A 57,671-nucleotide genomic window follows, 5' to 3' on the forward strand; every position below is an offset into this window, starting at 1 on the left:
TAATAGTGAGTATAAACTGGCCTTTGGATTAAAGGGATCGGGTAATTTGTTGAATGTGGATTACAGCAAGCTGAGTATTTATGAACAGAGCGATCCCATAGTAGCCAACAACGTAGAGAACGCCTTTGGTGGGAACCTCGGAGTGGGTATGTTTTTATACTCAGAGAAAGCCTATGTGGGTGTATCAGCGCCTAATTTGTTTACCCAAACCCGCTATGACGACAATGCTGTCAATACCCTAGCTCAACGCATGCACCTGTATGTAACCGGAGGCTATGTGTTTGACCTGAGTTATAATTTGAAATTAAAACCAGCGGCCATGGTTAAGATGGTTGAAGGATCGCCGCTTCAGGTAGACTTGAGTGCGAATGTTATGTTTAGAGATAAGTTTACTTTCGGAGCGGCTTACCGCTGGGATGCTGCAGTGAGTGGATTGGTTGGTTTTCAAGTAACAGACAATATGATGATCGGCTATAGTTACGATGCCGAAACCAGTAAGCTGTCTCGTTACAACTCCGGATCCCATGAGATTTTTCTGCGCTTTAATTTGTTAAACAGCTTTAAGCGCGTAACCGCGCCAAGGTTCTTTTAAAGTTGAATATGATGAAAAAAATAGTATATCAAGTAAGCCTTGTCGCACTTTTGTTGATCGTTGGTGTTACACTCAGTCATGCTCAGATCCGCAAAGAAAAACAAGCAGATAAAAACTTTGATCGCCTGGCCTATGCCAATGCCATCGAAATTTATGAAAATTTGGCTAATCAAGGTTATGTCAATACCTCCCTTTTACAGAACCTAGGAGATGCGTATTACTTCAATGGAAAGCTAACCGAAGCCCATCAGTGGTATAGTGAACTTTTTGAAGGGGACTACAAGGACAAAAATATCGCACTTGTACCTTCTGAATATTACTACCGTTATGCGCAAACCCTTAAAAGTCAAAAGAACTACGGGAAATCACAAGATTTGATGGATCAGTTTTACAAGTTGGAGGGCGGAGACTCTCGCGCAGCCTTGTACAACAAGAATCGCGATTACGTCAATCAGATCGCACGCAATTCAGATCGCTATGAGATCACCGCATTGGGGTTAAACAGCGAGTATTCGGACTATGGGGGAACCATTGTGGGGAATAGCTTTGTTTTTACCTCTGCAAGAGCAACCGCCGCTAAAACACAAAGTGATATTCACTCCTGGACCAATGAAAGCTATACGAGTTTGTACAGTGCTCAAATCAATAATGAGGGCATTGGAGAACCTGTGCGTTTACCCATGGAGAATACCAGTATTAATGAGGCAACAGCCGTATTCACTGCTGATGGAAAGACGATGTATTTTACGCGTAACAATGTCAAGAGCAATGGGAAAAGCAAGCAAAATAAAGCACATACCTCTTTACTGAAAATATACAAAGCAATAAAGCAAGCGGATGGGCAGTGGGGACAGGTGGAAGAATTACCGATCAATTCGGATGATTTTAATACCGCCCATCCCGCTTTAACTCCCGATGGAAAGTGGTTGTACTTCGCCTCAGACCGCAAGGGAAGCATTGGACAATCGGATTTATACCGCATGGCACGCTATGAAAATGGCAGCTATGGCCCAGTGGAAAACCTTGGAAAAACAATCAATACAGAAGGAAGAGAGAGTTTTCCGTTTATTTCCTCCGATAACCAGCTGTATTTTTCCTCTGATGGTCATCCCGGACTTGGTGGATTGGATGTTTTTGTGTCGCGTATTTATCCAGACGGAAGTTTGGGACCCATCGTGAATATGGGAGAACCTATAAACAGTTCACTAGACGATTTTAGCTTCTATATAGATCCCAAAGAAAACAAAGGGTTTGTCAGCTCTAATCGACCAGAAGGCAAAGGAGGTGATGATATCTACTTTTGGGTAGAGAAACCGTGTAAACAAACTATACAAGGAACCGTCTACGACAAGCAAACTAAATTGCCAATTCCCAACGCTACTGTTGTGATTTCCGATGCGGTATATCAGAAAACTGATACGTTGCGCACCAATAACAAAGGGTATTACATAACGTCCTTGCTGGATTGTGGAATTAAATCGCGCCTTCGAGCAGAAGCTATATCCTATAATACGGCAGAAGTTGTGTTTAATAGTAATGATGTCCCAGGCATAAAGACTGTCGATATCGGGCTTGAACTCCCTGAAATCCCTATTGAAGTTAATGACGATTTGTTCAAAAAGTTAAATCTAAAACCAATATACTTTGATTTTGATAAGGCAGACATCCGCTATGATGCTTCTATTGAGTTGATGAAAGTGGTGGAATTGATGAAGAAATACCCAAGTTTAAAGGTAGATGTTCGCTCTCATACCGATAGTAAAGGAAAAGACGCCTACAACTTAAGCTTATCCGATCGCCGCGCCAAGTCAACCATTCAATGGATGATTATGCAAGGAATTGATCCGGATCGTCTACTAGGACGTGGTTATGGAGAAACCCAATTACTAAACCGTTGCAGCAATGGCGTTCGCTGTAGCGATACCGAACACCAAGAAAATAGACGAAGCGAATTTATTGTCTTAGCAAAATAAAGATAGAAGAATAAGCAATTTTTTTTAAATCATCCTGCTGTAGGATGTAAAACCAACAGCTGAAGTTTAGAGAGCTCCTAGACTAGGAGCTTTCTTTACCAAAAGAAAGTGAAAAAGACACACCTAAAAATAGAGGGCTAAATGCGAATTATTTACCGCTTTCTACTCGAGATGGCACAACTTTTGGTTGACTATTTTGTGAGAAATAAATCAGCCACTAGTACTCGTTTGCTTTGAAGTAGTCTTTCAAATCTTTCTCCCTTTTTCTTATTGAGATGTGTATATTTTATATGAAATTATCAGTTGATTTTTTTGACGATGTAGCATAAAACTGTTTGAGAATTTTTGCGAGATAATGTAGTATAAGGTAATGATGTTTATAAACTTAAATAGTTAAGTTAAGAAGCAAAGTTGAGTTGTCCTTAATCCTGATTATTATGCCCTTACAAAATTTATTTCTTATTCTATTAGTACCAATCGTTTTTTATGAAGTACTGACCGCTTGTTTTAAGCAAGTATCCCATAGCAAACGAATAGGGTATAGAACACTGACTTGGTTTAGTTATTTTGTTCTTATTCAACTGGTTTTAGTCATTTATGAAGATATACTCGTGAACAATTTGGTTCACTTTCCAATCTGGATCTTGATGTTTCTATTTTATGGGCCGTATCTCAATTTGATTATATCCACCTGGGACGCAAGGGAACGAGAAGTGAAATACAATAAATACCTGGGGGACTTCTATAGCATGATGTGTATTTTCATTTGTGGAATATTCATCGCCTTCATCAACGCCGATTGGCCCTATATTTTTGAAGGTATTGGCGGAGTAGTAGTCCTGTCTTTTGTGTATTACGGAATAAGCATAGGAAGGAAGATAGTAAAACTAAGTCATGAAACCGAGGGGCCTCCTACAAGAAAACAAGAAATAGGTAGGTGGTTGCATTTGAGCATCAGTAGTGTTTTAGTCTTACTCTTTTTCTGGATTTCTCAAGATGTAAAATCGTCTGGACTGCTATTTTTATTGCTGCTCTATGTTTCGCTCGCTTTTTTGAGAAAAAATAGGGAAAACAAAACAATAATAAACATCCATGAGCAAGGAGAAGAAAATGAAGAGGATGAAAAATGGGAGGACGATGCCTATCTGATGGATGATGCTGATGTGAACCAACCAAAGTATGAGCAAACAAAATTGAACGAAATCGTTCTACAACGGTGCAATATTAAAGTCAAGGACATTATTATCGAAAACAAAGCTTTTTTAGATGCCAATTTCAAAATGACTGATCTAGCCGCTCAAACTAAAATATCGCGCTATTATTTAGCACAATATTTTAATGTTGTTCACCGAATGAACTTTCGAGAATACATTAATAAGCTGAGAATTGATCATGTGGTGCAATACATTAACGACTCCAATAATAAAGATAAATTAAGCGTCAATGACCTATTCTTAGAAAGTGCATTTAACTCAAAAACATCTTTTTTTAAAAGTTTTAAACATGTTTTAGGATGCACTCCTTTTGAATACCTAAAAAAATGCCAAGATTAACTAGTATAGAAAGACGCTTTAGGGTCAAAAATTTAAAAACAAACAGTAACGCGAATTAAGAATGAAAAAAAGTTGATCTACTTTTTTATGTAGTCCAATTGATTTGTATAGAGTAAAAGAATTTTTAAAACCCTCGTGTTACTGTCTTGTTTTTGATAGATTCTGATCCCGAATAGCAAAATATTCACTCTCCTGTGATGAACATTGATTGTTGTTTACCATCTGTTTAAGCAGGTAGGAGCGAAAAAAATACGCCTTGATAAAACTCTTTCTAAAATAAAAGAAATGCATTGTTCTTGAGCAATAAAATGCTTGATCATATAGAAGAGGTTGTGCACAGTAAATCTGTTGTTTCCTAGAAGTATTGCCCATTCTTTTGTGGGCATACTTCTTTTTTAATCCACAGAAATACCACAGCAAATACGAATTTAAAAACAAAAACTCCTAATAAATAATATAAACAAATAAAAAAATGAGAAATGTAAATTGATCCAAACGACAAACAAAACTACACATGCTCGTCACTAATACTAATTATAATAAGGCAGCTATCCAATTTACTTGAATTGAGTTCTATCATTTTTAGTGGATTGCTTTAAAAAAAAGAATACTATGAGAAAAATAGCTTTACAAGAAAATGTGATTCAAACTTCGTCTTCTGAAGTTTTAACCAGATTAAAAGTGTTGTTAGGGGTAAGAACAGCGAAAGAATTAGCTGAAATTTTTGATTTGAAACCCAATACAATTTCGTCTTGGAAAAAGAGAAATACAATGTCCTACGCCAAGGTTATTGAAGTTTGTCATCACTTTAATATTGATTTGAATGAATTATTTTTTAGCGATTATCAAAATCTATCTATTGATAAAAGTTATCGAAATATCCCCATTATTTATATTGAAGATTATTTGGAGTATTATTTGAGCATGCATGCAAAACCCAAAAAATTAAAACAAATTTACGTGCCTAAACAAGTAGGCTTTGAAATTGTTATACAGCTGTATACAACCCTGAAAGACCAAGTCAATGCAAAATTAGTCTATGCCTTTTGTAAAAAAGTGCAATTTGCCGACATAACCATGGGCGAAAACTATGTATTCCTATTGAAGAACAAAGGATTCCAAAAATATAATGTGGTGGAAGTAGATAAAAAGAACAATAGAATTAGTCTTTACAAAGAAACAGAAGAATTGAGTTGGGTCAATGCCAAAGAAATTGTAGAAGTCTATCATATTGTCAATTATTTGTCGTGCTAATTAAACAAACTCAGCATACTCAAGAAGAGATGAATAAAGCATATTTTGAACACAATCTAGTGATGACCAAAAAAGGAGTACCAAATATAGCACTGTAATTTTTAAAAAAAGAAGAGGTTTACTCTTCTTTTTTTGTTTTATTCTCAGGGATATTAAAAAAAAATGGATGTTGTGTGGTCTTCGCTCTTATATAATGGTGAATCAAACCAAAATAGACGGGAAGACGACTCTTTTTACCATGTAAAAAAGATATTTAAAATTGGTAAAATGTGGTTATAATACCTTTTTTAGTCTGGCTAATCCCCCAAAAACCGCCTCTTTTTACAGCTATCCTTGGTTCGTTTTCTTCTATTAAAAAAAATCGAAAACAGCACAAATGCGTATCTTTTTTACAGCATACCTACCGCGTTTCTAATTTTTAAAGGTTACAAAACACCAATTCTGCTTCAAAATTGGCAATTCATTCAATTTTTTGGCATAGAGCTTAGGTGAAAGAGCAATAATTTTGAAGCTTTCGTTGTTGTTGTTTTATCAAAATGTTTTTTCTTAATTCAATGAAATTTAAATGTTTATTGATTTTTTATTAAAAAATTTACGATAAGTAAAAACATATATACGGTTTTACTCTCACATTTTTACACTTTTACAATCTTATTTTACACGGGGGTAATTTCTTTGTCTTCAGAGATAAATAGAAAAATCCAACAGTTATTTCAAGGGATTGTCGATCGAGATAAAACCAGCTGATCCAAACTTCTTTGACTTGACTAATGAAGCGGAATAAACCTTTGTTACAGTAAAATAAAAGTGACTTCCCTGAAACATAACCCAAACTAACTAACTGTTATCCATTTTTTAAAAATAAAAAAAGTGTAATAGTTTATGCTCCAATAAAATATCTAGGTAAAACAGTTTAAAAAATGGAAGTTATTATAAATAAATGTACAATTAAATAATGAAAAATAAAGTGCTACAAGAAAATCAAAACACCAGTTCTGCAATAGAAGTGTTAACTAAGTTAAAAGTGTTATTAGGCGTAAAATCAAGCAAACAATTGGCGCAGATTTTTGAGCTTAAACCCAATACTATTTCCTCTTGGAAAAAGAGAAATACACTTTGTTATGCAAAGATTATTGACGTCTGTAAACAACATCAAATTGATCTGAATGAATTATTTTATTCTAACTACCCTAATAAAGCAATTGAAAAATTTTATACCAATATTCCAATTATCTACATAGATGATTACTTGGAATACTATTTGAGCATCAAGACTAAGCATCAAAAACTCAAACAAATCTACTTGCCAAAAAGCTCAAACTTTGACATAATTATTCAATTGTATGCACTCGTAAAAGAAAAAGAGCAACCCCAATTAATGTATGCCTTTTGCAAAAAAATTGACCATTCCCTAGTTGTCGAACATGAAAACTATGTCTTCTTCGTACAAAATAAAGGATTTCAATATTTTAAACTGATCGAAGTAAGTAAGGACAAAAGCACGTTTAAAGTTAAAAAAGAAGAAGAAGAGCCTATCGATATTCTCGCAAAGGATGTCATTGAAATATTTCAATGGAAAGATTCTTTGATGTGTTAATGAAGTTGAAGTGTGAAAGAGGATATAAAAAAGAATAAAAAAGAGAGAAGGAGGAGCAATCAAATGATAGAGACAAGAAACTAAAAGAGCAAAAGGAAGGCAAACAAGAAAGCAAGAGACATAAATTTGAAAGTAATGGAGCTACTAAAGTACATTTTGATTTCCATTCCCATGATTTCTTCTATGACGTGTGGGAGCATGCTACTCGTTGTATTTTACAAAAATCTGTCCGTAGCAGAAACACCTATTTTACGAACCTTAGGAGGTTATTATGGCGTGTTGATTGTGTTGTGGTTTATTGATAACCTTACGCAAAAAACACAGGCTATTCGGATCAGTTTATTGCCTATTATGCTGCTACTTGTTTGCCTTTCTCAAGTTTTATTTTACCATTTCGTGAGTTTCTTTACGCCCATGAAAAAGAAATTCAACTACTATCATTACATACAAGCCATTTTTTTGGGCATTATGTCCTATGTTTTTTTGTATGTCTTATCCAGAACAGAGGGATTTCACACCTTAGATCATCAATTCCTCCTGTCCAAAAGTTTAAGTACCTGTATGGGGATATGCATAACTTACTACACTTTTCTCTTCTGGATTCGCGTGTACAAATACCAAAGGGGAATAGAACATAGTGGAAAGAAAAAACTCAGTTGGATCCACTTGTTACTCTTGGGAAAAACCGTTTTCTCTGTGCTAATTTTATCGAATAACAAAAGCGTTTGGGTGTATACTTTAACCGTTTTAACCATGTCTTTTCAACATATTGTTTTGACATTTAATCTTTTACAAGAAAAAAAACGAATAAAAATTCCCCAAAGCTACAAAACCAATATTCTATTGTCTTCAGGACAGATTATTAGTGTAGATCAAACAGGTACACAAAGTAATGACGTTTTGGAATCTAGTTTTGTGCACGCCAATGATAACGCAAATAATTTATTGACGCAACGCGATATTGTAGCGTATTTTACACAAAGTAAACCCTATACAGACAAAAATTTTCGGTTAGAAACAATCGTCAATCACTTTGGCGTTAATCGAACTTATGTTTCAAAATTTATTAACGTGACCTATCATTGTAATGTAAGCCAGTTTATTAATTCATGGAGAATCAAAGAAGTGGAATACCTACAAAAAACAGACAAAGAAAGCAACCTGGAACACCTAGTCGTTCAGGCAGGATTTTCAGATTATAGACATTATGTGAGAGCTGTAAAAAATGCAGAAAAAAGACAACGGTTTTAAAGGAAGAACAAGGTATGAATTATGACTATTTTTTTATAGGGCTCTCATTTTCAGCCTCGGTATTTTCGACGTTTTTATGCCTTGTATTATTGGGATTAAAGCTGGCGAAAAATACCTGTGACTTGGCAGTGAAAAAAGCGATTGTTATTCTAATCTCATTTTTCGCCATCAGTATCTTTTTTTATAGCACAACCTTCTTTGAAGCTTTTAGCCTAGTGCGTTTATCGTATATCAAGGAATTGAATTTTCAAAGCGCTCTGTTGATGCCTATCCTTTTTTATCATTTCATCTTTGAGCTAACCCGATTAAAGAAAGCAGATAAATTTTATTATTTCAACTATGTAACCTGTATTACTATTGGACTTTCCCTTTATTTTTTCCAAACAAAGCAAGGTAATCCACACGCCGGAATCCACTTTCCTGTGCAAGGATTTCCCTCTTTTTGGGTTGCCAAGGAAGCAATCCTTTTAGCAAGCATGTACAACGTCATTTACCTTACTTTATCGCTATATCGATTGATTCGATACCGCAAAAATATTAGCAATTACTCCTCCAACGAAGAACAAGACTCCCTGTTGTGGTTATACCCCATTTTTGTGCTTGGCTTTTTGTTGCTCCCCGGATCTATCGTGTTCTACGTGGTTCCCGTTGTGAAGCAGCATCTATTTTTTGGCCAACTCTTGCCTAATGGGTTGTTTATGTTTTTTGCAATCAGTCTTTGCTATAATGTTTTTTGTGAAAACTTCGCCTTAGGAACAGAAGATATACTTGAAGAAACCATAACCGCAAATAAATTGAAAAAGACAAAAGAAAAAGAATTGTTCATTAATAAAGATACTTTTGAACAATATATCGCCGAAAAAAAACCGTTTTTAAACCCCCAATTAAAAATTACAGATTTACTGTATGATCTGATGACCAATCGAAGTTATCTCTCCCAGTTTATCAATACAACCTATAAAATGAACTTTTCTCAGTATATTAATCACTGTAGATACCAGGAATACCTCCGTTTACAAGCCTCTTTAGGTGCAACAAAAAAAACGCAAGAAGACATGATTCTTGCCAGTGGATTTCGAAGCTATGAGAGCTTTAAACGAACACAAGATTCCTTCCTCGAAAGAGAAGGAGCTGATAGACGTATAAGTTCCTAAGCGACTATCCGCCCTTTACCTCCTGACAAAACAACCCAATCCAAGGACTAAATACGACGGATAAAATAGAATTTCCCTATGTTGAAATAAGTTATTTCTTTATAAAATTACTTTGAAAAGCGCGGAAAATGGGTATTTTTGTTTTCATAATTATTAAAAAGAGTATTATGTCAACGATAGAAAGAACAAAGTGTTTAATTATTGGATCAGGACCTGCAGGGTATACAGCGGCAATTTATGCAGCTAGAGCAAATATGGCACCTATTTTATACCAAGGATTACAACCCGGCGGACAGTTAACAACAACAAATGATGTAGAAAACTTCCCTGGATATCCTGACGGTGTGACAGGACCTGAAATGATGTTGCAACTTGAAGCTCAAGCCAAGCGTTTTGGAACAGATGTTAGAGACGGATGGGTTACTAAAGTTGACCTTAGCGGAGATATAAAAAAAGTTTGGGTAAACGAAACAACCGAAGTACACGCAGATACAGTGATTATATCTACAGGTGCAACTGCTAAATACCTCGGCTTACCTTCAGAACAACACTATTTAAACCTCGGTGGTGGGGTTTCTGCTTGTGCTGTTTGTGATGGATTCTTTTACAGAAATCAAGAAGTAGTAATTGTAGGTGCTGGAGATTCCGCTTGTGAAGAAGCACACTACCTATCTAAACTTTGTAAAAAAGTAACCATGTTAGTGCGTAGCGATAAATTTAGATCGTCTCGAATTATGGAAGATCGCGTGCGCAATACAGAAAATATTGACATCCTAATGAATACTAGCACTGTTGAAGTATTAGGCGATGGAAATGTCGTTTCGGGTGTTAGAGTGAAAAACAACGAAACAGGAGTGGAAACAGATATTCCTGCCACTGGATTTTTCGTTGCTATTGGACATAAACCCAATACCGATATCTTCAAAGGACAATTGACCATGGATGAAACGGGATACTTGATCACAACAGGCAAAACAAGTAAAACAAATGTTGAAGGAGTTTTTGCTTGTGGAGATGTGCAAGATAAAGATTACAGACAAGCAATCACTGCTGCTGGATCGGGTTGTATTGCCGCTTTAGACGCTGAGCGATACTTAGCCTCAAAAGAGTAAACAAAGTGACAGTAAGCGAAGGAAATTAGAACTTATTCACCTTGTTCTTCTTTGACCTTCACTACATAACAGATTAGGGATAAGATACTTGTGTCTTATCCCTTTTTTATAGGTTATTTTTTGTGTCTTTATTTGAATTTAATAGAGCGCATGATAAGATATTTTTATCTTTGTACTTTAAAACCTCGTCATGCTTTTATTAAAAAATATATCGTTTAGTTATACCGCCAATTATACCGTTATAGACGCCATTGATTTAGTTATTGAAAAAGGAAAACACGTCGCCTTATTAGGAGAAAGTGGCTGTGGTAAAAGTACCCTGCTTAAATTAATCTACGGATTACACGACCTCGATCAAGGTGAAATTTTTTGGAATAACAATCAAGTACTCGGTCCTGCCTATAACTTGGTTCCTGGAATGGACAATATGCGCTATCTCGCTCAAGATTTTGACCTGATGCCGCATACCACAGTCGCAGAAAATATTGGAAAATACCTATCGAATTTTAACCTAGAAAAAAAGCAAGCGAAAATAGCAGAATTACTTGAACTAATCGAAATGACTGCATTCGCAGATGTCAAGGTAAAATTATTAAGTGGCGGTCAACAACAACGCGTTGCTATAGCCAGAGTACTCGCACTCGCTCCTGAAGTGTTGCTGTTAGATGAGCCCTTTAGCCATATCGACTATGCTCGTCGAAGCGTTTTGAGACGCAAAATCTTTGCTTATTTAAAAGAACACAATATAACCTGTATCGTCGCTACTCATGATAGCATGGATGTATTGAGTTTTGCCGATGAAACTATCGTACTCAAAGAAGGTCGTGTTGTCGATTTTGGCGATACAAAAGATTTATACGAATTTCCATCCGATAAATACGTAGCTACACTTTTCGGTGAAGTCAATGAACTTTATATCTCCGACTTTACACCTGACACCCGAGAAGATGAAGTTTTACTCATCTATCCACATCAATTGATGATCTCTAAACAAAAAGGAGTCCTAGACGTAGAAATTCAACAATCCTACTTTTGTGGCGATGGATACCTAGTGCATGCTCAATTTAAAAACAACAGAGCATTGTATTTCAACCACCCAGTTGAAGTACAAGCGGGTACGCAAGTGAAATTAGCCTTAAAGAAATTTAGTTAATAGTCGACAGTTGACTTAGTCAACTGTCAACCTTTCTATTATTTCTGAATTAAATCTAATATTTTTACCCCCAAAACAACCCCATGTGTAGTTTTACGATCCGAAAAAGAAGTGAAATAATCAATTCTAAAAGGTCTAAACTTACCAAAACCAAAGTTATTTAAACCAATACCAAATTCTTTATAGGTAGGTTTATCAGGGGTATGCAGCAAGTGAAAACCAACAATAATCGAATACCTGGTCTTGTTTAACAAAGGGATTTTGTTGATTAAGAAACCGCGAAAATCGTGTTCCATGTGAAATTCAACATAGGATTTATTCGTACTATACTCGTAGTAAGGAAGTAGGTTGAACTGTTTATTGTAAATAGGAGAGGAACCAATAAAAGTTTGATTCCCGTTAAAGTGTTTGAAATCTGTAAATGGAATCTTGTTTTGCTCAAAGAATTGACCGATGGATATTCCAGTATACAACTCCCCAAACGTTCCAATATTATTTTGGTATTTCGTTCCAATAGATCCAAAAGTATAACTATAGTTTCGGTCGGTTGTATTGAGTGCTTTCTCCAAGTGCACCTCTAAAATAGGGTATTTAGATTGTTGAATATATTGCTTTTTAGTAGGATAGCTAATCGTTTTTTGATCAAAGACCACCTGCACATTCATTTGAAGCTTAACCACCTCGTTTTGCTTAAAAGAAGGCGATTCAAAATCCGTTGGATCTAAGGGATTGTTGGAAGTGAAGTCTAATGTAGGTACAAAAGGAGGATTCTGAATATTGTTGTATAAATTCTTTCGATAGGCATATTCCAATTGTGCCTCAAACTTAAAGTTGGTGAAAGCGTATTGGCTGTACTTTAAAGAGAGAAACTTTTTTTGAAAGTATTTCGCATAGTTTTTTCCAAACCAAGCAGAAGCAAAAGAATTAATAGGCTTTTTAATTGGATCATCCTGATTGAATTGCTCAATAGCCTCACCCGCCTCTAAGCGAAGTGTGCTGTAATTCTGTTGATTAAACACATGAGAAGCATAGCCCGAAAAGCGAAACTTGTTTTCACTAAACCCATAACTGACATTCACCCCATAGGACGTTGCCGCATTATCAGGACGCAATTTAGTATAGTCTAGCCCCGAGGTGATATTAAATCCTTGTACTGCATTAAAAGCAAAAGTAGAAAGCAAACCGTGATAGCTGTAGGTTGTGTTTTTATAGGAGTTGACGTATTTATACCCCTTAATTAACTTGAATACCGTAAAGTTATTCGTCCTCTTGTCAATCGAATCTAATATGCTTTTGGTGTCATCGGTCAAGAAAATCGATTTTTGATCGAAGTATTTCTTTTCGCTTTCCATTAAACTAAAGGGGCGAATAGACGCTAGTTTTTGGTCTTCATCAAGATTGTAATCTTTGGTAAAGGTCAAATATTCATTGGTTTTGTTTTCCATTAATTGGGCAGGTTTTTCTGTATAATGTGAAAAACTACTTTCAAATTTACCAATGAAGTCAAAAACAATGAATTTTCCGTCAAAAACCAACGTTTGGGACGCTTTTACATGGGCATCAATCGAAGGAGAATACGTATAGGTTTGCTTGATCTGCAGGTTGTTGATGTTCTTTACATTTACATTATTTCCCTTCATTTTGGCGTAAAAAGAGAGTACTTGCCAGTTCTTACTAGTAAATTCAATATAACCCTCCATAATTGGCTCCCGATCGCGTTTTGGCGAGAAGTAAATGCGGTATAACGTTTCCTCACCCACCTGTTCCTTCGAGATAATATCAAAAAAATAGTAGGTATTAGCATAGGGAAGGAGGGGAGAAATCACATTGATCCGTTTCGATACCTCAGAACTAAAAATATTAAAATCATTGTCTGTCCCCGTTAAAAATAAAAGATCTTTGGAATTTCCTCTCTCTTGTAATGCGTGAACTGTTTCCTTACTAAGAAGTTTATCGCGATAATCCAAATCAGATGCAATTTCACTGAGGTAAATAAAATTACCTATTTGTTCGCTATCAATGTCTAAGGCAGGATCTAAATCCTTTCTTTTTTGACCTAAATAAGAAGAGCGTTGGGTGTTTAATTGAAGATCTCCTTTGGCATAATACGACGCTTGGTAGTTGTTGGTGCGCTGTGAAAAATGCGCGTAAACCAAGGAAAGTAAATAAGACGCATATTCATCTTGTTGTTCGGTATATAGAATGTTGCGCTTATCTAGGGGAAGTAAATGTATAGCCCAACCATCTGTTTGATTCTTGTACTTAATTTTTTGGTTCTCATAGCCTTCTTTTTGAATGTAAATAGGCGCTTTCGAATCCCAATTAATTGTAAAAAAACCAGCTTCATCTGTTTGCGTATGGTGATTGGTACCAGGTATAAAAACCAACACCTGACCTATCGGTTTATGGTTTTCTGTAGTAATTCTTCCTGTAATCGTCTGTCCATAACCCAAAACTCCTAATAGGAATACTAAGAGGAGTAACAAGTATAAAGGATTTTTTTTTACAAGTATATTCATTAATCGTGAAAAGCCCTAAGCGCTAGTTCGTAACTTTTTAGACCAAATCCTAAAATAACCCCGCGACAAACAGCAGCTAATTTAGACTCTTTGCGAAAATCTTCTCGTCCGTGTGTATTGGAAATATGCACTTCAATTACAGGTGTGCTAATTGCCGCAATCGCATCTCTTAATGCAATCGACGTATGGGTATATGCCCCTGCATTGATGACAATCCCACTATAGCTGAAACCTACTTCATGTATTTTATCAAGAAGTCTTCCTTCGCTATTGGATTGAAAATAGTCCAACTCCAAGGCAGGAAACATAGCTTTTAATTGCTCAAAATATTCTTCAAAACTAGTGTCACCATAAATCGATGGCTCGCGTTTACCTAGTAAATTTAGGTTAGGCCCATTGAGAATTAATATTTTCATGTTTTAAATTTTGTACTACTGTAGAACAAATATATTTAATATTAAGGTTGTTTAGACAAACCTAGCCTAATATTTGACGTAGCACTGCATTTAGTTTCCCCTCATTTTTAGCTTGTTAAGTTTTTTAAAAGATGTTTGTTGTGTTTTTATCAGGAATTAACTAAATGTTAACTATTACTAACGGTATAATAACTGATTGATTTACAATGCCATGTTAAAAAATTAAATTTTTAATGTTTCCTTAGTGTTATATTTTTATTAAATAAACGTCGTATTGTGACGAGATGCTGTAATTTCGTCTCTGTTAATAGTAAAAAAATTAATGTATATGAAAAAATTAGTACTATCGTTAGTAGCTGTTGCTGCATTTGGTTTTACAGCTAACGCACAAGAAAAAGAAAAACCAACATTTGGATTCCAAGAAGGAAACGTAATGATCGAAGGAAGCTTCCAAATTAAAGATCAAGTAGCGAAAGATTCTAACACAGGAGTTAAAGTTAAAAATACTCATTATAACTTCAATCCAAAAGTAGGTTATTTCTTAAGCGATAAAGTAGCTGTGGGAGCTTCTTTAGGTTTTGGAAAAGCAAACGTAGGATCTGATGTATTAGGATCTGACATTACAGGAACTACTTTGTATGCAGGTGCATTCGCGCGTTACTACTTCTTAGAATTAGGTAACCGTTTCAAAACATATGCTGAAGTTGGTGTTGGATACCAAGAAGGAAAAGTTTCTGACTTGAAATACAAAGAAACTGGTATTGCTGCAGGAATTGATTTAGGTTTCAACTATTTCTTGACTGAGAAATTAGCTGTTACATTTGCTTTAGGAAATGTGTTTAGCTATAAAAACTACGACATGAAAAATGATGGAAACAAAGTAGGTTCAATTTCTGAAACAGAAGCAAACCTAAATGTTTTCAATAACTTCTTTGATAATGCTACATTCGGATTAGTTTACAAATTCTAATCAGAAACCGTTATATCGTAGAATACAAGAAAGAGCTTCAACACTGAAGCTCTTTTTTTTATCTTTGACCTAAACGAAAAAAGTAAAAATGATCGCAAACACCTGGCAAAAGACCATTCAAGCGTATATGCATTACCTGAAATTAGAGCGCGGGTTGGCTGAAAATTCCATCGACAGCTACGAATTGGATTTGCTGAAATTTGTCCATTTCTTAGCGCATAACGAGATAGAAGTTCCTCCAAAAGAGGTCAGTGCAGAACTAATCAATGAATTTGTATACCAGCTGTCAACTGTGTTAGCACATACCTCTCAAGCACGTATCATTTCTGGATTAAAAAGTTTTTTTACCTTTTTGATTATCGATGGACAAATTGAAAAATCGCCAACAGATCTGTTGGAAATCCCCAAATTAGGTCGAAAACTTCCAGAGGTGCTCGCTGTTGAGGAGATTGATGCATTAATTGCGACCTTAGATCTCTCCACGAATGAGGGGTATCGAAACAAAGTGATGCTTGAGCTCTTGTACAGCTGTGGATTGCGCGTTAGTGAATTGGTTAACCTACGCCTCAGTGATTTGTTCTTTGAAGAGGGATTTATCCGTGTAATTGGTAAGGGTAGTAAACACCGTTTTGTGCCAATTGACCCGGAAACCATGCAATGGGTCACCTTGTATAAGACCAGCATTCGCAATCATATGCAGGTCAAAAAAGATGATGTAGACATTGTGTTTTTAAATAGGAGAGGCGGACGCTTAACCCGTGCGATGATTTTTACCATCGTAAAACAAGCAGCAAAAGAGGCGAATATTAAAAAAAATGTGAGCCCTCATAGTTTCCGTCACTCTTTTGCGACCTATCTACTTGAAAATGGAGCCGATATTCGCATGATTCAACTGATGTTAGGACATGAATCCATCTTAACAACTGAAATTTATACCCATATCAGTAGAGAAAAATTGAAAAATGTTATGGATACCTATCACCCAAGGAGTAGGGGATAATGTAAACTTTCTTTACTGTATAGCCACAAAAAAAGCGAAAGAGGAATCTTTCGCTTTTTTTGTGGGTGATGTTATCTTATTTAGCTATGTTAATAGCTCTTGTTTCTCTAATAACGGTAATCTTAACTTGACCTGGATAGGTCATTTCAGTTTGAATTTTTTGCGAGATATCGAAAGATAGCGTTGCTGCCATTTCATCCGATACTTTTTCACTCTCAACGATTACGCGCAATTCTCTACCGGCTTGAATCGCGTAAGAATTCTTAACTCCTCCAAATTCATTTGCAATTCCCTCAAGGTCTTTCAGACGTTGGATGTAAGAATCTAGTACTTGTCTTCTTGCTCCTGGTCTTGCTCCTGAAATAGCATCACAAACTTGAATGATTGGCGCAATTAAGGTTGTCATCTCGATTTCATCGTGGTGAGCACCAATGGCATTGCAAACTTCTGGTTTCTCTCCAAATTTCTCTGCCCATTGCATACCTAGGATTGCGTGTGGTAATTCGCTTTCTGTTTCTGGCACTTTACCAATATCGTGTAATAATCCTGCGCGTTTCGCTAATTTCACATTTAGTCCTAACTCTGCAGCCATTAAACCACATAATTTAGCAACTTCACGCGAGTGTTGTAATAAGTTTTGACCGTAAGACGATCTGTATTTCATACGTCCAACGATTTTGATTAATTCAGGGTGCAAACCGTGAATACCCAAATCGATAACAGTTCTCTTTCCAATTTCGATAATTTCCTCTTCGATTTGTTTGGTTGTTTTAGCAACAACTTCTTCAATACGAGCAGGGTGAATACGTCCATCCGTAACTAAGCGGTGAAGCGATAAACGAGCAATCTCACGTCTAACTGGATCAAAACACGATAAAATAATAGCCTCTGGCGTATCATCTACGATAATTTCAACTCCTGTTGCAGCCTCAATTGCACGGATATTGCGACCTTCACGACCAATAATTCTACCTTTTACATCATCTGACTCAATGTTGAATACCGATACACAGTTTTCTACTGCTTCTTCTGTTCCTACGCGTTGAATCGTATTGATAATGATCTTTTTTGCTTCTTGTTGAGCCGTTAACTTCGCTTCTTCAATGGTGTCTTGAATATAAGACATCGCATCTGCTTTTGCTTCTGTTTTTAAACTTTCAATGATTTGGTTCTTTGCCTCTTCTGCAGTTAAACCAGATATAATCTCTAATTGCTCAACCTGTGTACGGTGCAAGCGATCAACTTCTTCTTGTTTCTTCTCTACGTGCTCTAATTTCGCCTCGTAATCTTTGATGATCTTTTCACTCTCTTCCGCGGCTTTCTTCGCTTTTGAAAGTTCATTTGAAATTTGTGATTCTTTGTCTCTCGTTCTCTTTTCAGCTTCTGCCATCTTCTTGTCGCGAGACAAAATTACTTGCTCGTGTTCCGCCTTTAGCTCAATAAACTTCTCCTTTGCTTGAAGAATCTTTTCTTTTTTGATTGACTCTCCTTCCGTTTTTGCGTCGCGTATAAGGGTTTTAGCTTCATTATTAGCGTTTTGTAAAATAGAAGAAGCATGGTTTTTTTCCAGGTATTTTGCAATTGCAAAACCAATGCTTGCACCTACTAAAACTCCTCCAACAATAAATAGTATATCCATATGTGTTTTATAATTATATAAAAAAAGCCCACATCAGTAGAGTTGCATAAACTCTGATTTAAACAAGTTTTGGGTTAGCTTGCTGTTCAAGGATCTGCATAAATGCAGCGTGCTTTAGTAGCAATGATTCACCCATTTTAATTTGTTAGTGTTGAGTTTATCAAAACGGTTTACTAATGTGAGCAGTGTCTTTTTTTAGTTTTTCCTTTAAATAAGAACGTGTTTCTATTTCGAAAGTATACGATCTAATGCCTCGTCTAATCGAACTAGTCGATCAACAGCTTTATTGTAATTCTCAGATTTGTCAATTGTCTTTTGCTCAGTCTGTGAAGCTAATTGTAAGGCACACATCGCCAAAACATCCTGCTTATCTCGTACTGCATAGCTCTCCTCAAACTGCGTGATCATGATGTCAATCTTCTTTGACGCCGAGCGCAAAGCTTCCTCCTGAGCATACGTTACCGTTAAGGGGTATACTCGATCAGCTATCGATATCTTGATTTTTAGTTGTTCATTTTGACTCATTGCTAGCTTTATTTACTGAGTTGAGCGATACAATTGTCAATCTCTCTTATCAATGAATTTATCTTGAGTTTCGTATCTTTTCTTCCTTCGTCACTGCCCAATAGTGAATTGGCTAACTGCAGAGATTCATACTTCTTGTAAATGTCGTCTAATTGCGTCTCATTTTGTAGAATTTCTTGCTGCGCCTCGATCAAATGTTGTTGTAGCCTATTGTTCTCCGCTTCCAACTGATCTAATCTTTGTACAAGTTTCGCAAACTTTACTTCCAAAGCATTAATTATGTCCGTTAGTTCACTCATGTTGCAAAATAAATATTCACTATTCTTTTACAAAGTTACAATTTGTATTTAGATTTTAAAATATTTTCTGCTAAAAGTTCGCGTGAACAGCGAGGAAATTGATTAATAACTAGCTGATGCGTTTATTTACTGTCTTACTATCGTATAATTTACGAAATCAACCCGCTTTTAGTATCGTTTCCCTAATATACCGATATACACGACAGTACGATCGTAAATGTAGCACACCAAATATTCGATCTCGTTTTTTCAAATTGAAAAAACAACACCCAAAAGGATTTGCAAAAGGGTTCTCTAATTTTAGATTATTCTTTATTTTAGCAATAAATTATAAAAAATGAAAAAGAGTTTAACTGGAGTTTTTATTTTCTCTGCTTTTGTTGCTTTTGCACAAGCTCCAACTATAGAATTTGCCAATCCGTTGAATATACCGATCAATGCCTCTGGGAATTTCGGCGAACTCAGGGGAAGTCATTTTCATGCGGGAATCGACATTAAAACACAACAACGCATTGGTTTACCAGTTTATGCACCTGCTGATGGTTATGTCTCACGCATAAAAGTGTCTACATGGGGGTATGGCAAAGCTTTGTATATCGATCATCCCAACGGTATGACAACTGTATATGGTCATCTTAGTGCCTATGAAGGAGCTATTGCTCAACGCGTTTTCGATACACATTACAAACAACGCGTTTTTGAAATAGAACTGTTTCCTAAACGAAATGAAATTCCCGTTAAAAAAGGCGATATCATTGCCTATACAGGAAATACAGGAGGATCTGGTGGACCTCATTTACACTATGAATTCCGCGATACAAAATCACAAGCCATCATCAATCCCCTGAGCTGGGGAATGAAAGAAATGTTGAAGGATACAGAAGCCCCTACGATTAATTCGATCTATGCCTATCCCATTTCAAACGACGCCCTAATCAATAAGTCTAAGAACCCCATAGCATTGACTTATAAGACAATCAACGGTATCCTCACCGCAGATCCAATCACCGCTAGCGGACAAATTAGCTTTGGAATTGATATGTACGATACGGCAAATAACAATAGCAATCGAAACGGTGTGTATAAGTTGGAAACTTTTGTCAATGGCAAACCGAGCTTTAGCTATCAATTTGATACTTTTTCCTTCAGTGAATCGGGCTTCGTCAATGCCCTAGTCGACTACGGACGCAACAAAAAAACCAAAGAAAAAGTACAAAAAATGTTCCTCGAAAAGCCTTATCCCTTATCTGTGCTAAAAGTAGATCAAGGCACAAAAGGAATACTCGAAGTAAAACCAGGAACAAGTTATACCTATAAAATAGTAGCTTCCGATTTTCACGGCAACCAAACAGTTGTTGAAATTCCAATCACCTATGCCGCAGACTCAGCAACGGTGGTAGAAAGTAAAGCAGTAGCACCAGAAAATCAGTATAACCTAGTTTCAACACGTGAATTTTTGGCGGAAAAAGACTTTGCTTCCGTGCGTATTCCCGCTAATGCCTTTTACCAAGACTTCACTTTTGTGTTCGATGTCAACGATAAAAAAGTTACCCTGCATAAAGATGAAGTTGCAGCGTTTAAAAATATGACATTGACCCTCGATGTAAGTAGTTTTGGACTAAGTGATGCAGACCTGAACAAGGCGTATATCGCTCAAGTGGCACCCAATGGAAGTAAATCCTACGTTAAAACACACAAAAAAGGAACTATCTTTACAGCTTATACGAAAAAGTTAGGCGATTATTCGATCGGCGTCGATAATACCCCACCGAAGATCTACCAACCGAGTTTTAAAGAAGGGGATTGGTTGAGCAATGCCAATGAAATTTCCTTTCTTATCCATGATGTGGATACAGGCATTCAAACAATTGAAGGAACGATTAATGGCAAGTGGATTCTTTTGGATTACGATTATAAAACAAAAAAAATAGTACATTTATTCCGTGATGGAATAGTGAGTTCGGGACGCAATGATGTGGTGATTAAAGTTACCGACAACATGGGTAATGCAGCTACCTTTTCTACACATTTTTTTAGAAAGTAAACTATGATACATCGATTGGGAATAACACTGCTTCTCTTGTTCTTTTGCCTAAACACCTACGCGCAAGATAGAGCGATCCTGCAGGGAAAAGTAGTAGTCGAAGGCGAAGGAGAGAAGGTGACAAACATCCTACTAGTACTCAAAAGCGGTGCGATTCACAAGATCAAAGTCAATGCAAAAGGTGAATTTTATGTCGACGTTCCCGCTAGGGAAGCAGTTGACGTGAAAATTATCGGCATTCCTTGTGTTATACCCGAAGCATTTGTTTTACATCCCAATGAGATCCGTACGATTAGCATTCACTGTCAAGAAGGGAAAGCCGTAGTAACTACAGCAGTTGCAGAAGACAAACCCTTGGAAAATAACGTAATGCAAACCGTGGAAATTGTTAATTATACAGGCAGTTTCGATCGGGATCTATCCAGTGTCAATCTTCATGGGGTTGGCGATGTAATCGCAGGAAGTAATCGCTTGGAAACCGTACTAACCACGTTGCCTGGAGTAAACTCAAATAACGAATTGAGCAGTCAGTATTCCGTGAGAGGCGGGAGTTTTGATGAAAACCTAATCTATGTCAATGGTGTAGAAATGTATCGTCCGTTTTTAATACGATCAGGAAAACAAGAGGGGTTGAGCTTTGTCAACCCTGCAATGGTAGAAAATGTGTCGTTCTCTGCTGGAGGATTTAAAGCGCGTTATGGCGATAAGTTATCTTCAGTATTGGAGGTTGATTATCGCAAACCAACCGAAAATAAAGTCCAATTGCAAGCGAGCTTTTTAGGTGCTGGAGCAACAGTAGATTTAGTTTCTAAAGACAAAGCCTTAACGGCTATTATAGGTATGCGTTACCACAATAACCGCCTGTTGATGAATCGAAAAGATGACGACGGCTATTACAAACCCTCTTTTATGGATACACAAACAGTGGTCGACTATACATTAGATGAAAATTGGGGTTTTAGCTTTATCGGAAACATAACGGGAAACCATTATAAATATGAACCCAATCGCGCTACAGTGGCGTTTGGAGGAGTAGGTAATACGGCTACGGTCTCTATTTTATACAATGGAAAAGAAGAAGATAAATACAGTTCGCTATTTGGGGCTTTGGTTTCTACCTATAAAACAGACCGCGATAAGATAGAAGCTGTTTTTTCAGCTTATCACACCCAAGAAAAAGAGTATTACGACATTGAAGCATCCTATTTGGTTGTGGATCAGCAAGAGTACGATTCTGATCCGCTCTTCGGTAAAGATATTGAAAACCCGTTGCCTATCCGAAAAGGCGTTGCTTCTCAATATGCTCATGCGCGAAATAATTATGACGCTTTGTCTATAAGTGCGGAGGTGAAAGGGAGGCACCTGATTGGGGAGGCAAATACATCCCTGCGTTGGGGGGCAAAATTCATTCGAGAAAATATCAAAGACCGCCTATCCGAGTGGGAGTTGATGGATTCATTGGGGTATATCTTACCCAATAAGCATGAGTATGCCTCGCTGCACACCCAGCATACCGTGGATATTAATCGCGTGATGGCTTATGGGGAATGGAATAAAGCGCTGTATAGCCAAGACACGAAGATTACCCTAAATGCAGGAGCGAGAATACACGGATGGAAGATGTCCGCAGGAGGTAAAACCAAACTGGTGGTTAGCCCTAGAGCTCAAATCGCTATAGATCCACAAGGATGGCAAAAACAAATGATGTTTAGCTTGGCTTTTGGATTGTATCAACAACCGCCATCCTATCGCGAATATCGCGGGTTTGATGGAACGTTAAACCCCGATCTCCATGCACAAAAAGCCTGGGTGGCCGTATTAGGTCATCACTATGGATTTACTATGTGGGATAAAAAATTTCGCATGCAAACCGAAGTCTATTACAAAAACCTTCAAGAGGTCAATATTTATACACTAGACAATGTCCGTATGCGCTATGTGGCAAATAATGATGCTAAAGCTTATGTATATGGGGCTGACCTTCGGTTGTATGGGGAGTTTATCGCTGGAACTGAATCCTGGATTAGTGTAGGTGTGATGAAAACAGAAGAAAATTATCAAGACAAAGGGTATATCGCCCGACCAACCGATCAGCGATTGAAGTTTGGTCTGCTCTTTCAAGACTATATGCCTTCGATTCCCAACTTGAGGTTGTACCTCAATGCTGTATACAATACAGGATTACCAGGTGGATCCCCTTCCTATGTTGATCCTTATCTCTATCAAGGAAGATTACGCGATTATAAACGAGCTGATATCGGATTTAACTACGTGTTTAAAGACGAAAAAGTAGGGCAAAATAAACGCTGGCTCCAAGGCGTTGAGCAGCTGCAAATCGGAGTGGAAATCTACAATGTATTCAACGTAGCAAACGCTATTACCAATACGTGGATTCGCGATTTGAATAGCAGTAAAGAAATTGCTATTCCCAATTATATGACAAATAGAACGTTTAATATGAAAATAGCCCTGACGTTTTAATTTTTTAGTCCTGCATTTGTAAAAAACGTATCTTTGAATCATCAATAGTGAAAAGAATGAAAACAAAATTAGGTTTAATAGTAAGTGTTTTTTCCGTTGTGCTGTTTTTCTCTTGCAAAGGACAAGAGGAAAAACCCAAAGTAATTTATAAAGATGAATCGAAAACAGCGGAACAAGAAGTAGTAAAAGAAAAAACAGAAGATATCAGAATTGCTGATTTGCCCCTGGTTGTCGGTCATTCTCCCTACTTGATTCACCCTGTTGGAGAAGTAAGAGTCTATTCTAGTTCAAGCAAATACGGAACAAGTAAAGTGAGTCAGTTCTCCTATACTGTTTCTAACTATGTGCCTTTTGAAATTACAGGCTATTTAGAAAATCTAATGTTTCAACACAAAGATTCGTTGAATATCAGACCACTAACAACAAAGAGAATCCAAATTCAGTCCGTGGTCTATTTGAATACCATAGCCGAAAAACTCAAGAAAAATGTGTTGGTGTACAATGTGTTTGACGCTGATACCAATCGAGACGGCAAAATTGATTCCAATGATATCAAGACACTTTACATCAGTAAAGGTAGTGGGGATGGATTTAAAAAATTAAGTCCCTATTTACAAGAGCTACTAGATTGGACAGTTATTGATGTACAAAGTAGATTGTACTTCAGAACAATCGAAGATATTAATAAAAATGGAGCCTTTGATAAGAATGACAACGTTAATTACTTCTATGTGGACCTAACAGACCCTAGTTGGGAAGTTAAAACCTATGATCCATTAAAAGTTTTGAGCACAGAAAGTAATCAAGAAAGTAATCAAGAAGGAAATCAAGAAGAAAATAAAGAAGCTGAAGAAACAGCAGTGTCTGAATAAAGCTAAAGCTACATAAGAAAAAGCCCTAAAACGCAAATGTGTTTTAGGGCTTTTTGTTGGTTTGTAAAAACTATAGTTTCCACTGAAAGGTTTTCTTTTCTAGAAAAAGAAGCAATTTGGCTTTGTCATCCAAATGAAGATAGTGTCGGATTAGGAAATGTAGTTATAGTTTAGTCGAACGAGAAGTAATCCGAAGTAGTTTGTCTTGCTTCAAAACTCATATCGTTCACCTCGTTTTGATATGCTTTAATTAATCTATGCATTTTGAGAATTTCACGCACTATCTTTTTTTTTATTAGCAGTACATTCGCTTTATTGTGTGTTTTTTCGGTAAATAGATTATTTATTGAAATTGTATTGAATTTAACGTAATGCTGTTGTAGTAGTTTGTTTTTTTGCAATTGATTTGTGTTATATGGATTTATTTGGTTGTTGTTTTGTTGTTTTTATTTTATTCGATAGGTAAAAAGGAGGTGAAAACAGAAAATAGATGTGACTTTTTACAAGGTTTGGAGTCATAAGTATATACAAAATGAGATTATTGTATGTGTTTGTAGTCTCAATAGTAAAGCAAGACTTTTGCGGAATAAAAAAACGAAGAAGACGACGCTTGCTAGAGATAATTAAAACAGTTAATTCAGGAAAAGGTTGTGTTTACTGTCTTAAATGGCTATAAATTTGTATGATAATAGGTGTTGTTACGTGAAAATAATTGCTGATTTTTATTGTTTTTGCTTGTGAAAGTAAGTAAAATAAAAGGTTAAATGCGATTAAGTGTATATTATGTAAATCTCATTTTGTAGTGTTAAATTATATGTTAATCTAAAAAATAAATAATAATTTTGTCACGCTTTAAACGAAAGTAAAAAAAGTAGTAATAGGCGAACATCTATTATCTTAAGTCCCCACTTAATAGAGAATCGTGCTATATAGCTATGCAGTATAGTCACGGCGCAATATGTGAGGGTAGAGGTATTAAATTAATACATCACCACTAACATTATGAAACTAATTAAAACATTTGATGGTTTTTTAAGAGGCCATTTTAACTTCGAGAGTATCGTTAAAAGCGTTTTAGCGCTCTCTGTGATTCAACTGATAGCCATAGGCTTAGGTTTGAATCTTGATTTTAGTCTTTTGACTATTCCTTTATTGTATTTCTTTACCAGAAAAACAGCGCGTAAAGTAGAGCCTTCAGCTGTTGCATTTTTTGCTCATTACAGCCTTGCGGTTCTCGTTATTTTATTGCCAAGCTTGTTTCCTTCTAAATTTATTGGAACTGTTGTTTTTGCATACGTTCTAACGTATTTGATGGTGTTGTACAAAGAAATGAAGTCTATTCCATCTTCTAGCTCCAACCAAAGCGTATTGGGTTTTATAGGCTTTTTCTGTAATTACTTAATCGCCCGTTTAATTGTGCGTGCAATCTTCTTTGTTGTATTGTATATATTTGCAGATTTTGGTGTTGAGTATGTGTTTATTCAAACCGGATTAGTTGTAACAGTATTGCTGTTTTGCTTATTTACCTTGCTGAATTACAATGATAAAACGAACGAAATACTCGTGCAAATTCCTACTCTTGGAGTAAGTAAAATCGAAGGCAATGCGTTGACGCCTCGATATGAAGACAAGGAAAGAGTAATCATTACTTTTTTTGAAACAAGTGATGACTTTTTAGCTAATTCTTTTTCGTTGGAAGATTTAGCGGATGCTGTGAATTTAAATAAACATGAAGTATCTACGGTGATTAATCACCAATTGAATTCTTCTTTTTATCACATGATAGCACAGTACAGAATTTTACATGCAAAAAAATTATTGCAAATCCGCAATAATTTGACAATAGAAGCTATTGTAGAAGAGTGTGGTTTTAGTTCAAAATCAACGTTTAACAAATACTTCAAACTCTTTGTAGGTAAAACGCCATCTGTGTATCGCAATCAAATCGTATAGCGTGCTGGTATGGAGTTTTATTTCAACTTAGTTGTATTAACAGCGGCCATTATTTTAGGCAGTATATCGTTTATTGTAAATAATAAATTGACTGCTTCGACCAAAACACAGCAGTTACTCAATGTGTTCCTCCTGTTTTTTGTTCTGCATTTGGTTATTATTTTGTGTAGTCGATTGTTGTGGGCAGATTTTCGGTTTGTCCATCTTGGATTACCTCTTAATAGCGTATATGCTCCTACGTTTTATTGTTGTCTCGTTTTATTGTCAGATGAGGTGCACAAGAAAACGCAGGAAAGCAAGAGGTATTACTTTGCTTTGCACTTCATTCCTACCTTGGTGCTCTTGGGCTTTTATTTCTTGCTTTTGAATCAAGGGTTAGATTTGAATTCGGTTGAAGTATACCGCTATTTATTAGTGCTTTATTTTGTTGAAGTAATTCAGTATGTAGGATATGCCTTTATGGGCTATTATAAGATTAATAAGCTGGTGTTGAATAACAATATTCGCCTATTGATCTTGCGTGTAATGTGGATTATGATCTTTATGGCGTTGGTTTCATTGGGTATTGTGTTTTACAACAATATCCTCCATTACGACCTTTCCGTTACTTATTTAGCTCTGTTGTGTTTCGCCATAGTTATCTTTAATTACTATATGGTGCGATTGAAATACGTGAAAATGGTGTCTATCTCTGATCCAACAGATAAGGAAAAAATAGCAGAAGATCCACAAGTGCTCCTCAAATACGAGAAATCAAAATTAGCCGATGACGTATTGAGTGCGTATAAAATTAAGGTAGAACAAATTGTTCACGATAATCAATCCTTTTTAAAGGTCAATTTTACCTTGGACGATCTTGAGCAAGAAAGTAAAATTGCCAAACACCATTTGTCGCAATTTTTCTCTACAACATATGGAATGAATTTTAATGCGTATATCAATAAGTTACGCGTCGAACACGCAAAGAAGTTACTAGAGAAAAAAGATTTTGATATCTCAGTTTCCGAATTAGGTGATGAATGCGGATTTAATTCTCGAACCTCATTCTTTCGAGCATTTAAGAAATATGAAGGCGTATCACCTTCGGAATACATAACGAATATCCTTGAAAATAGATAAGAATACGTTGCAGTGTATGGGTAAGTAGAAAAGAAGTAGAAATACTTCTTGCTGCTTACTCATTTTTTTTGTCCTATTCTTTTTTCGTTTTTGTCGTTCTCTCCTCGTATTGCTTATTTCTACGCACTATTTCATTTGCATATAAAAAGAGTTGTTTATATTTGTATAAGCATTGAAGATTTCAATTTGCATAGAAAAATAACGTACAAGCGTAGTAAAGTAAAAAATTAAAATAATGATTATACAACCTAGAACTCGTGGATTTATCTGCTTAACTTCTCATCCTGAAGGATGTGCAGCGCATGTTAAACAACAAATTGCTTATGTTAAATCGAAAGGCAAAATAGCCAATGGGCCGAAAAAAGTACTTGTAATTGGTGCTTCTACAGGTTTCGGATTGGCATCGCGTATTTCTGCAGCTTTTGGTTCGGATGCAGCTACAATTGGAGTATTCTTTGAAAAGGCCGCAACAGAAGGACGTCCTGCGACTGCGGGTTGGTATAATTCAGCGGCATTTGAACAAGAAGCAACAAAAGCGGGTTTATATGCAAAAAGTATCAATGGAGATGCTTTTTCTGATGAAATCAAACAACAAACAATTGCGTTAATTAAACAAGATTTAGGTCAAGTTGATTTAGTGGTATACAGCTTAGCGTCTCCAAGACGTACACATCCTAAAACAGGGGTGGCTTATGCTTCTGTATTAAAACCAATCAATGAGCCTTTCTCTAATAAAACCGTAGATTTCCACACAGGGGTTGTATCTACTATTACAATTGATCCAGTAACCGAGCAAAGTGATATTGATAATACCATCGCTGTAATGGGAGGTGAGGATTGGAAATTCTGGATGGAAGACCTGAAAGCTGCTGGTGTTTTGGCAGAAGGTGTTAAAACAGTTGCGTATTCTTATATCGGACCTGAATTAACTTATCCAATCTACAGAAATGGAACAATCGGAATGGCTAAGAATGACTTAGAAGCTACTGTGCCTACAATTAATAACTTAATTGCTGATTTAAATGGAGTGTCTTATGTATCGGTAAACAAAGCATTAGTGACGCAATCAAGTTCTGCAATTCCCGTAGTGCCATTGTATATTTCCTTGCTGTATAAAGTGATGAAAGAGAAAAATATTCACGAAGGATGTATCGAACAAATGCAACGTTTATTTGCCGATCGCCTTTATGCTGATCAACCTATTACACTAGATAGTGAGGGGAGAATCAGAGTGGATGACTGGGAGATGAGAGAGGATGTTCAAGCAGAAGTAGCTAAATTGTGGGAAGAAATTAATTCAGATAATATCAACCAAATTTCAGATTTAGAAGGTTATAGAAGAGATTTCTTTAACTTATTTGGATTCGAATTCGATACCGTTGATTACAATATTGAAACAAACGAATTAGTTGAAATTCCAAGCATTAAATAGGAAACCATAAAAAAAGTCGATGAAATAAATCATCGACTTTTTTTTATGTACCGCTAACCGTCAACCGCGTTATCCTAAATACTTTTCTTGTAAATCCGAAACAACGGCTTGAATTTGTTCATTGATGTTTTGAATGTACAGGACAAGGTCTTCCTTGGTTTCAAATTTGATGGTTTGATCTTCTAATTGTTCTAAAGCAGGAACGATGTGGTTGATTTGCAACTGTTTGAACATGGGAAGCATTTTATGTGCAATATTGCTAATAGTTTGATAGTCAAAATCATCGGACGCATAGGTAAGATCTAGGCTATTTTCTTGGGTACTATCGACAAAAATTACCACGAATTTTCGCAATGCAGCGCTATCTTCCCCAATAAACTGTTTAATTTGGTTGATGTCGTATAGTTTTGTGGGCTTGTCCATTGAGAGTGTAGGTTCACTCTGAACGGTTAGCTCGAGCTTATGTGTTGGATGTAATAGTTGTGTGATGAGAATTAACAACTCTTGCAATTGAATTGGCTTTTGATGAGCGGATGCGAATCCGGCCTGGGTAAAATCTTCTACCGTAAGATCGCGTTTACCCGATAAGGCAACAACGGGAATTTGCTTGTACTTAGCGTTGTTTTTTAGTACGTTAATCATTTCAAACCCATCCATCTTAGGCATCTGAATATCACTGAGAATAATATTGTATTCCTCTTGCTCTAAAGTGCTCTCAATCTCAGATGAATCATTGAGAACATCCACTTTTTTGAAGATAGGAGTGAGTAATTCTTCCATTAATTGCAATTGGATTTTATCGTCATCTACCACGAGAATGCTGTCTTGCGCTAAAATGGTAAATTGTGCTTTGAATTGCTCAGCTGATATATAAGTGTTCGTTTGTACGTCAGCTTCTTCCAAAGGAAGGGTGATGGTAAAGATGGATCCTTCGCCTAGGATGCTATCGACTTGTATATCACCTCCTAATAACTTAATGAGGCGTTTGGAGATGTTTAATCCCAATCCCGTTCCTCCAAAGCGCTTTTCAATACCCGCATTGGCCTGACTAAATTCTTTAAAAATGTGGTCTATCTGACTTTGTTCTATTCCAATACCTGTATCGATTACCTTGATTTCTAGTTGATTACCTAATCGTATAGCTTCAATGAATACCCCTCCTTGTTGAGTGAATTTCACGGCATTGGTAATCAAATTGGTAACAATTTGTTTTAAGCGATAAGGATCAGAGATAAACGAATGATCTAAGGCTTGATCAACCGTCCATTTCAACTTAATTTTTTTATTCTCAGCATTGGGAACCAAAGGGGCGCAAATACTCTCGATTAATTCCTTTGGATTAAATGCCTTTTCTTGTATGCTGATCTTGTTGTTTTCTAACTTGGAAAAGTCGGTTAAATCGTTGATCAGATTAGCAATATACTGTGTTGAACTTTGAATATTGTTGAGGTATTGTTTTTGCTTGGAGTTTAATTCCGTGGTTTGTAGGAGATTAGAAAAACCAATTAAGCTCCCTAAGGGAGTTTGTAAATCGTGGGTAACCGTGGCGAATAACATTGTTTTACTGCGGAGTAATACCTCTCTTTCTTGGTTTAGTTGTTCTAGTTTTACCCGGTATTCTTGCGTTTGATTGATGTCTTTAATGATAATCCAACCCAAAATTATAATGACAAATAGGGCCGATCCACCAATATAAGCTATATTGGTAGAGGCAGTGCTAATACGCGCTTTGGACTCATTGATGTTTTGATAAGAAAGCGAGAGTAAATTGCGCTCAATACTCTCTAAAATCTTGCGCAATTCATTGGTTATATTCTTGTTCTCTATAATTAATTTCTGTTCTTCTTTTAATAAGTTCGCCTGTTGAAGGTTGACTTTTTGTTGGGCTTGTAAGATAATATTCTCCATCGCGCTAACAATGGAGTCTGTCACATTCGGATAATTAATTGTTTTGGTGATCGTATCGGTGTGATCCCCTTTGAACAAACGCGCCCAAGCGCTTCGCTTTTCCTTTTCTTTGGTCTGAATAACTATAGGTTCAATTTTCTTTTGTATTTCATCTCGGATGTCGTAAATCTTGTCAATCGCCTCACTATAGTTGCGGTCTTCATTGATTTCTTTTCTCGCTTTGATGATGTTGTTGAAACTGACTTTCTTCTTTTTTAATAAATCTTGAACTAAGTCTATCTTTTGATGAATCGCCTTATCCGATGTTGTTAATTTGATTTGTTCAATTTGATTTACTAAGGTATCTAAGTGCGAATAATAGCTTTTGATGTCTCTATTGTTGCCCGTAACAATGGCATTTCTACTGTATATCTCAGATGAATACAAGTTGTTTAGTGTACTACTAACCAAGAAAATCTTATTGTTTTCTTTGACTACTTGCTCTTCGGGTAAGGTGAATTTTTTAGCCTCTTTATAGATGTATAAACCCGAGAAGAATACTGCTCCTAATAGGATAATATACAAGAATATGATTTTTATTTTAATCGATTTGGAGGGTTTCATCCGATAAAAGTGTTTGAATTGATTTACAAATGTACAAAATGTTAGTTCTCCTTGTTGTGTTTTCGGTTTGCTTGTAAAACGAAAATAGAATTGTTAAAATTTATAGTTGTTTTTCATTGATAATTATTCTTTTTTTAGGTTGTGTATTTGTTGTATGTGTAAAAAAAACTTTGTTGTGTTTGGTTATTCAGTATAAAAGGTTAACTTTAGTATAAAATATTAAAAAATGATTTTGTTAAAGAGGTAGATTGCCGATTTGTTCAGGCAATCTTAGTGTTTAATCAATTAAAACTGTACGTTATGGCAAAGAATGATTTATTTAAGAAAGATTGGTTAGATATTGTATTTGCAGGTAGAAATAAGCAATATGGAGCCTACAAATTACGTTTAGAGAGCCCAAGAACAACCCTTTTAGCCTTAGGCAGTGGATTATGTCTATTCGCCTTAGTATTTGTTGCGCCAGCAGCTATTTCTTCTTTTTTTGAAGATGAAAATGAATGGGCTAAAGGTGAAATTATATCTTGTGATTTTGGTTATATAGATGAACCACTTGAACTTGTCGATGTTGTTCTGCCAAAAATAGAGGAAGAAGTAAAACCATTAGTAGATGAATCTTATATAGAAGAAGCTAGTGCGCCAGCTTCTGTTGTAGATGTTGAACGATTTACAAACTTAGAAGTAGCATCGGCAGATGAAATTACAGAAGAAGTGGTCAAGCAAACAGATTTAGGAGATGCTTTGATTGGCAGTGAGTCTATCAAAGGCAATGAGGAAGGAACTATTTTAATAAAGGAAAAAGCGGGACATAAAGTAGACAGTGGAGAAGAACGTGAAGGGGAAGAAGCGGAAAGAGGAAATGAAATCTACCGCATAACCACTGAAAGTGCTGCACCAATGGAGGGATTAGCTGCTTTTAGCAAGAGTTTTATCACTAAGTTTCGCGAAATACATATGCCTGATGCTTCTGGAAAAGTACAAGTGATCTTGTCTTTTGTTGTAGAAAAAGACGGAAGTATTACGGATATTAAAGTATTACGCGACCCAGGGTATGGTGCAGGAAAAGAAGCTGTTCGCGTATTGAAAACCATGCCGAAATGGAAACCTGCTCGTCAGGATAATCGCACAGTTCGATCTCAGTTCACTTTGCCAATTACTATTCAAGTACAATAAAAGTGATAGAGATAAATTGATAGATAGGTTTACTAAAAAATAAAAGCGATCCACGGATCGCTTTTATTGTATATACGAGTAAATTAGTCTCTTGAAATACCTCTTGAAATAACAATTTTTTGTATTTCTGAAGTTCCTTCGTAAATCTGAGTGATTTTAGCATCACGCATCATACGCTCTACATGGTATTCTCTTACATATCCATTTCCACCGTGTATTTGTACAGCTTCTACTGTGGTGTCCATGGCTGTTTTTGATGCAAATAATTTTGCCATAGCTCCCGAAATTGAGATGTCTTGTCCAGCATCTTTTTCTGCTGCTGCTTTTAAGCACAGCATACGTGCAGCAGAAATATTCGTCGCCATATCGGCCAATTTGAATGCAATTGCCTGGTGGTTGATAATCTCTGTTCCAAAAGCTTTGCGTTCTTTAGCGTATTTTAAAGATAATTCATAAGCTCCTTGCGCAATACCTAAGGCTTGAGAAGCAATTCCTATACGACCACCATTTAAGACGTTCATCGCAAAGGCAAATCCAAATCCGTCTTCGCCAATTCTGTTTTCTTTAGGTACTTTCACATCTGTAAAAAGTAACGTATGCGTGTCAGACCCACGAATACCCATTTTTTGTTCTTTTGCTCCAATTTCGAATCCAGGTAACCCTTTCTCTACGATGAAAGCATTAATTCCCTTGTGTTTCTTCTCAGGATTTGTCTGTGCAATAACAATGTAAAAAGAAGCTGTACTACCATTCGTGATCCAGTTTTTAGTTCCGTTCAATAAATAGTAATCCCCCATGTCAACTGCTGTTGTTTTTTGAGAGGTAGCATCAGATCCCGCTTCTGGCTCCGATAAACAAAAAGCACCAATCGCTTCTCCAGAGGCAACTGGCGTTAGGTATTTTTGCTTTTGTTCTTCATTAGCATACTTCTCTAAACCTGCGCAAACCAATGAGTTATTAACAGATAAAACGACTGCTGTAGAAGCGTCAACTTTGGCAATTTCCTCCATCGCTAATACGTATGATACACTGTCTAAGCCACTTCCACCGTATTTTGGATCAACCATCATACCTAAAAAACCAAGCTCTCCTAATTTCTTTATTTGTTCAGCTGGGAAAATTTGGTGTTCATCTCTTTCAATAACCCCTGGTAATAATTCAGTCTGCGCAAAATCACGAGCAGCTTGTTGAATCATTTGTTGTTCTTCTGTTAATTTAAAATCCATCGAGTATTTATTTTATTCTTCGTAATCTTGAAATTTATATGGTCAAATATAGCGGAATATTATCAGATATTCAATTTCTATGCTTAAATTTATACCTATGAAAAATAGTCAATATCGCGTTGTTGGAATCATGTCGGGGACTTCATTAGATGGAGTTGACTTGGTTTATGTTACACTTAATGTAAATGAAAAAGGGTGGTCTTTTGAATTGGAAAAAGGGCAAACAATTTCGTATTCAGCTGCATGGAGAACCAAGCTAAAGACGGCAATTGGATTAAATAAAGAAGCTTTAGATCGATTGGATGAGGAATATACTCTTCTTTTAGCTGATATAATCACTGCATTTATTCAAGAAAATGCATTGGAAACCGTTGATTTTGTCTGTTCACATGGACATACCATTTTGCACCGTCCCGATTTGGGGTATACCTTGCAGATTGGCAATTTACCCCTGCTTGCGGATTTGATCCAGCATAAAGTGATTTGCGATTTTCGCGTACAAGACGTCTTGTTAGGGGGGCAAGGTGCTCCTTTAGTTCCTATTGGTGATCGCTTGCTTTTTGGCGACTATACCGCTTGTTTAAACTTGGGTGGTTTTGCCAATGTTTCATACGAAAACGCGTTGCATTACCGCATTGCATTTGACCTATGTCCAGTCAATGTACTGTTGAATGAACAAGCAAATAAGTTGGGACTCTTGTATGATCCCGAAGGATCAAGAGCACAAGCAGGAACGGTCTGTCAACCCTTATTAGAAGCGTTAAACGCGTTGGAATACTACGCGAAAACCCCACCAAAATCCTTGGGAGTAGAATTTGTTGCCAGCAATATTCAACCTCTTTTGGAATTGCATGTGTTGAGCCCTGAGGATTATTTAGCCACTTTTGTGGAGCATATGGCTATACAGATTGCAAATGGAATTCAATTGCCTAAGCAAGCTAAAATATTAGTTACTGGTGGAGGAGCTTTTAATACTTACCTCATGAGTCGCCTGTCGTTTTACGCTTCATCCTATGAGTTTGTAGTAGCGGATGACTTATTGGTCAACTATAAAGAAGCGCTGATTTTTGCGCTATTGGGAACACTCAAAGTACGCGATGAGGTCAATGCTCTAGCGAGTGTAACAGGCGCCCAATACGATCATAGCTCTGGAGTAATCTACGATATTTTTGATCCTGTTTGGTAAAAAAGTAAAGGCGTCAACACTTGAGCAATTTTTTTCACGCTAATCCATTTGCTTGACACCTTGAAATCGCCCTATATTTGACGTGTTTTAGCCGTGTAGTGCACGCAGTCGTGCGCGAAACGTTAGAATCTCATATGGAAGTAACAATTATAGTAACAACAATACCGGATTTCAATCCTCTTTTGACCTATGACTTATCAAGAAACCGTTTTGTGGATGTTTGAACAATTGCCCATGTACCAACAACAAGGAGCAGTAGCGTATAAAGCAGACTTATCCAATATAGAAAAATTAGCAGCACATTTGAATCACCCAGAAAGGGAAATAAAAACCGTACACATTGCGGGTACAAATGGAAAAGGATCAACCTCCTCGATGTTGGCGTCTATCCTACAACAAGCAGGATATAAGGTAGGGTTGTACACCTCTCCTCACTTAAAAGATTTTCGCGAACGCATTAAGGTAAATGGAGAAGAAATTACAGCTACTTTTGTTGTTGATTTTATTGCAGCTAATCAATCGTTTTTCGAAAGCGAATCACTTAGCTTTTTTGAGATGACCGTAGGGATGGCTTTTGAATACTTCAAAAAAATGCAGGTAGATATTGCTGTGATTGAAGTGGGAATGGGCGGTCGATTGGACGCAACTAATATTATTACTCCTTTAGTATCGGTAATTACGAATATTGGAAAAGATCACGTGGCTTTCTTAGGTGACACTTTGGCGGCTATTGCAGTAGAAAAAGCCGGAATTATTAAAGCGGGTGTCCCTGTTGTAATAGGGGAGTATGTTCAAGAGACGAAACCTGTGTTTCTCGCTAAGGCAAAAGAGATGGGAAGTCCGATTTACTTTGCGCAAGATACGTACGCTTCCAATACGTATACCTCCGATTTAAAGGGGATCTACCAACAAAAGAATATACGCACCGTTCGTCAGACGATTGAATTGTTGCGAAAAGAACTAGCGATTACAACAGAAAATGAGCGAGAAGGGTTGAATCGGGTGGTAGCTAACACCAAATTACAAGGGCGTTGGCAGATTTTACAAGAACATCCCAAGGTAATTGCCGATACAGCACACAACGAGCATGGGCTTTCTATAGTGATGGAGCAGTTGAAAACGGAAAAGTACAACCAATTATACTTTGTTTTTGGAGTGGTGAACGATAAAGATTTGCAAGGAGTGCTTCCTTTTTTGCCTAAAGAAGCAAAATACTTCTTTGCGAAGCCAAATATTTTTCGCGGACTTGATGCTGAGATTTTGGCAGGAAAAGCAAAAGAATTTGGATTAGAGGGAATTGTTTGTGATTCAATACCAGAAGCTTATGCGAAAGCAAAAGCAGAAGCAAAGGCGGAAGACTTGATTTATATAGGGGGGAGTACTTTTGTTGTAGCAGAAATTTTATAAAAAAAAGTTTCAAAAAGCTTGCAAACATAAAATCCCGTCGTATATTTGCACCCGTAATCAACAAACGATTACACGTTCATAAAGAAAGGGCGATTAGCTCAGCTGGTTCAGAGCATCTCGTTTACACCGAGAGGGTCGGGGGTTCGAATCCCTCATCGCCCACCATTCTTACACATATTGAAAATATTCCGAATTTATAGAAATATTAATTAGGGCGATTAGCTCAGCTGGTTCAGAGCATCTCGTTTACACCGAGAGGGTCGGGGGTTCGAATCCCTCATCGCCCACAATATTTTAAATAAAAGTTAATTCGGGCGATTAGCTCAGCTGGTTCAGAGCACCTCGTTTACACCGAGGGGGTCGGGGGTTCGAATCCCTCATCGCCCACAATCTTTTAGATTAACGTCAATTCGGGCGATTAGCTCAGCTGGTTCAGAGCACCTCGTTTACACCGAGGGGGTCGGGGGTTCGAATCCCTCATCGCCCACAATTCATACTAAATTTGGAAATTTTCCGAATGTATATTTTATATTCGGGCGATTAGCTCAGCTGGTTCAGAGCATCTCGTTTACACCGAGAGGGTCGGGGGTTCGAATCCCTCATCGCCCACAAAAAAAGCCTATTCATTGCGAATAGGCTTTTTTTTGCTATTTCTTCTCGTGATTCACCACCTCAATAGAGGGATTAATCGCTACAAATTCACGAACCAAATCCGAATTGCTCTGGGGAGCCACATAGATCTCATCGTATTGGTTATACTTGATTATTATTCCCTTCGTACTTAACGCAGGCTTAGTTCCTGCCCACATGTTCTTTCCCACTTCAAGACGAGTGATCGTTGAAATGGCTATTTTTCCTTTGATAAAGGTAGAACGGTATTGGAAATAACCGTCCTCAATTCGATATACAGTCGAAGCATAAGCCCACACAAAAATCGCTAAAGGCAAGGTACTCAGTAGTAGTTCAATACTGATAACAGATAAAGCACCTTGATGAGTATAGAGAATAAGTAGTGGAAGTAGGCTTGCAAGTAAGGGATAAACAAAAAAACCTTTTTTATTCGCTGGAATATTTTTCATGTAAAACTAAATGTAGTTGTACTCAAATCTAGTGTTTAAAGTCGAAAAATTCAAGTTTTGATTGAAAGTGTAAAAAAAATAGGGAACAAGCCTTTAAGAGGGAAATTTTTCCTTTTAACTATTTTATTCATGGAAAAATAAGAATTATCTTTGCCTATTAAATTTATTAATGATGTTGAATCAGATTTTAACCCCTCAGATTATTAAGGCAGCCCAAGAGCTGTATGGTGTAGCAATTGATAAAGTTGAATATCAAGTTACTAGAAAAGAATTTGAAGGAGATGTTACAGTTGTTATTTTCCCTTTCTTAAAACAGATTAAAGGTAATCCTATCGAGATAGGTACTAAAATTGGTGAGTATTTAGTTGAAAATACAGCTGAAATCGTGCGGTTTAATGTAGTAAAAGGATTTTTAAATTTAGTTGTTTCAGATGCGTATTATTTAGCGTCTTTCACCAAGATGTATAAACAAGCTCATTTTGGATATCAAACGCCACAAGCGGACGACAAAGCCGTATTAGTTGAATATTCCTCACCCAATACCAATAAGCCTTTACACTTAGGGCATGTTCGAAATAATTTACTTGGGTTTTCGGTTGCTGAGATTTTAAAAGCAGCAGGGAAAAAGGTGTATAAAACTCAAATTATTAATGATAGAGGAATCCATATATGTAAGTCGATGTTGGCTTGGCAAAAGTTTGGCCAAGGAGAAACACCTGAATCTACAGGATTAAAAGGCGATAAATTAGTCGGAAATTACTACGTAAAATTCGATATTGAATATAAAGAGCAAATCAAAGCGTTGATGGCTACTGGTATGACAGAAGATCAAGCCAAAGCAGAGGCGCCGATTATCAAAGAAGCCAAACAAATGTTGTTGGATTGGGAGGCTGGGAAACCAGAAGTAATTGAGTTATGGAAAAAGATGAACCAATGGGTTTACGATGGGTTTGCTGTTTCTTATGCTAATTTGGGAATTGATTTTAATAAAAACTATTACGAAAGTGATACGTATCTATTAGGAAAAGACGTTGTAGAAGACGGATTAGCACGTGGTGTATTCTTCAAAAAAGAAGATAACTCTGTATGGATTGACCTAACAGACGAAGGATTAGATGAAAAATTGGTACTTCGTGGTGATGGCACATCGGTTTATATGACGCAAGATATCGGAACGGCTATTCAACGTGTTAAAGATTTTCCTGATATCGGTGGGATGGTTTATACTGTGGGGAATGAACAAGATTACCACTTTAAAGTACTATTCTTAATCTTAAAGCGCTTAGGTTTTGACTGGGCCGATAGTTTATTCCATTTGTCGTATGGCATGGTAGATTTACCATCAGGAAAGATGAAGAGTAGAGAAGGAACTGTGGTTGACGCAGATGAATTGATGGAAGAGATGACTAGTACAGCCCGTACTATTGCTGAAGATTTAGGAAAACTAGAAGGTTACTCAGAAGAAGAAAAAGCGACGCTGTATAAAACAATTGGTTTAGGAGCGCTCAAATACTATATTTTAAAAGTTGATCCTAAAAAACGCATTCTGTTTAACCCAGAAGAATCGGTTGATTTTGCTGGAAATACAGGACCGTTTATCCAATATACTTATGCGCGTATTCAATCTATTTTGCGTAGAGCTGATTTTGATATTACTACTGTTGCCCCTTCGATCGCTTTAGATCCAAAGGAAAAAGAAATTATCAAATTGTTGGAAGAGTTTCCAGAAGTAATTCAAAATGCAGCAAAATCACATAGCCCCGCACTTGTGGCAAACTATGTGTATGACGTGGTGAAAGAATACAACTCTTTCTACCAATCGGTTTCTATTCTTGGAGAAGAAGATACAACGTTGAAAACGTTTAGAGTACAATTGTCTCAAAAAGTTGGTTTGGTGATCCAAGACGCTTTCTCATTGTTGGGAATTGCGGTGCCAAATCGTATGTAATTTAGTTCTTTGTGAAAATAGTAAAATCATACATGATACAGTCATTAGCCATTATTATATTGGCTAGTGGCTTTTTTTTATTCTTTAAGGCAAATTTGCCACAAAAGATTTTTTCTGAAGCAAAGCCCAAAACAAGTAATGTAGTGATAGATAGCTTGTTATTAGAGGCTATAGCAAATGAAAAAGAAGCGGATGTCATAGAAAAAACCCCACCTAAAGACGCGGGTGAAGAAAGTGTAGAAGAAGATGCAGGAGAAACAACAAAAGAAGGAGAGGTGATGATCATCAATGAGGAGGAGTTGTTTTCGAACGAAAATGAGGCCAGCTTTAAAGGTATGGTTTTCTTAGATTATTTCTTCGGACGTTTGTATCAATTAGAAACCCAAAATGATGGACGAGTGCGTATTGCGTATTATGGCGATTCCATGACGGATGGGGATATGATTGTACAAGACCTGCGCAAAAATTACCAAGATAAGTACGGTGGGTCAGGAGTGGGTTTTGTACAAATTACATCCGAATCTGCTCAATCACGCGGATCTGTTGTACATAAATATTCTTCCAATTGGAAAGTACAATCCTATTTGAATGTAAAAAAACCACGCAGTCCTTTCGGTATTGGCGGACAAGTGTTCTTTGTCAAAGATACAGTAAAACCCACATGGGTGAGTTATCAAGCAGGTAGTATCCGCAATATGACTACGCTAAATAACCCTACTTTGTATTATGGTCGATCGACTAATACAAGAGGGACAGTGGAAATGGTCATGCAGAAAGATACCATTCGCAAATCTCTACAAGGGGCAAAAGCGCTGAATAAAGTAAAATTAGTCAATGGCTCCCTGAAGCAATTGAAATTGCAGTTTGTACACGCAGACTCAATTCCACTGTATGGAGTAGATGTGAGTAGTGCAATAGGGGTTCAGGTCGATAATTTTTCGAGTCGAGGAAATTCAGGATTGCCTTTGTCTTTATTCAATGTTAACGTGATGCAGCAGTTCCAAAAAGAACTTGATTACAGCTTGATCATTTTACATTACGGTACAAATGTGCTAAATTATGGGTCATACAACTACAGTTGGTATACCAAACAGATGAATAAAGTCGTTAGTCATTTAAGGCAGTGTTTTCCAAAAGCATCTATTTTAGTAATCTCAACTGCAGATAAATCGACTAAATACAATTTAACCATGCAAACAGATTCTGCAGTGACGCCATTGATGCGCGCACAACGCAAATACGCGATGGAATCCAAAACAGGATTCTTCAATTTGTATGAAGCCATGGGCGGAAAAGGATCGATGGTGAAATGGGTAGAGGAATCACCTACAAAGGCCAATAAAGATTATACCCACTTTAACTTCAGAGGTGCTCAAGCTGTGTCTTCTCTTATTTTCAAACAATTAGAAGAAGGTTATGCTGCCTATAAAGCAGAAAAAGGAAAAGAATTGACGGGTCAAAAAAACAAAAATAAAGAAGATTCCGTCCAAACAACAAAAGTTCAAAACGAAATATTTACAGTATCCAATGATTAGATGGAATAGCATTGTCGCTCCTTTACTGTTTTTGTGTAGCTTAGGAGTTTTTGCTCAAAAAACGAAAGATGATCAAGCATTGAACGAGGTATTGACTCCTAATGATTCAGTCAATACCCCCTATAAGAATGTGATTTATTATCCTGAACAATTGAAACACTTTTTTCATAGCTTAAAAGAATTGAGCGAAGGGAAAAGAAAAAAAGTGAATATTGTTCACATTGGAGATTCTCATATTCAAGCCGATTTCTTTAGTGGACGCGTGAGAAATTTGATCCAAGAACAATTTGGTAATGGAGGATTGGGATTTACATTTCCCTATCAATTAGCACGTACCAATAGCAATAATTTTGTGCGCTATTCCAGCAATTCCTCATGGGAAAATAGACGAAATATTTTTCCTGTTAATGGAGCTAAAGTTGGTTTGAGTGGGATTGCTTTAACCTCTTCAGCAAAGGACGCAGTTATCAAAGTAGATTTACGCGATAGCAAATATGCCTTTACGAAAGTGAAGCTATTTACACCTTCCGATGATTTGGTGTATAGCATTGGTACTGCAGACAAAGAACTCAACTTTACTAGTACGGTAACCAAAAGTAATTCACACAAAATTAAGGCAGGGGAATCCCTGTCTAGTATTGCTCAGAAATACAATACAACCGTAACAAGATTAAAACATTTAAATAAGTTAAAATCGGCCAATATTCAGGCTGGAAAAACCATACTTGTACCTGGAAAAAAAGTAGAACATACCGCAATTGCTGCTTCTTCTTTCCAACCGGTGAAATACGAGAAAGCAAAAAATTTCTATGCGTTTGATTTTCCGGATGCAACAGAACAGTTTTATTTATATGCCGCTACCCAAGCTGATCAATACGACCTCAATGGGTTGGTCCTAGAGAACGATCAAGCGGGTATTGTATATCACACCATTGGCGTAAATGGAGCACGCTATTCTGATTACAACAAGTATCCGTTGTTTTTTAGCCAACTCGAAGGCTTAGAAGCCGATTTAATTATTATCTCCTTAGGAACAAACGAGGCCTTTGATCGAATGAATGAAGAAAGCTTTAAAGTGGAAATGAATCGCTTTCTAAAAGAAGTAAAGGAGCGAAATCCACAAGTTTCCATTTTAATCACTTCACCACCGCCAAGCTATTTCTCCAAAGGAGTTCCCAACACTGTTGCTACGGCATTAACCAACGAAATTATCATCAATGGGATTGATCAACAATATGCAATTTGGGATATGTACTACAATTTAGGAGGAACTTTAGGCTTGCCTTATCTCGTTGATGAGCAAATGTTATCCAAAGATCTAGTACATTATACAATTAAAGGATATGAATACACAGGAACTTTGTTTTATGAAGGTTTAATGGAAGTGTATCAAAATTATTATACAACAGAAACGGCCCAGACAAATGAGTCTATTTAATATAGAAATGCCCCCTGTAACCTGGGATGACGTGATCCATTGGTTTACATTTAACCCTAAAGAACCCTTGTTGTTTAACTCGGGACTTTTTTTAGGGATGTTTATTGTTTTTTATTTGATTTATATTGGTTTACGCAAAACATTCCATGCGCGTTTGTTGTATGTGGTCTTGTTTTCCCTATTTTTCTACTATAAATCTAGTGGGTTATACCTTTTTATCTTAATCGGCTCCTCTTTAATGGATTATACTTTTGCTAATACGATTAACAAAAGTGCCAATGAGACTAAAAAACGGATGCTCTTGACACTCAGTGTCGTCTTGAACCTAGGCTTATTGGGATACTTTAAATACACCAATTTCTTTTTGGATGGATTTAATTTCCTCGCCAATTCTACATGGCACTTAGACGACTTGATTTTGCCTGTCGGAATTTCGTTTTATACCTTTCAATCGATCAGCTATATCATAGAAATTTACCGAAAGGAAATTGAACCAACTAAGAACTTCTTGGATTATTTGTTCTTTATTTCTTTCTTCCCCCAACTTGTTGCCGGACCGATTGTTCGGGCAAAAGACTTTATTCCACAGATTTATTCCAATCTGATTGTCACTCGTGATCAGGTGAATGAAGGAATGTTGCTCATCATCGGCGGGGTGTTGAAAAAGGCCGTTATTTCTGACTATATCTCGATTAACTTTGTGGATCGCGTTTTTGATGCCCCCAATAGCTATTCGGCTTTTGAAAATTTAATGGCTTCTTATGGCTATGCAATACAAATTTATTGTGACTTCTCTGGTTATTCGGATATGGCTATCGGTATTGCTTTACTCTTGGGCTATCGATTGCCTATGAACTTTAATGTGCCCTATCAATCTACGTCAATTACTGAATTCTGGAGAAGATGGCACATCTCCTTGTCTACGTGGTTAAAAGACTTTTTGTATATCTCTGTAGGAGGAAATCGAAAAGGAACATTTGGCGGTTATTTTTTCCCCGCTTTATTTTTTATTGGCATCATAGGATGGGGAATCTACAGCTATAACAACAGTATCTATCCCTTAATCATTGGAATACTAGCTTTAGTTGTCTTTATGTTGACTATTGCCTTGTCAAAAACCAAAGGAAAGAGTTTGTTTACTAATTTTAACTTACTGACAACGATGTTGTTGGGTGGGTTGTGGCATGGAGCTAGTTTGCGTTTTATCGTTTGGGGAGCGCTACACGGCATCGCCTTGGCAGTCCACAAATTAGTTATGGAGCTGTTTCCGCGCAAAAAAGATAAACCCGCTTCATTTGTTTGGCGTATTGTCTCTATTCTATTAACTTTTCACTTTGTGACGTTTTGTTGGATCTTCTTCCGCGCTAGTTCATTCGAAACGGCCTTGGATATGATGTCCAATATTAGCGAATTAGAGTTTGATTGGGCGGCTTGGTTAACGATTATCGAAGGATATAAAAACGTATTCTTATTGATTGCGATTGGATTTGTTTGGCATTTCATTCCTAAGCGATGGATGGCTATTCCACACCAATGGTTCAACGTGGCACCAATATTTGTGAAGTCAGTGATATTGGGGTTTGTATTCTGGGTAGTCTATGCAACAGCCACCGCAGGACCTCAACCTTTTATCTACTTCCAATTCTAAAATACTTATATATTATACAAAAAAGCCTCGCGTTTCGCGAGGCTTTTGTTATTTTCGAATATCTGCACTGTGTTTTGGCGATAAATTAGGTTCAGCAAATGTGATGCTTTGTTCCTCTTCTAGTGCCGCTAAAATCGCATATACGTTTTTGTAATCCGTTTGAGCTGGAACATTAATCACAAAGTAGTAATCATCAACCAATTCAATTTCGGTTTGTGCGTATAAAATTTCATTGTACAAATCCTCACGCTTGTATTTTTCCTTTAAAACTATTACTTGAACCGTGCTATTGCCAGAGGCCTTTTCGATATGTACGAGTTGATAGCGCTTTTGTTGTTCGTCATACACCGCATGTACAATATCCTCACAAGACAACTCAGGCCCATAGAATGGTATATTGTCAATTTGAAATAATTGTTTGTCTTCATCGACCAAAATTCCCCATAAAATTTCTTCTGTTTCTTTTTCTAATACTTCACTGTGATATTGTATCGCGATTTGTTCGTATTGTTCTTTCATGCTCTTTCGGTTTTAATTAGGGAAATAATGTTATTCAAATGGACTACAAAGATAGGTGGTATAAACGTAATTTTTAAGGAATCACACCTATTTGTTAGAATATTCCGTGGTTTTTTCAGCTAATACACACTAAAAAAAAGAGTATCTTAGGGGCTCTAATGACCAAAAAATACCTTATTTATTATGTTGATGAAATCATATTTTTATGTTGTTGTTTTATTTTTGATTTCTACTTTATCCCTTTCTGCTCAAAATCAATTAGAAGAATTACTCAAAGAAGGCTTGGCTTTCCAACAAGAAGGAAAGTACGACCAGGCTATAGGGCGTTATAAGAAAATGTTGGATTTGGATCCGCATTCGAGTTCAGGACATTACGAGATTGCAAAAAGTTATATGTATCAAGGGAATTATGATTTGGCAATTGAACACAGTCAGCGAACAATAGATTTAGGAGGGCGGTTGGTAATTCCTGCTGTGGTTGTAAAAGCTTCTTCCTTGAGCAACCTCAATCAGGTGGAGGAGGCTATTGCCTTGTTGGAGGATGCCGTAGAAAATAGAAATGCCGATGCGATGGTTTATTATAATTTGGCCATAGCTTACAAGAAAGTAAAAAAAATAGAAGAAGCAGAACAAGCTTTACATTCTGGTATATACGAAAACCCAATGCATGCCAGTTCCCATTTTATGTTAGCGTTGATGCAAGCAGAAAAGGGGAAGCGAACCGAAGCAATGTTGGCGGGTTATTTCTTTTTGTTATTAGAAACTAATACGGCTCGCACAATAAAGATGGAACAATTGATTAAGAGTCTTTATACAGCAGGCGTAGCAGAAGGAGAATCGGCGAAAAAGAAAAAAAACGTCAATCTAACCTTGACACGTCAAGCGATGGCGTCCAAATTTTCAACGGTAGAAATGGCACTAAGTCTTTCAGCAGCTACTGCTATTTCTGAGACAAATACAACTAAAGGCGATGCGTTCTACGCCAATACAACGCGTTTTTTAGAGTTAATTAGCGAGGTAAAAAGACCAGCGGAGCAAGTGGAACATGATTTGGAATGGAATTTTTATGTGCCTTTTTTCAGTGAGCTATACCAAAAGAAGCACAGCGATGTCTTTTGTAATTACATCAGTCAGATGAAACCCGGCGGCAACCGCAGGTGGATTGATCGCCATATCGACCAAGTACGCATTTTTGAGCAATGGGTAGTGGATAAATCCCGGGAGTTAATCGGAATCGAAATAGAATAACAAAAGCGAGTAGAACACTACTCGCTTTTATTACTTTGTTGGTTATTGCCAACCACCGCCAAGTGCTTTGTATAATTGTACCCCATATTGGAGCTTGTTAAGCTTTAATTTATTGAGATTTAGTTCGTTGTCTAACATGTTTTTTTGTGCGTTGATTACCTCAATATAGGTTGCATATCCACTGTTAAACAATAAATTAGATTGCTTCACTCCTAATCGAGAAGTGGTTACTTGTTCATCTGCAATCTCAATTTGCTCTTCTGTTGTTTTTAAATTGACTAAAGCATCGGTAACTTCCGTTACTGCGGTATACACCGTTTTTTGAAAGTCAATCTCACTTTTTGTACGCTCTATTTTTGCCACCTCAAAGGCCGTTTTTAGCTTGCGTTTATTGAAAATTGGATTAGTTACTTTTCCGATCAAACTTCCAAAGAGCGATCCAGGTATATTGAACCAATTTTCGCCAAGCATGCTGTTTAGACCTCCTTCTAAGTTAATGGTTAGCGCAGGATATCGCGCTGTTTGTGCCACGCCCACGGCAGCATTTTTCGCTTTTAGTTCTAACTCCGCAACTTGTACATCGGGACGATACTGCAACAAAGCCAAAGGAAGTCCTGTACTACCAAGTTCTTCTTGTTTGACGTCTGTTAGGGTTATCTCGCGCTGTATACTCGTTGGTAGCTGACCTGTTAGCAGGGATAAGGCGTTTTCTTGAATGGCAATTTGCTGTTTTAACGAAGGAATTAACGCCTTTGCCACCAACATTTGGTTTTTTGTTTGTGTGATGGCTAAGGAAGTTATTTGTCCCGCATCGCGTTGCAATTCCACTATTTTTAACGTGTTTTTCGTTAGTTCATAGTTGGTTTGAGCTACTTCCATCTGTGCATCAAGCAGCAATAGGGTGTAATATCCTTGCGCAATTTGCGCAATCAGCTCTGTTTGAATGGCTTTACGCGCTTCTTCAGTTTGGAGAAAACGAGCCAATTGTTCTGCTGTTTGACTCTTGATCTTTCCCCAAATGTCTATTTCCCAACTCAAGGCCAATCCAGAGGTATATTGAGCTGAATTGACATACATATTTGTAGGTGGTTCTTCTCCTTTATTTTTGTAATAATTTGAAGAGGGCGTTCCATAATAGTTCTCCGAACGATACTGATATGCCACACTACCTGCTTCAAGGTCTAAAGAAGGTAACCATTCTAGCTTGGCTTGTTTTGTTTTTTGAGCGGCGATTTCCAAGTTTTTAAGCGCATTTTGCATGTCAAAGTTGTGAGACAATCCCTTGTCGATCAAATTTGTTAGCTGCTCGTCTTGAAAGAAATCGCGCCATTTGATAGCTGATATTGTTAGGGAGTCTCCTTGCGCTAGGCTATCCTTTTGGCCTCTGTATTGTTCAGGAAGCTCAAAAGTAGGCGTTCTGTATTTCGATTGAGGTGCACAAGCTTGAAATAAAGTCAAACCAGCACCCAGTATAACAACGAGGGCGAAATGCGATGTATTGCTTTTATTTATCATGCTTTTGTTTTTAATCGTTAGTAAATTTTGCTTTTAATCGTTCATCAATATTTTGGAAGATGACAAATAAAACAGGAATGATAAAAATACCTGCAGCTACTCCAAATAGCATTCCTCCAGCCGCACTAAAACTAATGGAGTGATTTCCTTGTGCAGACGGTCCAACGGTAAACATCAAGGGAATTAATCCTGCGACGAAAGCAAAGGAAGTCATCAAAATTGGACGTAGTCTCATTTTTGCTCCTTCTATAGCTGAATCTACTACAGATAGCCCCTTTTTACGCTGTTGAAGCGCAAATTCAATAATTAGAATGGCGTTCTTCGCCAACAATCCAATTAACATAACCAAACCTACTTGCACGTAGATATTGTTTTGTAAGCCTGCTAAATTGACAAATAAAGCTACACCTAAGATTCCTGTCGGTACAGTCAATAAGATAGCAATAGGCAAGAAATAGCTTTCATATTGCGCTGCCAAGAGAAAGTAAACGAAGATAATACTCAAGGCAAAGATGAAAATCGCTTGATTACCCGAGTCTTTTTCCTCCAAAGACATACCCGTGAACTCATACGAATAGTTTCCAGGCATTTTGCTTGCTACTTCTTCGATTGCTTTCATCGCATCTCCAGTACTATACCCCTGACTTGGGTTTACTTTTACTGTGATAGCATTGTACAAGTTATATCTACTCACCGTTTGTGGACCCAATACTTTTTTCAGTTTGACTAAGGTATTGGCTGGTAACATTTCGCCATCCTTGTTTTTAACGTAGATGGAATTAAACGATTGAGGGTTTTCTCTATATTCAATATCCGCTTGCATATACACGCGATACGTACGTCCAAAACGGTTGAAATCGCCTGCTTTTACCCTACCGTAATAGTTTTTAATGGTGGTCATTAAATCCTTCACACTCACGCCTAACGACTTCGCTTTAATATAGTCGATTTCCAACAAATACTGGGGGAAGTTCGCTTTGAACGAAGTAAAAGCAGTACCGATTTCTTCACGCTCATTGAGTGTTTTAATTACATCATCTGCCGCTTGGCTAAATGAAGTAAAGTCCCCACCTAAGCGATCTTGCAAAACAAATTCAATTCCACCAAAGTCCCCAAACCCTTGAATAGTTGGTCGTGGGAAAACGTTGAAGGATGCTTCGTTAATCACCGATAAATCTTTTTGAACTTCTTCGATGATTTGATCTATATTTTTTACTTTTCCTCTTTTCTTGTACGGTTTCAAATTGATGTATCCTACAGCAAAAGAGGGACTAGCATTTCCGTCAATTGTGTTGTATCCCGAGATGGCTGTCATCCCCTCAATATCCGTTCGCTGTTTCAAGATGCTATCGGCTTTGGCCAAAACGACTTTCGTTCGAGCTAAAGAAGCACCAGGAGGCATAGCTAGAGAATAGGTGATGAAACTATCATCCTCTCTTGGAATAAAAGACGAAGGCGTTTTATACAAAAAGAATACACCTAATCCGATGATGAGAGCTAAACCTGAAATTGCTACTTTTTTGTTGCGAATTAATTTGCCGATGGTCGCTACGTATTTATTGGTAAACGAGTCAAAAGCGGTATTAAATGCAAAGAAAAAACGCGCAGATACTCTCTTAATAGGATTTTTTTCCTTCTGTTTTGCCAGTTCTTCGGGCTCGGGTTGCTTCAAAAACAAGGCACAAAGCGCAGGGCTCAAAGTCAAGGCATTCACGGCTGAAATTAGAATGGCAAAGGCTAGGGTATAGGCAAATTGCTTGTAAAAAATTCCAGCAGGACCTTGCATAAAACCTACAGGTAAGAATACGGCAGACATCACCAAGGTAATGGAGATAATCGCACGTGTAATCTCACTCATCGTTTCAAGTGTTGCCTCTTTTGCTTTGAGACCCGTTTGATGCATTTTCTCGTGAATCGCCTCCACGACGACAATCGCATCATCCACCACAATTCCGATGGCGAGTACGAGAGCGAACATGGTCAATACATTAATGGAGAAGCCCATTAAATAGATAAAGAATAAGGTTCCAATTAACGAAATAGGAATGGCAATCGCGGGAATAATCGTCGATCTAAAATCTTGTAAGAATAAATATACGATAATGAATACCAAGAAAAAGGCTTCGAAAAGTGTGGTTTTCACTTGGTTAATCGACTCGTCTATTTGATCTTTTACAGAATAGCTAATTTCATAGTGGATCCCTTTGGGAAAAGTAGTTGAAATGCGCTCCAATACTTTTCGCACAGCGATATCAATTTCTCTAGCGTTAGAGCCTGAGGTTTGGGTAATATTCATCGTCAAACCTGGAAAACCATTAACGCTGTTGTCACTTCCTACGTTGGATGCTCCAAATTCAACACGAGCAACATCTTTTAACAAGAGTACTGATCCGTCGACATTGGTTTTAATTACAATATTTTCATATTCTTCAGGCTGACTGAATCTTCCTTTGTGTTTTAGTGCAGTTTCAAATGCTTCTTCCGAAGTTTCACCAAAGTTACCTGGTGCAATTTCAAAGTTTTGATCCTTAATCGCTGCAATTACATCTTGAGGAGTTAAGCCGTATAGCGCTAATTTCTCTGGATTTAACCATGTACGCATGGAGTAATCACGAGCCCCCACACGTCCAACAGCTGCAACACCAGGAACGCGTAAGAGTTCTCTATTAATGTTGATTTGTGTAAAAGCTTGGAGGAAGGTTTCGTCGTATATTTCTTCAGGGTGATCGCTGTAAAAGTTGATGGTCATAATATTACCACTCTGACGAGGAGTAACAGAAATACCGTTTTCATTTACTTCAGAAGGCAAATCACTAGCGGCTTTACTCACGCGATTTTGTACGTTTACAGCCGCTTGATCGGGATCTGTTCCCGCTTTAAAGAATACGTTGATCGTTCCCGATCCACTATTACTCGCTTTGGAGCTAATGTAGGTCATATTATCAACCCCATTAATGGCTTCTTCGATTGGAAGTAAGACACTTTGTGCTACGGTTTCAGCATTGGCTCCAGGATAAGAGGTCGATACACTTACACTAGGAGGAGCAATTTCAGGAAATCGAGTAATAGGCAACAACGTTAGTCCTACTAGCCCAAGTAAAACGAACATGATCGAAATTACGGTAGCTAGTATGGGACGATTTATAATAGTCTTTAGCATATTTTTTGAATTTAGTAAAGGTGAAAATAAAGAAGCAGTGGCGATGGATTAGTTCATCGCTTTTACATACATGCCTTCTGTTAATTTGTCAAATCCAGTTTTGATTACGCGATCTCCGATCTGCAATCCCTCGGATACAATATAATTTGTTCCAGATACTCCGTCTAATTGGATCGACTGTAGCTTCACTTTATCTTCTGCGTCTAAAATATAAACGAAGGTTTTATCTTGGATAGCCGTTGTAACTTCTTGCGGAATTAGAATGACGTGCGCTTTGGTCTCTTGAAGTTTAACAGTACCTGTATTTCCGGAACGCATAACATCTTGCGAGTTTGGAAAAGAAGCACGCAAAGAAATAGAACCTGTGTTTCTGTTTACTTGTCCGTTTACCATATCAACTTTTCCTTTTTCGCTATACTCATGCCCATCGGCTAAGATTAAAGTTACTTCCGGAAGAATTTGTCCCGAAGAAGTGATACGAGTACTATCTGATTTTTTTGTGCCTTTTGTAAAGTAGAGGAAATCAGATTCACTCATACCAAAGTAAACATATACTTCACTTACGTCTGTTAAAACGGTAAGCGGTTCTTTGTCGCCTTTGCTCACTAAGTTACCGATGCGCTTTGGCATACGACCAATGTATCCACTAACAGGCGCTTTGATCGTGGTGTAATCTATATTAATTTGAGCACTAGCCACTGCAGCTGTCGCTTTCGCCAGGGATGCTCTAGCAATCTCGTAGTTTGACTTTGCCGTTTCCAATTGTACTTCTGCAATAACCTCATTGTCAATCAACGGTTTTAAACGGTCAATCTCTAACTGTGCATTTTTTAACTTTGCTTTTTCTACATTTTCAGTCGCGATCATATTGTTTAAAATCTCCTGATACGGTTGGGGATTAATTTGGAATAGCGGTTGCCCTTCTTGTACATAAGCTCCCTCATCCACAAAAATTTTGTCTAGAGTTCCTTCTACTTGTGGGCGAATTTCTACATTGATCTTTCCCTCAATATTTCCAATATAATCTTTAATCGTAATAGCAGTTGTGGTATCAACTTGGATGATAGGTAATGCAATTGCATTTTCTCTCGGATCTAGTGTTTTAGAATTGCCAATGTTGCAACTGTTAATAGCAACAAGCGTTCCAATCATAAGCAAGGCTGCAAAACCAATAAAAAACACTTTTCGATTTGTTATCATTTTCATACTATTTATTATTTGTTGTAGGTGATGAATTATTTCTTCTGTGATAGTACTTATTCAACTAGAGTGCCAAAATAGTTACATTTTGTAACTTAAATTGGGATATTTTATCTAAGTTGTTGATATTTAGATTGTTGTAATTTTTAAATTGTTTATAAATATTAGTTTATCCCCAGTAATTTTTTTTAAAAACCGTTGAAAGTTGGGGATGTGTTCTACAACTCTACATATTGTCCTATTCAATTTAGGAATAATTTTTGATTAAGTTGGTGAATAGTAAGCATAAAATTAACAATATACAAGTAGATGCAGAAGCTTTATACCCGAAAATGAGGCTGAAGATACCGCATATAGGCTCAATCGCAGATGAGGTAAGGAAGGATGAGGTTTGTATCTGCTTCTTTTGTATATTCAAATTATTGTGGCTATCTTTATACATCTAACCTTAACAAGAAGGGTTTCTAAGGATGGATAATTCGCAATAGGCGAAGGGATGACCCTAAAACTCTTGCGGAACTGAGAATAAAAGCATGATATATAGGAGTCATTTTGCAATGCGGTACTGTTGGGTATTTTGTTTAATGGCGATGTCTTATGTCTTTTATTATAACCTTGAATACTCCTTGTAAGTAGTGTAGGTTGTCGATTAACGACTGCATGTTTATGTGTGAACAAGCTGTATCTTGCCAATAGAAAAAAGGCAAATAAAAATTAAGTATATTATATTGTAGTGTTATAAAAAAGTTCAGTGTCTTCGGGTATTGAACTTTTTTTATTTTTTCCCAAATGGTGTTGGCAAATAAAAGATGAAATAGAAAAGGTTTCTAGGCAATTTCGTTCAAAATGCACCTTATTTTGGTAATAAAAGAAGATGAGGAATACATTTTGTACCGTTAAGAGATGAAACTGTAAACCAAAATAGGAGGGATGTTGACAAAAATATATGGAAGTGCTGTTTTTGGAATTGACGCAACGACAATTACAACAGAGGTAAATGTAGATCACGGGGTTGGATATTATTTGGTTGGATTAGCCGATAATGCCATCAAAGAGAGTTCCTATCGAATTGCCGCCGCTTTATCCAATGTAGGGTATCGGTTACCTGGAAAGCGAATCACCATCAATTTGGCGCCTGCCAATATGCGAAAAGAAGGCTCTGCTTACGATTTGCCAATTGCTATGGGAATTTTAATAGCATCAGATCAGATTAAAATGCACCTCAATGAAGCAGATTATATTGTCATGGGAGAATTGTCGTTGGATGGAGCGTTGCAGAGTATCAATGGAGCATTGCCAATTGCAATTAAGGCAAAAGAAGAGGGGTTTAAGGGGATAATTCTTCCCAAGGAAAATCAGAAAGAAGCAGCGGTTGTCGATGGATTAGCCGTTTATGGTGTAGATAGCATTGAAGAAGTTATTGCATTCTTTGAAGGCAAGACGGTATTAGAACCCTATCAGTTGGATTTTGAGGGTGATGTCGTCGATCAAGAAGATCACTTAGATCGAGATTTTAAAGATGTCAAAGGACAAGAAAGCATCAAACGCGCGATGGAGATTGCTGCTTCGGGTGGGCATAACATTATTCTAATTGGACCGCCGGGTTCTGGTAAGACCATGCTGGCCAAACGATTGGCGAGTATATTGCCTCCGATGACTTTAGCGGAGTCGCTAGAAACAACCAAAATTCACAGTGTAGTCGGCAAGGCCAAAGACAAAGGGTTAATTCGCGTGCGTCCTTTTCGCAATCCTCATCATACAGCTTCATCTGTTGCTTTGGTTGGCGGAGGAAGTTATCCACAACCAGGAGAGATTTCCTTAGCCCATAATGGCGTTTTATTTTTAGACGAATTGCCTGAGTTTAAACGGGAAGTATTAGAAGTAATGCGTCAACCATTAGAAGATCGTGAAGTGACGATTTCGCGTGCCAAGTTCACTATTACCTATCCTTCTTCTTTTATGTTAGTCGCCAGTATGAACCCTAGTCCGAGTGGCTATTTTCACGAGCCGGGCTCGATGATGCAATCAACACAAGCCGAAATGCAGCGCTATATCAATAAAATATCGGGGCCTCTATTGGATCGGATCGACTTACACATTGAAGTAACTCCTGTTCCATTTGAAAAATTAGCAGATAAGCAACTGGCAGAGCCTAGTGAAGCAATTCGAGAACGCGTGATGGAAGCGCGAAAGAAACAAGTGCAGCGCTTTGTCAATCACCCCGGCATACACTATAACGCTCAAATGTCAACCGCTTTACTGCGGAAATATTGCGCCTTAGATTCCGACTCCTTAGCGCTGCTCAAATCTGCTATGGAACGCTTAAACTTGTCCGCTCGTGCTTATGATCGTATTCTCAAAGTAGCCCGGACGATAGCCGATCTAGATAAGCAAGAATGCATTCACTCCCATCACATTGCCGAAGCCATTCAATATCGCAGTTTGGATAGAGAGGGGTGGTTTTGATGTGGTAAGTGGTAAGTGGTAAGTGGTGAGTGGTGAGTGGTAAGTGGTGAGTGGTGAGTGGTGAGTGGTGAGTGGTAAGTGGTGAGTGGTAAGTGGTGAGTGGTAAGTGGTGAGTGGTAAGTGGTATGTACTATGCGAACTGCAAAAAAAATCCCGCAGTATAAATGCTACGGGATTTTTCATGTTTTATCTAGTCAAAGAGCTAATGGAACAAACTGAGTAAATAGTTAACCGAGCGAAAAAACAGAGACTCTTCTATTTATTGAAAAAATCCTCTCATCACTCTTTTACCATACTTAAGCTTCTTCTATGTTGTAGCCGATGATTTGTTTGTATAGCGTAAAGTAAATGGAGAATAAATACGGCAACGTAATTAAGATTCCCACAACAAAGAAAAACAAGCCAGAGAACACTAAAAAGTAATTTAGAATTACCGTTAATATAATTGGAATCGGTTGTTTATTCACTACTTGAATACTCGTTTTAATAGCAGCTAGCGGTGTCATACGCCCAAAGATGATTAGAGGCGTAGCAAATAGCGTTAGGATATTAATCAGCCAATTGATGATTAGGGATACCATTTCCAGTTGGTACTCTTTGAGCAAAACCGATAATATAGTAAACAATAAGGTGATGAGTCCTTGTGCAATAAAAACATACAATCCTCTAAGGCTAAAGAAGTATTTAAAAACACTTAAAAAGCGAGGGGTTTGTCCGGTAGCGGCCTCAGCGTTAATTTTGTAAAAACCAGCGATTAGGATACTTGCTAAAGCGGAGAATAGTACCGCTGTAAGTAAGTAGGCATATAATAGGGGAGGTTGGGTGAGTTGATTTGTTAATTCCAATAATTGTTCTTGCATTTCAACAGGACTAGCCGTTTCCTTGATATCGGTTAATCGCGTCAAGGCAATGGATCCCAAAAAAGAAACAAAAAAGAAAGCCAACAAGAGGCTGACAACAACCAATAAGAGGGTTTTTTTGTAGTAAATAGCGGCTTCGCGCATCACAAAAAAAGGTTGAATGTTGTATCCTTCGTCTTTTATTCTTTGAATTGTTTGTTTTAAATGGTTCATTTGTTTGTTTAAAGTAAGTTATTATTTGATGAAATCGAAGGTATTGCCTTGGTTAATGTTTCCGGTTTGGTATCCTTTCATAAACCATTCTTTGCGTTGTTTGGAGGTACCATGGGTAAAAGAATCAGGATTTACTTGTCCAGTAACTCTTTTCTGAATGGCATCGTCACCAACGGCTTGAGCGGCACTTAGGGCAATATCGATATCTTTAGGTTCTAAATATTTTTGAATGTGTTTGGCCCAAACTCCTGCATAATAATCTGCTTGAAGTTCTTGAGCAACAGAAAGTTTATTGGCTTCTTTTTTGGATAAGAGCTGTTGTTGTTCCCAAACCTTGGCGTTGGTCCCCATTAAGTTTTGGACGTGATGACCCACTTCATGGGCTAGGACATAAGCAATAGCAAAGTTGCCTTTTTCAGCGCCAAATCGTTGGTGTAGCTCTTCAAAGAAGCGCAAGTCCATATAGATTGTTTGATCTGCCGGACAATAGAAAGGACCTACACTAGCTTGTGCATGTCCACATTTGGTTTGCACTTGATCGTCAAAAAGATGCAGCTTTGGCTCTTGGTAAATTTGTCCCATTTGATCAAATATAGCATGCCATACATCCTCTGTATCTTTAAACATAACCGAAACCATTTTACCCATTTCTACTTCTTCTGAAGAAAGGGTACGCGTTTCTACTTGTTCTGTTGTATTTCCTTGGTTCAGCTGTTCTAAAACGGGTGCTATTTGTTGTCCTGTTTCACCGCCAAAGACAACGAGTAACATGGCGATAATTCCTAGTAAACCACCGCCAATAGCTGTTTTTCCAGCCATTGATTTTCCTCTATTGTCTTGTACGTTTTTACTTTCTGTACGATTTTTCCATTTCATGTGAAATTCCTATTTTTTCGTAAATGTATGAAAAAAAAGGTTGAAATGGGGTATGTGAGATGAGTTATGCGTTCAGATTGCGCGGTTTGTTCTTTGCGCGTTTTATGGGTTTTGTGCAGGGTTTACTAAACTGTGAAGCAGTAACTAAAAAAGCTTCCCGAGGGAAGCTTTTTTTTATGCCATTGTAGTGAAAACGTTTTGTACGTCATCATCTTCTTCAATCTTTTCTAATAATTTGTCTACATCTGCTTGTTCCGCTTCAGATAGTTCTTTTGTAACTTGTGGAATGCGGTCAAAACCAGAGGATAAGATTTCGATGTTTCTGCTTTCTAATTCTTTTTGGATTGCGCCAAAACTTTCAAAAGGAGCATAGATCATAACACCGTCCTCATCTTCAAATATTTCGTCGATTCCGAAGTCAATTAACTCTAATTCGAATTCTTCTAAGTCTCTGTTGGGATCAGTAGGAATTCTAAAGTTACAGGTATGATCAAACATAAATTCTACAGAACCTGAAGTACCTAGTGTACCATTACACTTGTTGAAATAGCTTCTGATATTGGCAACAGTACGGTTGTTGTTATCCGTTGCACATTCGATTAAGAAAGCAATTCCGTGTGGGCCATAGCCTTCGAACATTACTTCTTTGTAGTTTTCGGTGTCTTTGTCAGTTGCACGTTTTATTGCACGCTCTACGTTTTCCTTTGGCATATTGGCTGCCTTCGCGTTTTGCATGACTGCACGTAATCGAGAGTTTGTATCAGGGTTAGGTCCGCCTTCTTTAATAGCCATTACAATATCCTTACCAATTCTCGTAAACGTTTTTGCCATAGCAGACCAACGTTTTAGCTTACGTCCTTTTCTAAATTCAAACGCTCTTCCCATAATAATTTATAACTTGATTTAATTGTGCAAAAATAAAAGATAAAAAAAATATATCATAAAAATGAGGGGCTTATTTTAAGCCCCTGATTTTCGATTGAATTATTTTTTGTAAAAGGGTGTTTTTACCACTTTTGCTTCAACGTCATTTTTTCTAATGCGGATGTAGATTGCGCTACCTTCTGCTGCATGCTCAAGCGTAACATACCCCATTCCGATTCCTTTTCCTAAAGAAGGAGACATCGTTCCAGACGTCACTTTTCCGATAACAGAACCCGTTGCATCAACAATTTCGTAATCGTGTCTTGGAATTCCTTTTTCCACTAATTCGAAACCTACTAATTTATTTTTCAGACCCGCTTCTTTTTGTGCTTTTAAGATATCGGCGCTAATAAAGTCTTTGGTGAATTTAGTTACCCAACCTAATCCAGCTTCTAACGGTGAAATTTCGTCGTTTAGCTCATTGCCATATAAGCAGTATCCCATTTCTAGACGCAAGGTATCACGAGCAGCTAATCCGATGGGTTTGATCCCCCAGTTTGCACCAGCTTCGAATACTTTATTCCAGATCATCTCGATGTCTTCGTTCTTTGCATAAATCTCAAATCCTCCAGAACCTGTATAGCCTGTTGCAGAAATAACAACATCTTTCGCACCAGCGAATGTATCAATGGTA

At 37.2% G+C, this 57,671-nt stretch carries 42 protein-coding genes, 5 tRNA genes and 1 other RNA gene (1 of these 48 running past the window's edge); 31 read left to right on the forward strand and 17 right to left on the reverse strand.

The genetic code is table 11. The features are described 5' to 3' along the window. From H4K35_RS14055 to H4K35_RS14095, 9 genes are all read left to right on the forward strand, one after another. Positions 1-592, forward strand: a 592-nt coding sequence (locus H4K35_RS14055; protein WP_182628588.1) for a type IX secretion system membrane protein PorP/SprF, incomplete at its 5' end; no start/stop codon positions are given. Positions 593-600: 8 nt separating this feature from the next. After that, entirely contained in the window at positions 601-2,565 is a 1,965-nt protein-coding gene (locus H4K35_RS14060; RefSeq protein WP_182628589.1) for an OmpA family protein, read from the forward strand. 437 nt (positions 2,566-3,002) lie between these two features. Further along, positions 3,003-4,118: an AraC family transcriptional regulator gene (locus tag H4K35_RS14065; RefSeq protein WP_182628590.1), complete on the forward strand. Its 1,116-nt coding sequence runs from the start codon at positions 3,003-3,005 to the stop codon at positions 4,116-4,118. Positions 4,119-4,730: 612 nt separating this feature from the next. Continuing rightward, positions 4,731-5,372: a helix-turn-helix domain-containing protein gene (locus tag H4K35_RS14070; RefSeq protein WP_182628591.1), complete on the forward strand. Its 642-nt coding sequence runs from the start codon at positions 4,731-4,733 to the stop codon at positions 5,370-5,372. 955 nt (positions 5,373-6,327) lie between these two features. Further along, positions 6,328-6,969, forward strand: coding sequence for a helix-turn-helix domain-containing protein (locus tag H4K35_RS14075; protein WP_182628592.1), 642 nt, complete (start codon positions 6,328-6,330; stop codon positions 6,967-6,969). 135 nt (positions 6,970-7,104) lie between these two features. Beyond that, a complete protein-coding gene (locus H4K35_RS14080) occupies positions 7,105-8,220 on the forward strand; it encodes a helix-turn-helix transcriptional regulator (RefSeq protein WP_182628593.1) in 1,116 nt (371 codons plus the stop codon). 128 nt (positions 8,221-8,348) lie between these two features. Further along, a complete protein-coding gene (locus tag H4K35_RS14085; RefSeq protein WP_286467652.1) occupies positions 8,349-9,374 on the forward strand; it encodes a hypothetical protein in 1,026 nt (341 codons plus the stop codon). A 167-nt stretch (positions 9,375-9,541) separates the two neighbouring features. Further along, positions 9,542-10,486 carry a thioredoxin-disulfide reductase gene (gene trxB, locus H4K35_RS14090; protein ID WP_182628595.1) on the forward strand — a complete coding sequence of 315 codons (945 nt, stop codon included), beginning with the start codon at positions 9,542-9,544 and terminating at the stop codon, positions 10,484-10,486. Positions 10,487-10,676: 190 nt separating this feature from the next. Further along, the gene (locus H4K35_RS14095) at positions 10,677-11,639 is read left to right on the forward strand and encodes an ABC transporter ATP-binding protein (RefSeq protein WP_182628596.1); all 963 of its coding nucleotides are present in this window, start codon (positions 10,677-10,679) and stop codon (positions 11,637-11,639) included. 38 nt (positions 11,640-11,677) lie between these two features. Here the strand turns inward: H4K35_RS14095 and H4K35_RS14100 are convergent, their stop codons facing one another. Continuing rightward, positions 11,678-14,125 carry a DUF5686 family protein gene (locus tag H4K35_RS14100; protein ID WP_255492486.1) on the reverse strand — a complete coding sequence of 816 codons (2,448 nt, stop codon included), beginning with the start codon at positions 14,123-14,125 and terminating at the stop codon, positions 11,678-11,680. 32 nt (positions 14,126-14,157) lie between these two features. Further along, positions 14,158-14,574: a type II 3-dehydroquinate dehydratase gene (gene aroQ / locus H4K35_RS14105; RefSeq protein ID WP_182628598.1), complete on the reverse strand. Its 417-nt coding sequence runs from the start codon at positions 14,572-14,574 to the stop codon at positions 14,158-14,160. Between the two features lie 328 nt (positions 14,575-14,902). Between aroQ and H4K35_RS14110 the strand changes: the two genes are divergently transcribed. Further along, complete coding sequence (locus H4K35_RS14110; RefSeq protein ID WP_182628599.1) at positions 14,903-15,544, forward strand: outer membrane beta-barrel protein; 642 nt, start codon at positions 14,903-14,905, stop codon at positions 15,542-15,544. A gap of 88 nt (positions 15,545-15,632) precedes the next feature. After that, a complete protein-coding gene (gene xerD / locus H4K35_RS14115; protein WP_182628600.1) occupies positions 15,633-16,544 on the forward strand; it encodes a site-specific tyrosine recombinase XerD in 912 nt (303 codons plus the stop codon). Between the two features lie 76 nt (positions 16,545-16,620). On the opposite strand, the gene rny is transcribed toward xerD, so the two are convergent. The 4 genes from rny to H4K35_RS14135 all read right to left on the reverse strand — a co-directional run bounded on the left by rny (position 16,621) and on the right by H4K35_RS14135 (position 19,007). Next, positions 16,621-18,183, reverse strand: a complete 1,563-nt coding sequence (gene rny, locus H4K35_RS14120; RefSeq protein ID WP_182628601.1) for a ribonuclease Y — start codon at positions 18,181-18,183, stop codon at positions 16,621-16,623. A gap of 48 nt (positions 18,184-18,231) precedes the next feature. Beyond that, positions 18,232-18,340: non-coding RNA, 6S RNA (ssrS, locus tag H4K35_RS14125), on the reverse strand. A 68-nt stretch (positions 18,341-18,408) separates the two neighbouring features. After that, positions 18,409-18,708, reverse strand: a complete 300-nt coding sequence (locus H4K35_RS14130) for a cell division protein ZapA (protein ID WP_182628602.1) — start codon at positions 18,706-18,708, stop codon at positions 18,409-18,411. Positions 18,709-18,716: 8 nt separating this feature from the next. Beyond that, on the reverse strand, positions 18,717-19,007 hold the full coding sequence (locus tag H4K35_RS14135; protein ID WP_182628603.1) for a hypothetical protein: 291 nt from the start codon (positions 19,005-19,007) through the stop codon (positions 18,717-18,719). A 337-nt stretch (positions 19,008-19,344) separates the two neighbouring features. On the opposite strand from H4K35_RS14135, the gene H4K35_RS14140 reads away from it, so the two are divergent. The 6 genes from H4K35_RS14140 (at position 19,345) to fabV (ending at position 28,908) form a co-directional block, all read left to right on the forward strand. Continuing rightward, positions 19,345-21,051: a M23 family metallopeptidase gene (locus H4K35_RS14140; protein WP_182628604.1), complete on the forward strand. Its 1,707-nt coding sequence runs from the start codon at positions 19,345-19,347 to the stop codon at positions 21,049-21,051. A 3-nt stretch (positions 21,052-21,054) separates the two neighbouring features. After that, positions 21,055-23,532, forward strand: a complete 2,478-nt coding sequence (locus H4K35_RS14145; protein WP_182628605.1) for a TonB-dependent receptor plug domain-containing protein — start codon at positions 21,055-21,057, stop codon at positions 23,530-23,532. A 56-nt stretch (positions 23,533-23,588) separates the two neighbouring features. After that, the gene (locus H4K35_RS14150; RefSeq protein ID WP_255492487.1) at positions 23,589-24,404 is read left to right on the forward strand and encodes a hypothetical protein; all 816 of its coding nucleotides are present in this window, start codon (positions 23,589-23,591) and stop codon (positions 24,402-24,404) included. A gap of 1,002 nt (positions 24,405-25,406) precedes the next feature. Further along, entirely contained in the window at positions 25,407-26,357 is a 951-nt protein-coding gene (locus tag H4K35_RS14155; RefSeq protein ID WP_182628606.1) for an AraC family transcriptional regulator, read from the forward strand. 9 nt (positions 26,358-26,366) lie between these two features. Then, entirely contained in the window at positions 26,367-27,476 is a 1,110-nt protein-coding gene (locus tag H4K35_RS14160; protein ID WP_182628607.1) for a helix-turn-helix transcriptional regulator, read from the forward strand. 235 nt (positions 27,477-27,711) lie between these two features. Then, the gene (fabV, locus tag H4K35_RS14165; RefSeq protein WP_182628608.1) at positions 27,712-28,908 is read left to right on the forward strand and encodes an enoyl-ACP reductase FabV; all 1,197 of its coding nucleotides are present in this window, start codon (positions 27,712-27,714) and stop codon (positions 28,906-28,908) included. Between the two features lie 69 nt (positions 28,909-28,977). Here fabV and H4K35_RS14170 read toward each other — a convergent pair whose 3' ends face one another. Then, a complete protein-coding gene (locus H4K35_RS14170; protein ID WP_182628609.1) occupies positions 28,978-31,419 on the reverse strand; it encodes an ATP-binding protein in 2,442 nt (813 codons plus the stop codon). Between the two features lie 300 nt (positions 31,420-31,719). On the opposite strand from H4K35_RS14170, the gene H4K35_RS14175 reads away from it, so the two are divergent. After that, the gene (locus H4K35_RS14175) at positions 31,720-32,589 is read left to right on the forward strand and encodes an energy transducer TonB (protein WP_182628610.1); all 870 of its coding nucleotides are present in this window, start codon (positions 31,720-31,722) and stop codon (positions 32,587-32,589) included. An 83-nt stretch (positions 32,590-32,672) separates the two neighbouring features. On the opposite strand, the gene H4K35_RS14180 is transcribed toward H4K35_RS14175, so the two are convergent. Continuing rightward, a complete protein-coding gene (locus H4K35_RS14180; protein ID WP_182628611.1) occupies positions 32,673-33,815 on the reverse strand; it encodes an acyl-CoA dehydrogenase in 1,143 nt (380 codons plus the stop codon). A 97-nt stretch (positions 33,816-33,912) separates the two neighbouring features. On the opposite strand from H4K35_RS14180, the gene H4K35_RS14185 reads away from it, so the two are divergent. The 7 genes from H4K35_RS14185 to H4K35_RS14215 all read left to right on the forward strand — a co-directional run bounded on the left by H4K35_RS14185 (position 33,913) and on the right by H4K35_RS14215 (position 37,017). After that, positions 33,913-35,001, forward strand: a complete 1,089-nt coding sequence (locus tag H4K35_RS14185; protein WP_182628612.1) for an anhydro-N-acetylmuramic acid kinase — start codon at positions 33,913-33,915, stop codon at positions 34,999-35,001. 189 nt (positions 35,002-35,190) lie between these two features. Then, the gene (locus tag H4K35_RS14190) at positions 35,191-36,408 is read left to right on the forward strand and encodes a folylpolyglutamate synthase/dihydrofolate synthase family protein (protein ID WP_182628613.1); all 1,218 of its coding nucleotides are present in this window, start codon (positions 35,191-35,193) and stop codon (positions 36,406-36,408) included. 87 nt (positions 36,409-36,495) lie between these two features. Next, a tRNA-Val gene (locus tag H4K35_RS14195) sits at positions 36,496-36,573 on the forward strand. Between the two features lie 47 nt (positions 36,574-36,620). After that, positions 36,621-36,695, forward strand: a tRNA-Val gene (locus H4K35_RS14200). 25 nt (positions 36,696-36,720) lie between these two features. Further along, positions 36,721-36,795 (forward strand) — tRNA-Val (locus H4K35_RS14205). A 25-nt stretch (positions 36,796-36,820) separates the two neighbouring features. Continuing rightward, positions 36,821-36,895, forward strand: a tRNA-Val gene (locus H4K35_RS14210). Positions 36,896-36,942: 47 nt separating this feature from the next. Next, positions 36,943-37,017: transfer RNA gene (locus tag H4K35_RS14215), tRNA-Val, on the forward strand. A gap of 38 nt (positions 37,018-37,055) precedes the next feature. On the opposite strand, the gene H4K35_RS14220 is transcribed toward H4K35_RS14215, so the two are convergent. Next, a complete protein-coding gene (locus tag H4K35_RS14220) occupies positions 37,056-37,487 on the reverse strand; it encodes a PH domain-containing protein (protein WP_182628614.1) in 432 nt (143 codons plus the stop codon). Between the two features lie 169 nt (positions 37,488-37,656). On the opposite strand from H4K35_RS14220, the gene argS reads away from it, so the two are divergent. Genes argS through H4K35_RS14240 form a run of 4 tightly spaced genes read left to right on the forward strand, consistent with a single transcriptional unit; the run spans position 37,657 to position 44,056 of the window. Then, the gene (gene argS / locus H4K35_RS14225) at positions 37,657-39,435 is read left to right on the forward strand and encodes an arginine--tRNA ligase (protein ID WP_182628615.1); all 1,779 of its coding nucleotides are present in this window, start codon (positions 37,657-37,659) and stop codon (positions 39,433-39,435) included. Positions 39,436-39,467: 32 nt separating this feature from the next. Then, positions 39,468-40,970 (forward strand): hypothetical protein, encoded by a 1,503-nt coding sequence (locus H4K35_RS14230; RefSeq protein ID WP_182628616.1) that lies wholly within the window; start codon positions 39,468-39,470, stop codon positions 40,968-40,970. After that, positions 40,963-42,408, forward strand: a complete 1,446-nt coding sequence (locus H4K35_RS14235; RefSeq protein WP_182628617.1) for a LysM peptidoglycan-binding domain-containing protein — start codon at positions 40,963-40,965, stop codon at positions 42,406-42,408. Before H4K35_RS14230 ends, H4K35_RS14235 begins: the two co-directional genes overlap by 8 nt. Next, a complete protein-coding gene (locus H4K35_RS14240; RefSeq protein ID WP_182628618.1) occupies positions 42,395-44,056 on the forward strand; it encodes an MBOAT family protein in 1,662 nt (553 codons plus the stop codon). The genes H4K35_RS14235 and H4K35_RS14240 overlap by 14 nt, the downstream gene beginning before the upstream one ends. A 48-nt stretch (positions 44,057-44,104) precedes the next feature. Here the strand turns inward: H4K35_RS14240 and H4K35_RS14245 are convergent, their stop codons facing one another. Continuing rightward, positions 44,105-44,575 (reverse strand): DUF4265 domain-containing protein, encoded by a 471-nt coding sequence (locus H4K35_RS14245; RefSeq protein ID WP_182628619.1) that lies wholly within the window; start codon positions 44,573-44,575, stop codon positions 44,105-44,107. A gap of 183 nt (positions 44,576-44,758) precedes the next feature. On the opposite strand from H4K35_RS14245, the gene H4K35_RS14250 reads away from it, so the two are divergent. After that, entirely contained in the window at positions 44,759-45,823 is a 1,065-nt protein-coding gene (locus tag H4K35_RS14250) for a tetratricopeptide repeat protein (RefSeq protein ID WP_182628620.1), read from the forward strand. A gap of 42 nt (positions 45,824-45,865) precedes the next feature. Here the strand turns inward: H4K35_RS14250 and H4K35_RS14255 are convergent, their stop codons facing one another. Genes H4K35_RS14255 through H4K35_RS14265 form a run of 3 tightly spaced genes read right to left on the reverse strand, consistent with a single transcriptional unit; the run spans position 45,866 to position 51,704 of the window. Continuing rightward, positions 45,866-47,338 carry an efflux transporter outer membrane subunit gene (locus tag H4K35_RS14255; RefSeq protein WP_182628621.1) on the reverse strand — a complete coding sequence of 491 codons (1,473 nt, stop codon included), beginning with the start codon at positions 47,336-47,338 and terminating at the stop codon, positions 45,866-45,868. A gap of 10 nt (positions 47,339-47,348) precedes the next feature. Then, positions 47,349-50,498: an efflux RND transporter permease subunit gene (locus tag H4K35_RS14260; RefSeq protein ID WP_182628622.1), complete on the reverse strand. Its 3,150-nt coding sequence runs from the start codon at positions 50,496-50,498 to the stop codon at positions 47,349-47,351. A 48-nt stretch (positions 50,499-50,546) separates the two neighbouring features. Beyond that, the gene (locus tag H4K35_RS14265; protein WP_255492488.1) at positions 50,547-51,704 is read right to left on the reverse strand and encodes an efflux RND transporter periplasmic adaptor subunit; all 1,158 of its coding nucleotides are present in this window, start codon (positions 51,702-51,704) and stop codon (positions 50,547-50,549) included. Positions 51,705-52,628: 924 nt separating this feature from the next. On the opposite strand from H4K35_RS14265, the gene H4K35_RS14270 reads away from it, so the two are divergent. Next, the gene (locus H4K35_RS14270) at positions 52,629-54,164 is read left to right on the forward strand and encodes a YifB family Mg chelatase-like AAA ATPase (protein ID WP_182628623.1); all 1,536 of its coding nucleotides are present in this window, start codon (positions 52,629-52,631) and stop codon (positions 54,162-54,164) included. 296 nt (positions 54,165-54,460) lie between these two features. Here H4K35_RS14270 and H4K35_RS14275 read toward each other — a convergent pair whose 3' ends face one another. From H4K35_RS14275 to gcvT, 4 genes are all read right to left on the reverse strand, one after another. Then, complete coding sequence (locus H4K35_RS14275; protein WP_182628624.1) at positions 54,461-55,237, reverse strand: hypothetical protein; 777 nt, start codon at positions 55,235-55,237, stop codon at positions 54,461-54,463. Between the two features lie 21 nt (positions 55,238-55,258). Beyond that, positions 55,259-56,113, reverse strand: a complete 855-nt coding sequence (locus H4K35_RS14280; RefSeq protein ID WP_182628625.1) for a neutral zinc metallopeptidase — start codon at positions 56,111-56,113, stop codon at positions 55,259-55,261. A 174-nt stretch (positions 56,114-56,287) separates the two neighbouring features. Then, positions 56,288-56,998 carry a YebC/PmpR family DNA-binding transcriptional regulator gene (locus tag H4K35_RS14285; RefSeq protein WP_182628626.1) on the reverse strand — a complete coding sequence of 237 codons (711 nt, stop codon included), beginning with the start codon at positions 56,996-56,998 and terminating at the stop codon, positions 56,288-56,290. 99 nt (positions 56,999-57,097) lie between these two features. Further along, positions 57,098-57,671 carry the 3' portion of a glycine cleavage system aminomethyltransferase GcvT gene (gene gcvT, locus H4K35_RS14290; protein ID WP_182628627.1) on the reverse strand. 509 nt of this gene lie beyond the right edge of the window, so only the last 574 of its 1,083 coding nucleotides appear in the window; its start codon lies off the right edge, out of view — the gene reads right to left on this strand; its stop codon occupies positions 57,098-57,100.

The sequence above is a fragment of the Myroides sp. NP-2 genome, from assembly GCF_014145665.1.
Classification (GTDB): domain Bacteria; phylum Bacteroidota; class Bacteroidia; order Flavobacteriales; family Flavobacteriaceae; genus Flavobacterium.

Excerpts from the sequence above, each read along its gene's own strand:
- H4K35_RS14075 (WP_182628592.1), top strand. The coding sequence starts at position 6,328 with ATGAAAAATAAAGTGCTACAAGAAAATCAAAACACCAGTTCTGCAATA.
- H4K35_RS14140 (WP_182628604.1), top strand. The coding sequence starts at position 19,345 with ATGAAAAAGAGTTTAACTGGAGTTTTTATTTTCTCTGCTTTTGTTGCT.
- H4K35_RS14145 (WP_182628605.1), top strand. The coding sequence starts at position 21,055 with ATGATACATCGATTGGGAATAACACTGCTTCTCTTGTTCTTTTGCCTA.
- H4K35_RS14110 (WP_182628599.1), top strand. The coding sequence starts at position 14,903 with ATGAAAAAATTAGTACTATCGTTAGTAGCTGTTGCTGCATTTGGTTTT.
- H4K35_RS14260 (WP_182628622.1), bottom strand. The coding sequence starts at position 50,498 with ATGCTAAAGACTATTATAAATCGTCCCATACTAGCTACCGTAATTTCG.
- H4K35_RS14245 (WP_182628619.1), bottom strand. The coding sequence starts at position 44,575 with ATGAAAGAACAATACGAACAAATCGCGATACAATATCACAGTGAAGTA.
- H4K35_RS14065 (WP_182628590.1), top strand. The coding sequence starts at position 3,003 with ATGCCCTTACAAAATTTATTTCTTATTCTATTAGTACCAATCGTTTTT.
- H4K35_RS14280 (WP_182628625.1), bottom strand. The coding sequence starts at position 56,113 with ATGAAATGGAAAAATCGTACAGAAAGTAAAAACGTACAAGACAATAGA.
- H4K35_RS14070 (WP_182628591.1), top strand. The coding sequence starts at position 4,731 with ATGAGAAAAATAGCTTTACAAGAAAATGTGATTCAAACTTCGTCTTCT.
- argS (WP_182628615.1), top strand. The coding sequence starts at position 37,657 with ATGATGTTGAATCAGATTTTAACCCCTCAGATTATTAAGGCAGCCCAA.
- H4K35_RS14155 (WP_182628606.1), top strand. The coding sequence starts at position 25,407 with ATGAAACTAATTAAAACATTTGATGGTTTTTTAAGAGGCCATTTTAAC.
- H4K35_RS14175 (WP_182628610.1), top strand. The coding sequence starts at position 31,720 with ATGGCAAAGAATGATTTATTTAAGAAAGATTGGTTAGATATTGTATTT.
- trxB (WP_182628595.1), top strand. The coding sequence starts at position 9,542 with ATGTCAACGATAGAAAGAACAAAGTGTTTAATTATTGGATCAGGACCT.
- aroQ (WP_182628598.1), bottom strand. The coding sequence starts at position 14,574 with ATGAAAATATTAATTCTCAATGGGCCTAACCTAAATTTACTAGGTAAA.
- xerD (WP_182628600.1), top strand. The coding sequence starts at position 15,633 with ATGATCGCAAACACCTGGCAAAAGACCATTCAAGCGTATATGCATTAC.
- H4K35_RS14230 (WP_182628616.1), top strand. The coding sequence starts at position 39,468 with ATGATACAGTCATTAGCCATTATTATATTGGCTAGTGGCTTTTTTTTA.
- H4K35_RS14250 (WP_182628620.1), top strand. The coding sequence starts at position 44,759 with ATGTTGATGAAATCATATTTTTATGTTGTTGTTTTATTTTTGATTTCT.
- H4K35_RS14160 (WP_182628607.1), top strand. The coding sequence starts at position 26,367 with ATGGAGTTTTATTTCAACTTAGTTGTATTAACAGCGGCCATTATTTTA.
- H4K35_RS14240 (WP_182628618.1), top strand. The coding sequence starts at position 42,395 with ATGAGTCTATTTAATATAGAAATGCCCCCTGTAACCTGGGATGACGTG.
- H4K35_RS14270 (WP_182628623.1), top strand. The coding sequence starts at position 52,629 with ATGTTGACAAAAATATATGGAAGTGCTGTTTTTGGAATTGACGCAACG.
- H4K35_RS14150 (WP_255492487.1), top strand. The coding sequence starts at position 23,589 with ATGAAAACAAAATTAGGTTTAATAGTAAGTGTTTTTTCCGTTGTGCTG.
- rny (WP_182628601.1), bottom strand. The coding sequence starts at position 18,183 with ATGGATATACTATTTATTGTTGGAGGAGTTTTAGTAGGTGCAAGCATT.
- H4K35_RS14285 (WP_182628626.1), bottom strand. The coding sequence starts at position 56,998 with ATGGGAAGAGCGTTTGAATTTAGAAAAGGACGTAAGCTAAAACGTTGG.
- H4K35_RS14220 (WP_182628614.1), bottom strand. The coding sequence starts at position 37,487 with ATGAAAAATATTCCAGCGAATAAAAAAGGTTTTTTTGTTTATCCCTTA.
- H4K35_RS14255 (WP_182628621.1), bottom strand. The coding sequence starts at position 47,338 with ATGATAAATAAAAGCAATACATCGCATTTCGCCCTCGTTGTTATACTG.
- fabV (WP_182628608.1), top strand. The coding sequence starts at position 27,712 with ATGATTATACAACCTAGAACTCGTGGATTTATCTGCTTAACTTCTCAT.
- H4K35_RS14265 (WP_255492488.1), bottom strand. The coding sequence starts at position 51,704 with ATGAAAATGATAACAAATCGAAAAGTGTTTTTTATTGGTTTTGCAGCC.
- H4K35_RS14080 (WP_182628593.1), top strand. The coding sequence starts at position 7,105 with ATGGAGCTACTAAAGTACATTTTGATTTCCATTCCCATGATTTCTTCT.
- H4K35_RS14135 (WP_182628603.1), bottom strand. The coding sequence starts at position 19,007 with ATGAGTGAACTAACGGACATAATTAATGCTTTGGAAGTAAAGTTTGCG.
- H4K35_RS14275 (WP_182628624.1), bottom strand. The coding sequence starts at position 55,237 with ATGAACCATTTAAAACAAACAATTCAAAGAATAAAAGACGAAGGATAC.
- H4K35_RS14170 (WP_182628609.1), bottom strand. The coding sequence starts at position 31,419 with ATGAAACCCTCCAAATCGATTAAAATAAAAATCATATTCTTGTATATT.
- H4K35_RS14095 (WP_182628596.1), top strand. The coding sequence starts at position 10,677 with ATGCTTTTATTAAAAAATATATCGTTTAGTTATACCGCCAATTATACC.
- H4K35_RS14180 (WP_182628611.1), bottom strand. The coding sequence starts at position 33,815 with ATGGATTTTAAATTAACAGAAGAACAACAAATGATTCAACAAGCTGCT.
- H4K35_RS14060 (WP_182628589.1), top strand. The coding sequence starts at position 601 with ATGATGAAAAAAATAGTATATCAAGTAAGCCTTGTCGCACTTTTGTTG.
- H4K35_RS14185 (WP_182628612.1), top strand. The coding sequence starts at position 33,913 with ATGAAAAATAGTCAATATCGCGTTGTTGGAATCATGTCGGGGACTTCA.
- H4K35_RS14190 (WP_182628613.1), top strand. The coding sequence starts at position 35,191 with ATGACTTATCAAGAAACCGTTTTGTGGATGTTTGAACAATTGCCCATG.
- H4K35_RS14130 (WP_182628602.1), bottom strand. The coding sequence starts at position 18,708 with ATGAGTCAAAATGAACAACTAAAAATCAAGATATCGATAGCTGATCGA.
- H4K35_RS14235 (WP_182628617.1), top strand. The coding sequence starts at position 40,963 with ATGATTAGATGGAATAGCATTGTCGCTCCTTTACTGTTTTTGTGTAGC.